The following is a 57,671-nucleotide window of genomic DNA, read 5'->3' as shown; positions in this document are numbered from 1 at the left end:
CCAGCGCCAGCCCGACCAGCTCAGCCTGATGCGGATTTTCGCCTATCGCTTCCACATATAGACCGAAGCCGCTGTCATCTGCTTCAAGCGCCTTCATCAGCTCATCGAGCTTCGGCGCATCCGCAGCCGACTCTATCGCAATCAGGTTCAGCTCGGCCGCTTCGCCTGCTGAACCGCTTCCTTCGCCGCTCAGTCCGAGCCGTTCCTGAACGGATCGGAATTCCAGCCGGCGCAGCACATCCGCAAGCGCGGGCCCATTAAAGCCGCTGTAGCGAATCGCCTCCGGCTCCTGCTCAGGCGCAAGCGGCACCTCGCGGTGAATCGTCGCGAGCTTCTTGCTCATCACCGCATCCTCTTTATGCTGCTCGACCTTTTCCTTCATCTTGCCCTTCAAGCTCGCTGTATTCGCCAGCACTTCTTCAACCGTGCCGAATTCATGCAGCATCTTGAGCGCTGTTTTCTCGCCAACACCCGGAATGCCCGGAATATTGTCGGAGGCATCGCCCATCAGCCCTTTTAAATCAATGATTTGATTCGGCGTCAGTCCGTATTTCTCCTTAATTTCAGCCGGAGAATATCGCTCCTGCTCGCTCACCCCTTTGCGCGTCAGCGCTACGGTCACATGCTCCGATACGAGCTGGAGCATATCCTTGTCTCCCGTGACGACAAGCGTCTCGACCTTCTGCTCGTCCGCAAGCCGGGTGAGCGTGCCAATAATATCGTCCGCTTCAAACCCGTTCAGCTCAAACTGCGCAATTTGAAAAGCCTGCAGCAGCTCCTTGAGCACCGGAAACTGTTCCGACAGCTCCGGTGGCGTTTTTTCCCGTCCGCCTTTATATTCTGCATATCCTTCATGGCGAAAGGTTGCCTTCCCTGCATCAAATGCAACGAGCACATGCGTCGGCTTCTCGTCTTCCAGCAGCTTAAGCAGCATCGTTGTAAAGCCATATATCGCATTCGTATGTAAACCAGCCGAATTCGTAAGCGGAGGCATTGCAAAAAATGCCCGGTACGCAATACTATTGCCATCTAACAACATCCATTTATCCATTATTGACACCTCATTTATCGGTTCTAATGGTTATCATACCATAACTGCAAATGCCTTTGCTTCCTTCTCGCGCTGGGCAGCCAACATTCCTGAAAACCCGCTTCCGCAGCTAGCATTAGCAAGGCTGCCGTCCACTTCATACATGGCCCATTTCGCGAAAAAAAGCTCTCTCCAAGCTCCATATGGATCGCTCAGAAACAGCTTTTCTCATCCCGGCTATCGCCGCTGGACCAGACCGGCAATCTCGCCCGGGCGCCCTAGCAAATAGCCTTGGGCATAATGCACGCCCATTGCCTTTACTTTGTCCAGCTCCTCTTGATGCTCAATGCCTTCGGCGATAATGCCAATCGCCATTTTGTCGGCCAGCTGGACAAGCGTATGCACAATATGCTCCTTCATCTCGTGCTCATGAATGCCCATAATGAGGGAGCGGTCTACTTTTATATAATCCGGCTTCAGCTCAATAATAGCCTGCAGCGACGAATATCCTGCGCCTACATCGTCGATTGCGATTTGAAAGCCTTGACGGCGATACTGCGCAAGTGTAGCAAGCACGGAGCCATAATCCTGAATAGCCGAACGCTCCGTAATTTCAAAGACGATATGATGGGGCGACAAGCCTCGCTGCTCCATCATTTTGGCGAGCCTGTCGGGGTAAAAGCTTCCTTCATTTAGCAATTGCGCCGTCATATTTAGAAACAGCTTCTGATGCGGCTGAAGGCCGGTGATGCCCTCCACTGCCTGCTCGCGCGCCGTCTGATCCAGCCGTGCAACCTCTCCCGACTCTTCTGCGAAGGCAAACAAGTCGAGCGGACTGGAAAACCATTTATTTTTAGGAAATCGGGTGAGTGCCTCATATCCGAATGCTGCCCGCTCGCTGCCGATTTCCTGTAGCGACATAATCGGCTGATAGACCGGAATGAGCAGCTTGCCGCGAATTAGGCCGTTCAAATATTGAAGCCGCATGGCGCGTGTTAAAGCTTCCTTCTGCTGCCCATATAATAGCGCTCGCTTAGAAGCTTCATACAGGCGGGAGACTGGGCTTCCGGTATCGCCGCGCTCTACCAAACCTACGCCTGCATGCAGACGCATATCCGGCATGGCTCCAAGCTCGGCGCCACTGAACCCCCGCTCGGCTTCCTCCTGCCATTTGCCTGCGGCTTGCAGCAAATTTCCCTGCAGCTCCTGCTGCTGCAAATCCGGCAAAGCCATTACAATATACAAATCTTCGCCCATCCAAAACTTGTCCCGTACATGGACAGCTGTCTCCGGGTTCGCATAAATCATTAACTCTATGTATAGCTTCCATCTCTTCATAAATGAGGGGGGCAGCTGCTCAAAGGTTCCTGCAGACTGTTTACTGTGCCAGGATAAATAGATAACGCCAATATTTTCCGGCTTTTCATCCACTATAAGGTTGCTTCGCTGCACTATCGCTTGATGATGTCCCACGTCTCACTTCGATCCCCTCTGTAGCATTGCGTTCTTGTGTGCAGGAGGTCATATCTTCCATGACATACACACTGCCTTTCTGCATCTTGGCACGCTTCTTGAGCTTCGCTGTTAAAGTAGATATGTGGCTTGGCGCCGTCCCGCCGGAAGCAAGCATTAAAGATAGGGACAAAGTAACCCCCTCCTGCTCCACCGTGTTGCCGTGACGATCCTCCACCATGCTGACCTCCACTCCACCGTAATACCTTTTTACCCCGCCGTCAAAACGTTCAATCAACCTGCTGCAAATTTTTTCAGCATAAGAGGCTTCCATCACCATAATGAAATCATCACCGCCAATATGCCCGATAAAGTCGCTTGCCAGCCCATATTCTTCCTTGATGCCAACTAGCGTATCCGCCAAAAAACGAATGAGCGCATCGCCTTGGCTAAACCCAAAGCAATCATTAAACCATTTGAAATAATCCAAGTCCGCATAAATAACGGCGAACGGCTTGTCGCCACTGCTTCTGCGAGCCAGCTCCAGCTGGATGCCCTCATTGCCGGGCAGACCCGTCAGCGGGTTGGCCGATCTTGCCGCCTCCATCCGCAGTGTCGTAATGCGCTCCAAAATATCGCGAACCGTCGTTGCGCCAAGCAGCTGGCCTCGCGCCGTAATAATAACGACATCATACAAATGGGAAATATCCCGCGCCATCGCCAGCTGAGATACATGCTCAATCGGCATGTCCGCATCCACGATTAATGGCGATGCATTCATAATTTTCTCAACAGGACGAGTGGAATAAAGCGGCAGCCCATATTTCCCAGCTAACAGCTCATGCAGCTTTTGCTTCATCAGCAGGCCGACGGGGCGTCCCTCCTCCTGCAGAATCACGCATTGCTCCTTGCCGTTCATATTGAAAAAATCGGCAACTTCCGTCACGCGCGCCTGCGCTGAAAAGACGGGAAACGGCGCTGCCTGCTCGCCAATGCTCATGCCTGGGGCCGCATAATAAGCGATCGCCGCTTCTTCCGGTTCAAGCGCAACCGCTATCTCCTGCCGACTTTGCCTTTCTTCAAGCGCCAATGCCGCCGTTGTTTCCAGCTGCCTATCTGGACCCGGGCTCTTGGCCGCTTCCACTGCCTGCTTGCTTGAAACCCGCATGCTGCTCATTTCCGCTCGCCGCCAAGCTTCCCTAAGCGCTTTCCATGCGGCTTGCTCAGCCGCTTCATGGCTCTGCCCCGCAGGCGGATATGCGATTACATGACCTATAATAACTGACTGCTCCCGGCTTGCGAGTGTATACAGCTCTGCTGCGCTGTCATTCATCGCCTGCTCAGCTCCAAGCTTCGAGCCGTTGCAGCCGAGCATTAAATAATACTCATGTCCAAAGCTGCGCTTCCAGATCAGGTTGAACGGCTTCAGCCTCCGCTCCCATGTCCGCAGCCATGATTCGGGCAAGGCTCGTTCCTCCGTAAGCCGTATATATATGACGCCAATCCCCCCAAGCCGCCAGCTTTCTCTCATCACTTGGAGCAGTTCTATATGGATCAGACCAATTGCCATCTCGTCCATGCCAGGTCTCCCTTTAGTCTTGGTTGTTCTGCTTCTACATTACCAGCCAAATGTGAGCAGAGTAACATATTCATGTAAACTATCTGTAAAGCACAAGACTTTTGCCCTAGCTGCCGCAAGCAGGCTTGAGTGCTATACCTACTTTTTAGCATATAAAAAAACAACTCCATACCGGCTTGCTTAGCAGGCAGAAGTTGTTGCTGGGGCATACAGGGTTTCCTTATGGCTATGCGGGAAGCATGCGCGCAAGGGGATCACCCGAAACGACCGGAAATATAGTCGCTCGTTTCTTTTTTGCTGGGATTCGTAAACATTTTCTCTGTATTTTCGAATTCCACCAGCTCGCCGGACAGGAAAAACGCCGTTTTGGCCGAAATCCGCGCCGCTTGATGCATATTGTGCGTGACAATTACGATGCAGTAGTCCTGCTTCAGCTCCGTGATCAGTTCCTCTACCTTCGAGGTCGAAATAGGATCGAGCGCCGAAGCAGGCTCATCCATCAAAATAATGTCCGGCTTGACCGCAATGGAGCGGGCAATACACAGCCGCTGCTGCTGTCCGCCAGACAACCTAAGCGCGGACGTATGCAAGCGGTCCTTCGTCTCTTCCCAAAGCGCCGCTTTGCGGAGCGATTCCTCCACCAGCTCATCGAGCTCACTTTTATTTTTGATGCCATGGTAACGCGGGCCAAAAGCAATATTTTCATAAATCGACTTGTGAAAAGGGTTCGGCCGCTGCCATACCATGCCGATGCGTCTGCGCAGCAGCACCACATCGGTTTTCGGATTGTTGATATCCTCATCGCCAATCCAAATCTCACCGGTCATTTTGGCATTCGGAATCAAATCGTTCATCCGGTTCAGCGTCCGCAAAAACGTCGATTTCCCGCAGCCGGACGGCCCGATGAGCGCTGTAACCTGTTTATTTTCAAAATCGATCGATACATTTTTAACAGCCTTATTGCTGCCATAATAAACGCTTAAATCGCGTACGGATATGCCATTTTCAGCCATATGCTGCCATCCTCCTATTTCGTAGCGGTAAACTTGCGGTACATGAAGCGGCCGAGCCAGCGTGCGAGCAAATTAAACAGCAGCACCGTGATGACCAGTACAGCCGAAGCTCCAGCAGCAATTTCCGCAGCATCGGGAGCTAGCCCCTCAGAATTGATTTTCCAAATATGAACCGCAAGCGTTTCAGCCGGACGCAAAGGGTTAAGCGGAGATACCGGACTAAATGGGTTCCAATCCGAAAAATCGAGTCTAGGCGAGCTCATGCCTGCCGTAAAGAGCAGCGCCGCCGCTTCGCCAAATACGCGGCCTGCAGCCAAAATCGTGCCCGATACAATAATCGGCAAAGCGATGGGCAGCATCGTTGACGTAATCGTCTTCCACTTCGTCAAGCCCAGCGCCAGACTCGCTTCCTTCTGCTCTCTTGGCACGCTTTTGAGGCCCTGCTCCGTAATCCGCACCATGAGTGGCAGGTTGAATACGGTCAGCGCAAGCGCACCCGCAAGCAAGGAAAAACCAAGACCGAAATAATTGACAAGCATAAGTAAGCCGAACAAACCTACAATAATGGAAGGAAACGAAGATAGTACCTCAACGACAAGCCGGATAAAATCAGTCAGCTTGCTCGGCTTCGCATATTCACTCATATAGATGCCTGCGCCAATCCCAATCGGAACGGTGATGATCATCGTAAGCACGAGCAGGAACAAGGAGTTGAACAACTGCGGCCCAATGCCTCCGCCCTCTCTGAACGATTCAGGAGCCGAGGTCAGGAAGCTGAAGCTAATATGGCCTAGCCCGCGCACAAGAATGAAGCCGAGCAAGCCGATCAGCAGCAGCACGATGAATGCAGCTACGCAAATAATGACGGCTGTGGCAATTTTATCTACTGTTTTTGGTTTCATAGTTTAGACCTGCCTTCCAGCCAGCGTACGATAAATACGAACACGAATGTCATGAGCATCAAAATCATCGCAAGCGACCACAAAGCATTGTTATGCGTTGAGCCGGCAGCAGTGTTGCCCATGCTGAGCGTTATAGCGCTTGTCAGCGTCGAAGCCGACTCAAACAGGGAGCGCGGCACAAAAGGCGCGTTGCCGATAACCATCTGTACAGCCAGCGCCTCGCCGAATGCCCGGGCAATACCGAGCACGACACCCGTCATGAGCGCGGGAAGCGTGGTCGGAATAACGACGCGATAAATCGTTTGCCAGCGTGTGGCACCGAGTGCGTACGAGCCTTCCTTAAGTCCAGCAGGCAAGGATGCTAAAGCATCTGTCGCAACCGTCGTCATCGTTGGCAAAATCATTATGGACAATACAAGGGCGCCCGCAGCTACACCTAAACCTTGTCCAGGAAAAATATCACGGAATAAAGGCACGATGACGCTAAGACCGATAAAACCGTATACAACGGATGGAATGCCCGCCAGCAGCTCAATAACCGGCTGCAAAAATTTACGTCCGAATTTCGGCGTAATTTCAATCATAAAGATCGATGCGCAAATGCTAAGTGGCGCAGCAAGCAGCGCGGCAAGCAGCGACGTGCTGAAGGAGCCGAAGATGAACGGGAATGCGCCGAAGGATGGGGGAGATCCTTCCGGACTCCATTTTAAACCGCCTAACAGCTCAAATACGTTTACATGATCTTTAAAAAAGGTGCTTAGTCCGCGGGAAGCGACAAAATACACCATGGCAATAATCGTCGCAACCAAAAACAGAACACATAAGGTTGTATATACTTTACCGACCCATTCTTCAACAAAATGGTTATTGCCCGCGGTACGGCCATTGCCCGCCGTTTTTTTCGGTATCGTCTGCGCCATAATAATCTCCTCTATACAGCCAGAAAGAGGCAGATTGCGAATCCGCCTCTTGTGCTGGCCTATGAATGATTAGCTATTACTTCTTAGTGATGTTGCCGTCAAGATCGCGAACGACTTGCATTTGGCTAGTTGGGATGTAACCCAGCTCAACAACCAAGCCTTTTTCGTTTTGGATTTCTTCGCTCATCATGTATTCCAGGAAAGCTTTTGCTGCTGCATCAGGCTCGCCTTTTGTATACATGTGCTCGTAAGCCCATACTGGATACGTGCCGTTGGCTACGTTTTCTACGTTAGCTGCTACGCCGTCATAGCTTACTGTTTTGATGGAATCATCAAGGTAAGAAAGAGCAAGGTAACCGATAGCGCCTGGTGTTTCACCGATAATTTTCTTAACCGTACCGGACGAATCCTCTTGGATCGAGCCTTGAAGATCTTCGGACTTCTGGCCAAGTGCATATTTCTCAAAAGTAGCGCGAGTACCGGAGCTTGCTGGACGGTTTACGATTACGATTGCTGCATCATCGCCGCCAAGGTCTTTCCAGTTCGTTACTTTGCCTGTGAAAATATCAATCAGCTGTTGTTTCGTCAGGTTGTCTACTTTTACATCCTTGTTCACAACTGCTGCCATAGCGACTACTGCCACTTGGTGGTCAACCAATTCTTTTGCTTTATCTGCATCCAGCTTCTCTTCTGCATAAACGTCGGAGTTGCCGATATTTGCTTGTCCTTCGGATACTTGCGTCAGGCCTGTACCGCTGCCGCCGCCTTGTACTTGAATCGTAACGCCGCTGTTTTTCTCCATAAACATTTTCGATGCTTGGTCAACCAATGGTTGCAGGGCAGAGGATCCAGTTGCAAGAAGCGAGCCTGTTAAACCAGATGCTTCTGCTGACGGTTCAGCGGAGGGCTCTGTGGATGGGCTGCTTGAGCTTGTTGTGTTGCCAGCTGTTGTACCTCCATTGTTTGCTTGGCCGCATGCAGCCAGTGTAAATGTCAGTACCATTGCCATAATCAACATCAAAGACTTCTTCATTTCTTATTTTCCCCTCTCAATACCTTGTTTGCTTCACAAGACCTATTGTAGATCGGGGGCATTAACCTAATGTTTTCTGTTTGTAAAATTATCAATTAAATCTCATAGATTTTTTCTATGAATGTGGATATGATATAGATAAAATGAAAGATTTCAGGAGGCAGCTCATGAGTTTGTTAAAAATGAAGTTAATGGTCCTCATCGATCGCTATAAACAGATCACGGCGGTGGCCAATGCCTTGCAAATCAAACAGCCTACCGTCAGCTTTCATATGAAGAAAATGGAGGAGGAATGGGGCGTCAAGCTGTTCGAGATGCGAACGGGGAAAGTGCTCCTCACTCGCAATGGAAAGCTGCTGCTTCATTATGCGTCGCAAATCGACCAATTATATAGCGAGGCGGAGTCGAGACTTGGCGCCATTCATGCGGCAGAGAAAAATCGTTTTGTAATCGGCTGTACGACCAGTACCGCCGCTTACCTCACAAACAGTACCGCAATGGGAAAGCTGCGGACCCTTTCCGAAAGCCATGCCGCTATTATGTCCATCGCCGTTCATGATGAGGAGGAGCTTTATCAGAAGCTGCATCTGGGAACGGTTGACTTTATTATGTATGGGGAAGGAAAACAGCAGGTTGATGGCGGCGAATTCCGCTATCAGACGATTGGCGCCTCGCCGCTCCGGGTTATGATTCCTCAGCAGCATCCTTTATATGCTTGGTCAGAAGAAATTTCATTGGACTCCCAGCTCGAGAAATATGAGTTTGCCGAGCTTGCTGACAGCTCCGTCGCACAGCGTATACATGAATGGAGCCGCAAGCACCAGTATTCCTTAACCTCGCATGCGTCCTTCGGATCGGTGGAGCTGCTTATAAATGCCGCCGCAGCCTGCGGTGACCTTGCTATATTGCCCGAATGCTTACTGCCGCAAGCGGCTAAGCTAGATGAGCTTGGATTACAGCTTGCCGCCCTTGACAGTGAGGCAGCCCGGTGGCCGATGATCGCCAGCTGGCGCAGCCAGCACTGGGATCAAGCTTTTATGCAGCAGGTGCTGGATAGAATCAGCTTATAAATTAAGAAAAGGCTCCATTTCCACAGCAGCGTGGAGACGGAACCTTTTTCACTAGTTATGAGGCTAAACGTTCAAATCTGGTCTTGTGCCTGTCACAATGTAGACGACGCTCTCACCGATGTTGGTGGCGTGGTCGCCGAAGCGCTCCAGGTAACGGCCAACAAAGCTAAGCAGCGAGGATTGCGTAATGTTGCGGGGGTTTTCCATCATTAGCGAGTAAAGCTCACGGGTAATTTGCCCGTACAGCGCATCGACCTGATCGTCATCCTTGGCCATTTTGTAAGCGAGGTCGACATTTTCTTGAATGAAGGATTGGATAGATTCCGTTGTCATCATTTGTACAATTTCGGCCATGCGCGGAAGATCGATGAGCGGTTTAATCAGCTCCTGTCCTTCCATGCGCAATACGACCTTGGCAATATCAACCGCCAGATCGCCCATCCGCTCCAAGTCGCTGGCAATGCGGAAGGAAGATAAAATCCGGCGCAAATCCTTCGCTACCGGCTGCTGCGTCGCAATGAGCTTTGCCCCAAGCTCTGTTACTTTCTCCTCCAGTTGATTGAGCGAAGGATCAGCAGCAATAACCTGCTGCGCGCGCGCCACATCAACGGCTTTTAGAGCTTCGATGGATTCGACCAAAGCATTTTCAACAAAATTCCCCATCTCAATTACAAAATTATGCAGCTGCTCGAGGCCGAGGTCGAACTCCTTGCGTGTTGTCATCATTTTAAATTTCCTCCCAAATGATCAATCTTTACATGGAAAACGCATGAGCCCGCTTATTCGGCATTAGCCGAAATTAGCCAAAGCGTCCGGAAATATAATCTTCCGTGCGCTGGTCCGACGGATTGGAAAACAGCTTTTCCGTATCCGCATATTCAACGACTTCGCCGTTCAGGAAAAATACCGTTTGGTTGGACACCCTAGCCGCCTGATGCATATTGTGAGTGACCATTACAATCGTATATTTGTCCTTCAGCTCCTGGGTCAGCTCTTCGATTTTCAAGGTAGAAATCGGATCTAGCGCCGAAGTCGCTTCATCCATCAGCAAAATATCCGGATTTACCGCAATCGCTCTGGCGATACAAAGCCGTTGCTGCTGACCGCCCGATAAGCCCAGTGCCGAGCGCTTCAGAGAATCCTTCACTTCGCCCCACAGCACCGCAGATTTCAAGCTCGTTTCTACAATTTCATCAAGCTCTTTTTTGTTTGTAATGCCGTGCAGGCGCGGACCATAAGCCACATTATCATAAATCGACTTTGGAAAAGGATTCGGCTGCTGGAACACCATGCCGATTTTACGGCGCAGTGCTTCTACCTCTACCTCGCTAGAATAAATATTTTGCTGGTCAATGATAATGCTGCCTTCGATCCTCGTTCCTTGAATCATGTCATTCATCCGGTTAAGCGTCCGCAGCAAGGTCGATTTGCCACAGCCGGAAGGCCCGATAAAGGCGGTAATCGCCTTAGCCGGAATCGTAAGCGATACGTTCTTCAGTGCGTGGAACGCCCCGTAATAAAGATTCAGCTTGTCTATGTTAATTAGCGCTTCCAAACGTTCTCCTCCTTATTGCTTTCCATTGCCCGTTTTCCCCTTATTTATGGTTTGTATGTGATTCAAGCCGCAACTAGTCTGTTCCGTTCTATATGTTACAGACTGTTTGTAAATCTTATATTGCATTTATGTTAACGTAGTGTTAAAAGTAGACGTTTTATGAAAGAGTGCTCTTTTGCAGGCTGCTCATTTCCTGTGCGACGTGCTGCACTTGCAAATAAGCCTGCTCGGACAATGCCCCAATTTGCCCGGCATTGCCGCGATTTTCGGCTGCCGCTTGAAACAGGCTATTGAATGCGCCTTCTACCTCATGCACATGCGCTTCGCTAGACGCCGTCTCCAATCTGCCGTTTTTCGCCAGCTGCGCCGTTTGTTCAATTTCCTGGATAATCGTTTGAATAAGCGATGTAATCGTACCCGCTGATGTTTTCGTCTGGTTCGCCAGCTTCATCACTTCGCCAGCCACGATTGCAAAGCCTCGCCCATGCTCGCCAGCCCGCGCTGCTTCAATCGAAGCATTGATCGCCAGCAAATTGCTTTGTTCTGCCAGCTCCTTAATCAGCCCTGACACCTTGCTAATCGAGCCAGCTTCCGCCTGCAAGGCACGCATTCGCTCCTCCTGAAGCTGGGAGTTGGATGCGATGGAAGCGAATGCCTTCGTTACGTTATCCAGCTCGTTTTTCCCCTTCAGCGTCAAATCGACCATCACGACCGAAAGCTCCTCGCCTTCCTCCGTGGAGCCGCGCACGCTTTGAATCGCTGATTCGATCTCCTTTACACGCTCCTCCGCAGATCGAATCGTCCTGCGCTGGGCCAGCTCCGCCTCTTCCTGCAGCCTTTTGGAAAGCTTCAGCAAATCGGCAACTGTCAAGACCCCAGTGAATTTGTCTGCATCCGTCACAAGCACGCAATCATAGAGTACTTTCTCCTGACGATTAAGCGCCAGCTCAATGAGATGGTCCGGGGCACTTTCGTAGTCAATAATAAGCGGAGTTGCATCCATCATGACGGTTATAGGCTTTTCATAATATAAATCGGCACTAAAACGATGGCCCAGCTTTAGAAAAAAACGATTCCGCATCATGAGTCCCTTCACTCGATCGGCAGCGTCGCAAACGACCACACATTCCGATTCGGGATGCTGCTTGAAGACCGCTATCGTCTCTTTGCAGGTCCGCTCCTCCCGCACAATCGGCGCCTGACGAATAAAATCGGCAAGCCGAGCAGCCTGATGCGACGGAGCGTCTGTCTGCTCTCCCGAACCGGCAGCCTCCGCAGTTAAGACGTTTTCTGCTTGCTGCTCTGGATGCCAGGCTTCTAATTCGTCCATTTCCAGCTTCATATCCATCGGATACGCTAGCTCAGCAGTCGTCATTGGTCATCATCCTTCCGTAATTCCTTCTTCCTTCACTATAGGTCTTTAGCATCAACGGAAATACTTTGCTATGTTAACGCAATGTCAAATTAGACCAAGCCCGCTTCTCGGAAATTCCACTTTAAGGAAAAGGAACAAAAAAACCGCTATTCACGCTGCTGAATGAGCAGGCGAATAGCGGTTTTTAGAGAAAATTAAATTTTAAACTGCGACAATTTTTCCAGCAGCTCCTGAACCATATGGTCCAGTGACTCGGCCGCCGCCGATATTTGCTGCATCGATGCCAGCTGCTCCTCGGAGGCCGCTGCGACATTATGGGAATTGGATGCCGTGTCGCCCGCTATAACCGCCATTTGTTCAACGCTTGCGGTCATTTGCTGCGAGCTTGCATTCATTTGGCCAGCCACCGCTGAAACCTCTTGAATTTGGCTGCTGACTGCGCTCATTTCATTCATAATCGCATTGAACAGCTCGCCACTTCCCTCTACCGTTTGCGCGCCGCTCGCCACTTCTTTGGAGCCTCTTTGCATCGTTTGCGCCACATGATCCGTATCGCTGCGGATGCCATCCACAAGCTGTGATACTTGATCCGCTGCCTGCTTCGTCTGCTCCGCCAGCTTGCGCACCTCTTGCGCTACTATGGCAAAGCCCCGGCCATGCTCGCCTACCCGCGCAGCCTCAATGCCGGCATTCAGCGCAAGCAGATTCGTTTGTACGCTGATTGCTGTAATCAGGCCCGTCATTTGTCCGATTTGGGTCGAGCGTTCATTAAGCCGTTCAATCGCTGCTTCCGTCTCCGACACCGAATGCTGGATTTGGCCCATTTGACGGACGGCTTCCTGCATCAATCGATAACCATCCGCTGTCTGCAGCGCGACCCCATTCGCTGAGGAGGCTACTTGATCGCTCGATTCAGCTATGCGCTGAACATGGCTGGACATCGCATACATCGCTTCTGCGGTGCCGCCGGCATGCTGATTTTGCGTCTCGGCATCCATCGCTACTGTCTGAATCGATTCGGCTATCGTCTCCGACGCTTTGCTCGTCTGATCGGCGCTAGCTGTCAACTGCTCCGACGTTTCACTTACGGCTAACCCGAGATTCGTTACGAGCTGGAACATGCCCCGCAGCTTCTCCGTCATCCTATTAAAGGAAGCAGCCATCTGGCCTAGCTCATCCTGCTGTTTAATGGCAATCGTCTGGGTAAGATCGCCCTCGGCCATTTTTTCAAGTCCTATATTAAACAAGTTCAGCTTGCGAATAACCATAAAGCGGATCAGGAGAGAAATAATAACACCCAATAAAATCATCGAAGAACAGGCAATTACCAGCGATGTCGTGCGACTGGCATTAAAATCTTCAAATATCGCTGCTTTAGGAACAACGCTCTGGCTATACCAGAATTGATTGCTTCCCGGCAGCGCTATCGGCTCAAACAGCCGCATGACTTCGTCGCCATTCGAATCCGCCGTGTAGCCCGAATAACGCGTACCGCTCATCACATCATCCAGAAGCGCCTGCTTCCCTTCATTATCCCCGAAAGCCTCATTCAGTGCTGCCGAATCATTCGGATTAGCCAAATAATTGCCTTTTTCACTAATCAGGGATACATAACCGCCCATTGGCGAATATTCGGCTGCCGCCTTCTGGAAGCTCTCAATGGATAAGTCTGCTCCGACTATCCCGAGGAAGCTGCCACTTTGATCCAATATGGGAACAACAATTGATGTAATAAGCGTCTGCTGACCGGCTACATTATAAAAATAAGGATCAACGTAAGTTACTTTTTTTGATTGCTTGGGCAGCAAATAATAGTCTCCCGCCCCTTCCACCGTATAATCCGAAAGCGGATTGATTGCCGTCCCACTGCCGTTACGGAAAACATAAGGAATAAAACGGCCTGTTTTATCATCGTATGTCGAGTAATTACTATTGGCCTCGTCTTCTTGGTCAAAAGCATCCGGCTCCCACAACGTATAATACGCCAGCACACGTGGATCATTTTCGACCATGGTTTGCAGCATTTCAACGACCTTTTGACGCGATAGCTGCTTTTCACTTCGCGTTTCCTTTAGGACAAGCATCAGATTTTCCAATTTGGATTCGGTTGCCGTAAGCTCACGCTGTACCGACATCACAAAATCAGTTCCGGCCAACTGCGCTTCCTGCTCGCCTTTCGTCACAGCAAGCGACTCCAGTTGATTAATATTCAGCACATTCATTACAGTAAAAATGACAAGCAAGCAAATGACTACACAGGATACCAATTTAACCGTCAAAGATAAATGCAGCTGCTTCCTTCTCATGCTACCCACTCCTCCATACAAAACAACATGAATCGTTAATCGACAATATGCCTATATTTGATTATAGGTATTTAGAACCATATTCAACGTTTCTCATATTTTAAAATTCAATAAAGCGTATTCCAGCACAAAAGAACCGCGAACGAGGTTCGCGGCTCTCTCATCATTTTGAAACGATTAACGAGATTTACGTTTTAAAATCCGAACATCATACGCAGCAAGTGTGAGTGCAGACTCCGCTTGACCACCATTCAAAACATCCTCATAGGAATGGCTATCGAGCACTACCTGCTGCTCTTGCGGCGTGAAGTTGGATACGAATACATAGTCCGACTCCCCATCGCCACGCAGCTGCGCAGTCACGCCTTCAGGCAGCTCGGTATCGAGCACTTTGCGAATGCCCTCCTGCTCCACAAGCGTCTTGAAGAAATCTGTGAAAAATGGTTCTTTGTTGCGGGAAGCTACATAATACGCTTTCCCCTTGCCCAAGCGGTTCACCGTCAATGCCGGACGGCCAGCATAGAAATCTTCTCCGTATACGGCTAGCGCCTCTGCTCCTTCAAGGTGAATAAGGTCGCACAGCTCATGCGCTTCGTACTCGCCGGACAAGCCCAGTGCATTGCCTTCCGTCATGACTACGCGATTCGTCTCGCCGTCATGAAGGGAATCAATTTCCTCCGACCAGATGCCGAGCGTTTTGCGAAGCGGCCCTGGGAAGCCCGTCAGGAAGCATAGATCGCTTTCGTTCACGATGCCGGTCCAGTAAGTCGCAATAAACGTGCCGCCATTTTCAACAAACTTCTCAATAGCCTCGCCCACACCTGGACGTACCATGTACAGCATAGGAGCGATCACGATTTTATAAGAGTCCAATGCGCATTCGGAATCGATAATATCGACCGGAATACCTAGCTCCCAGAACGGACGGTAATGCTTGCGCGCCGTCTCCTCGTAATGAATGCCGCAGTTGCGCGGGCCTTGGGAGTCTTTGACCGCCCAGCGGTTTTCCCAATCGTAAATGATCGCGACTTCCGGCTTAACCGATGTTCCTACGACTCCCCCAAGCTGTGTAAGCGCATGGCCTACATCCGTTACATCTTTAAATACGCGGGTATGCTCATGTCCGACATGGTCAACGACCGAGCCATGCAGCTTCTCGCTGGAGCCGCGGCTTTTGCGCCATTGGAAATATTGCACCGTATCCGAGCCATGGGCAACGGCCTGCATGGAAGAAAGCAAATGCATGCCCGGCTTCTTCAGCTTGCTGACCGGCTGCCAGTTCGTCATGCTTGGCGTGCTTTCCATCAGCATAAATGGCTTGCCGCCTTTGAGCGAGCGGAAAATGTCATGGTTGAAGCCGATCCAAGCCGCCAGCTCGCTATCGCTCTCCAGGCTGTGCCAAGTCGGATAAGCATCCCACGAAATCATATCGAGCATATCTGCAAATTTCCAATAATTAAGCCCTTCAAAGTCGAGCATAAAATTAGTTGTAATTGGCAGCTCCGGGTTGATTGCGCGAAGCGGCTCCATTTCCTTGCGGCAGAAGTCCACCGTCTGGTCCGTAACAAAACGCATCCAGTCCACATTCATGCCGTGAACCGCCCGTTCTCCGCGCCGCGTTGGCGTATCGACTTGGCTCCAATCGGTATACGTATGACTCCAGAACGTCGTCCACCAAGCATCATTCAATGCCTCAAGTGTGCCATAACGCTGCTGCAGCCAGCCGCGGAACGCCTCTGCGCACAGGTCGCAATGGCATTCGCCGCCGAACTCATTGGAAATATGCCAGCCAATAACAGCCGGATGGCTCGAATAACGCTCAGCAAGCTTCGTATTCATAATTTGCACTTTCTCGCGGTAGACCGGAGAGGAGAAGCAGTGATTATGACGTGCGCCATGCAGATTGCGAATGCCGTTCTCATCTACACGGAGCACTTCCGGGTATTTGGACGACATCCATGCCGGTCTCGCTCCGCTCGGCGTTGCAAGCAGTGCATAAATGCCGTTGGCCGCAAAGCGGTCGAGCAATTGATCCATCCACTCAAAAGTGAAGACGCCTTCCTCTGGCTCCAGCGCAACCCAGCCAAAAATGCCAACCGACATGACATTGCTGTGCGACAATTTCATTAAACGAATATCTTCCTCTAAAATATGAGGATATTTAAGCCACTGGTCCGGATTATAATCCGCGCCATGAAGCATTTGGGGAATTTTCGAGCTGATTGGTGGAAATTTGCTGCTCATCTGTGTAACCTCCTGTAATAGCGGCATTCGTTTGACGAACGCTCATTCTTTAACTATATTCATATTATATATTTCGTTTTATTGAAACTAAATCTCACAATATTCTTATCTCTATAAAAATATGAAACAGGATGTGCAGCATATGGATACAATCGCATTCCCGCTTGTAACGGATACCGAGCTTGCGCTGCCGCTTTACGTCGACATAATCGGACATTGGGGCAATCAGGAGACGATCGATCGCATGAACGGCTTTCCCCACTATCAATGGCTGCAGGTTGCTTCTGGGGAAGGCGAGCTTATTATCGGAGAAAAAAGCTATTCGGTGAAAAATGGCCAAGGCTTCTGCCTGTTCCCCGGAGTGCCGCATCGTTATTATGCGACCCGCGAGCCGTGGGATGTGCATTTTGTCAGCTTTGGCGGCAGCCTGTGCGAAACGTTGTTCGAGCAGGCCGGCATTACTGAATCCGGCGTCTATGCAACAGCAGACGGAGAAGTATTAATTTCACATATGCGCAGCATATATGCGATGTCGCAGTCGGACCGTCCTTTTCTCGGCCTGGAATGCTCCAAACTGCTCTATGCGATGCTGCTTGATCTCTTGAAGGTTGTTCGTGTCAGCTCCCATTCGGCGCATCAAAGCCTATCGCGGCTCCATCCCGTCATTCAATATATTGAAGCGCATGCCGGCAGCCTCATTACGATTGAGGATTTAGCAGGGGCGATTAATGTGACGCCGCAATATTTATGCCTATTGTTTAAAAAAGCGATGCGCATGCGGCCGATGGAATACGTGAACCGCGAGCGAATTAGCCGCAGCAAGCAGCTGATGTTCCGTGAGAGCACGCTGAAAATGCAGGAAATCGCCAAGCTGTCCGGCTTCGACAGCGCCAGCTATTTCAGCTCCGTCTTCAAGCGGCTGGAAGGTGTTGGACCCGAGCAGTTTAAAAAAATGCACGGCATGCGTTAAGCCAGCTATTCGCACAACTCTGGGAACAGACGCTTGTACTGTGGTTCTACTGTGGTTCTACTGTGGTTCTACTGTGGTTGATTAGCTTGTTCAGCTTGCCCCCCGCGTATGCCGATGGGTGCCGCTGGCTATCTAGCAGACTGCGCGGCATGTTATAATGCCAGCATCTGCTTTATTTATGATGTGGTTACAAGTGGTTGCTTAGAAAGGAATGAAGAGGATGTTGAATAAACCTACGATTTTTGAGGAAATCGAGCGTCATAGCGAGGGCTTTAAGGCGATTTCCCGTTCGATTTTTGCGAATCCAGAGCTTGGACATGAGGAATTTGAAGCCTCGGCAGCGCTGTGCGCGGAGCTTGAGCGTCAAGGCTTTAGCGTTGAGCGGGGCACGCTTGGGCTGGCTACTGCTTTCATCGCCACCTATGATACGGGAAAGCCTGGCCCGATTGCCGCTTTCCTCTGCGAATATGACGCATTGCCGGAAATCGGTCATGCCTGCGGTCATCACCTCATCTGCATGATGAGCATCGGCGCCGCAGTCGGCTTGAAATCGGTTTTAGAAGCGGGAAGCATTCGCGTCTATGGGACGCCTGCGGAAGAAACGAAGGGTGCTAAAGTGCCGATGGCAGAAGCTGGCTTGTTCGATGATTGCGATTTCGCCTTGATGGCGCATCCTTACCATACGTTTGAAAAATCCGGCGAATCGCTGGCGATGGATGCCGTGCAGTTCGAATTTACAGGAGCGGCTGCTCATGCGGCAGCCAGCCCTTATGAGGGTATTAATGCGCTCGATGCGGTCATTCAGCTGTTCAACAGCGTCAATGCCTTGCGCCAGCAAACCCGCAGTGATACGCGCATTCACGGCATTATCGACAATGGGGGCAAGGCGCCCAACATTATCCCCGATTATGCCTCGGCAAAATTTTATATTCGCTCGGCTTCGCGCACGTATACGAACGAGTTGACCGCAAAGGTGCTTCGCTGCGCCGAAGGAGCCGCCCTGCAAACCGGCTGCGAGCTGCGCACCAACAATTATGAGCTGTCTTATGATGAGCTGCGCACGAATGAAGCACTGTCGGAGCAATTTTCCGCCAACCTGCTTGCGGCAGGCATTCAGGTTGGCGAAATTCAAATCGGCAAGGACCATGGCTCGGTTGACCTCGGCAATGTTTCCACGCACTGCCCAGCTATTCATCCTTATGTGAAAATCGTCGAGGAGCGCTTGCTGCTGCATACGGAAGGGTTTCGTGACGCAGCCATTACAGAGCGCGCGCTGGAGCGCATGATCTTCGGGGCGAAAATGCTCGCTGCCACCGCTGCGGATGTGTATAACGATCCAGCTTTGCTGGCACGCATTAGAGCAGAGTTTGAGCAGCAGACCAACTAAAATACAGATTAGCAATTTTTTAGAGATACTTAGTCAGCAACATTTAATAAGCCGATATCTGCTCAGCATAATTAAACGCGAGGGAGCGTGAAGCTTCGTATTGAAATGCTGGAAACCATATTGACCTGGATCTTGCTTCCCTTCTCGTGCGGGCTAGTGTGGGCCAGCTTCCGCTGGGAGAAGGGTCTTGCATATTGTTGGCTGGCTTTTCTTATTCCTGCGATTGTTCAACTCATCGCCGCTTTTCTGGTCGATTCAGGCACACGGACACTCTATCTCGTATTCGGATTCATCAATTTGGGGCTTGCCATCATTTTCGGTCTCCTCATCTACTACTTGGTCAGCTTGGCTAGCTCGTACAAAAATTAACCGATTGCTCCAGTAGATGATCGGCGTATAGTTTTAATCGCATGCAAAAAGGCCGGTAGCTGCTCCTAAGAGTGAGCATACCGGCCTTATTTAGTAACGACAAATAAAGTTGCTATTCATTGAATGAATAAAGGAATGAAAAAATACTACTTCAGCTCAGGAATCACATATTGCGGCTCACGTCCATAAAGGCCATCCACAAGATTGCGCGCTGCAAGCATTGCCATATTGTATCTCGTCTGATGGGTAGCCGAGCCAATATGCGGCAGCAGCACTGCATTGTCGAGCTGGAGCAGCGGATTGTCTTGCATAACCGGCTCTTTTTCAAAAACATCCAGCCCTGCGCCGCGTATCGTTCCGTTTCTCAGCGCCTCAATGAGCGCCGCCTCATCAACCGTCTCCCCACGCGAGCAGTTAATAAAGATGGCACTGCGCTTCATCATGGCAAACTGCTCCTTGCCGATCATATGCTTAGTCTCCGGCGTTAGCGGCGTCATCAGCACGATAAAATCCGACTCTTGGAGCAGTTGATCAAGCGGGCTGTACTGAACGCCAAGCTGCTGTTCGAAGTCTGGCTTGCGCGAACGATTATAATAGCTGACTTCCATATCGAAGCCGTATTTTGCACGTCTGGCAATCGTTTCCCCAATGCGGCCCATGCCTATAATGCCAAGCTTGGCGTGATGAACATCAATGCCGAACAAGGACGTACCGATGCCGCGCTTCCACTCACCTGCGCGAACGAGCTTATCAAGCTCCGCCACCCGGCGGGCTGCAGCCAGCATGAGCGCCATCGTCAAATCTGCCACCGTATCGTCTAGCACGTAGGGCGTATGTGTACCGATAATGCCGCGTTTTTTCATCGCATCCAGATCATTATGGTTGTAGCCGACGGAAATGTTGCTGACGACTTTCAGCTTCGGCGCCGCCGATAGCAGACGCTCGCTGATTGCGTTGCCCGCAGCAAGCAGACCTTCCACTTCGCTAATTTCTTCCGCCAGCTGCGCGCCGGTAATCCCCTGCTCGCCCTCCCACATCCGGCATTCGCAATGCTCATCGAGGTAGTTTTTCACCTCTGGGGGTATTTTGCTCGAAATAAATACTTTTGGTTTCATGTTATAATCCTCCATTTTCCAGAATTCATGATGTTCCTGCTTTCCTGCTCTTGCCTTTCAGTCCTATCCCCTCTACAATAAATCATATTGCCTCCCGGTACCAACAATCGATTTCGTTCCCTGAAGGAGGAGCACCCTTGGAAGCTTTTAACGAGCAGGTTCCTTACGAGAACCCGTTGCTTTCTATCCGAATTTTTCGAACACAGCGCTCAACCAGCGAATTGATCAAATGGCATTATCACAAACAGCTGGAGCTCATTTATATTATTAATGGCAGTCTCAAGATCGATATTGAGGACGACAGCTTTGATCTTGAAAGCGGAGACATTGTTGTGCTTGGCTCAAGCCAGCTGCATCGCGACCGCAATAAAGGCAAGCTGGACTATATAGTGCTGCAATTTAATCTCGAGGATTTTTTCGACAACAGCACCATACCTTATATCCGCTATTTTTCCGAGACGCAAAATCCACTGAGCCGCGCCAATTATATTTTTCGTGAAAATAAAGCCATCCGGCAGCAGGCAAGCGAAGCAATTACTAAGCTGCTGCATGAAGCAACCCACAAGGAAACCGGCTATGAAATCGCCGTCAGCATCCAGATCAAGCAGCTGCTGCTGCTGATGCTGCGCGGCGATAGCCAGCGCATCCTGGCCAGGCGGGATGATTTTGACCATATCCGGCTCAAGCCTGTCCTTGACTATGTCGAAAACAATTTGGGCGAGCGCATTCAGGTCGAGGACATGTGCCGAATTGTGAATATGAGCTACTATTATTTCGTTAAGTTTTTCAAAAAAACGATTGGCCTTTCCTTCACCGAATACGTCAATTACCGCAAAATCAAGTGGGCGGAGCGTATTTTGCTCACGAAGGATTTAAGCATTGCCGACGTAGGCGAGCGGATTGGCATGCCGAATATGGCCCATTTTTATAAAACCTTCAAAAAATACAACGACTGCTCCCCCAAGCAGTTCCAGCGAAAAATGCTGGAATGGGACCGCAGCTAAAGCTAATAGCTTCTCTGATTTTGGGTTACCATTTTCGTCTTCGGTTGTTAAGCTCTTAGTCTTTTGCTCTTTGTTCTTAGTCTTTGCTCTTTGCTCTTTGTCTTTTGCACTTTCGCTCTTCCTGCTTTACAGACTTTGCTTTTTTTATTGATTTTTAGGGAGCGCGAGGAGAGGTGGGGCTGGTGTGGAGGGGAGTGAAAGGTTTGAGCTGGAGAAGCGAAGCGTTCGCTTTTGCTGCCCAATTTCAACGATGCGGAGCATTGTTTAGAGAAATTGGGCAGCAATGGCGATCGTAAGCCAAACCTTTCACGCAGCGCAGCACAGCCCTTCCTCACCGAGCCGCCGCACGCGTCCCTAACGAACGATAAAAAAAGCTTGTCCACCTTAACTTTTAGGTGTGACAAGCTTTTTGTGCATAACGAGCTTATAGCCGACGCCGCGAATCGATTCGATTTGCACCGACTGCTGTCCAAGCTCCAGCTTTTTGCGAAGCGAGCTGACGTGCACATCTACGGTACGCTGACCGCCAATGTAATCGAAGCCCCACACAACATTCATCAAATCGTCGCGCGTAATAACCATGCCTGGCCGCTGGACAAGATACAGCAGCACTTCAAATTCCTTCGGACGCAGCGGGATCGATTCCCCATCCAGCACGACCTCATACTTATCCGGATAGATCGACAGCTCGCCCGCTGTAATGATCTTCTCTGTCGTTTCAGGCATCATGTTATCGTCCTGAAGCTGAGTCCGGCGCAGCACCGCAGATACGCGCGCCAGCAGCTCGGCAACGCCGAACGGCTTAGTAATATAGTCATCCGCACCATGCTTCAAGCCTTGCACGACTTCTTCCTCGGCATTGCGGGCTGTCAAAATAATGACCGGCGTCCGCAGGCCATTTTGACGCAGGCGATTTAAAATGTCGAAGCCGTTCATTCCCGGCAGCATAATATCTAAAATAATAAGATCGAAGCTGCGCTGCAGCGCCGTTTGCAAACCTTCTCCACCATGATCGGCGACCGTAATTTCGTAGCCTTCCTGCGTCAAATTGTATGACAGAAGCCTAGCGAGTGTCGGTTCGTCTTCAATGACAAGCACTTTATGCGACATGGTAACCTCCAGCATTATTGCATTTATTCAACCTTATTCTAACATGAAATTATATAGAAGTGGTAAACCTTTTGCGCTAAGTGTGAAACCGCTACTGCTGAAGCACGGGCAGCTCAATAATAAATGTCGTTCCACGGCCCACCTCGCTCGTTACGGAAATCGTTCCTTTGTGCAGCTCGATCAAATGCTTAACGATCGACAAGCCAAGCCCCGTGCCGCCTGAACTGCGCGAACGCGCCTTGTCTACCCGGTAGAAGCGCTCAAAGATGCGCGGCAAATCCTTCTTCGGAATGCCGATTCCCGTGTCGCTGATACGTATGCGGATATGGTCCTCGTTTATGCCTTCCATTTTCACGGTCACCCGCCCGCCCTCTGGCGTATAGTTGATGCCGTTCGAAAGCAAATTCATCACTATTTGCCGCAGCCGGTCTTCATCCGCTTCCATATATAGGCCTGCTTCCAGGTCCATTTTCAGCTCAATCACCTTGCGCGATGCCTCCGCCTCCAGCAGCTTGAGCGTTTTATCCATAAATGCATCCATATTGACCGGTGAAAAATAAAGCGGAACCCGCCGCGACTCGATTTTCGACAGCTCCAGTATATCTCCGATCAACCGGTTCAACCGATCGCTCTCGTCAAAAATAATTTGCAGAAACGAACGTGACGTTTCCGCATCATCGACAGCTCCTGCAATCAGCGTCTCTGCGAAGCCTTTAATCGCCGTAATTGGCGTTTTCAGCTCATGCGATACATTCGCTACGAACTCGCTGCGCATCCGCTCCAGGCGGCGAATGGCGGTCACATCCTGCAGCACGAGCAGCATGCCCTCATATTCTTCCCCCTCTTGCTCAATCGGCACCAGATTCAGCTCCAGCAGCCGCTCCTCGGGAAAATAGAACGTAACCTCCTCGCGGATATGCTCGTGCGTCTCCAGCCCCTCCTGAATCATTTGGGCTAGCTCAAATTGCTGCTTGCCTTCGGCGTAATGGCGCCCTACGAGCTCGCGTGCCGAGAAGCCGAGCAATTCCTCTGCATGTCTGTTCATCAGGACGAAACGTCCGGTACGGTCGATCATGACGACGCCGTTGATCATATTGTCCAGCACGCTTTCCAGCTGGCTTTCATTTTGGCGGATTTGCGTCATTTGCACCTGCAGGCTGTCCGCCATGGCGTTAATCGCATTGCCAAGCTCGCCAATCTCATCCTGCTTGGCTACTACCACGCGCGCCTGATAATCCATATTTTTAATCCGCTTCGCGACGCTTGTAATTTGCTCAAGCGGCCGCGTCAGGCTGAGCGCAATGCGGTAGCTGACAAAGGCAGCAGCCAAAAACAGCAGCAGCAGCCCGCCGCCAATAACCGTCCATACGTTGCGGATGCTTTGCTCGACTTCACTTAGGCTCATGGCCAATCGGATAACATTGGAGTTCGGATTGCTGCTATCCGTCAATATCGCCACATAAAGCAGATTCTGATGCAGCGTATCGCTTTTCCTGATCGTTCGGCCAACGCCGTCCTCGCGCGCTTCGGCAACCTCCGAGCGGCTGTTGTGATTGTCCATCGTGGACACTTCATGATCCGAGTCGCCCAGCACGACGCCATCACCGGAAATAAATGTGACTCGGGCGCCGGTGAAGCCTTTAAGACTTTTTGCTTCCTCGGTAAAATAAGGCTCCACCTCGCTCAGCGTGCCCTGCTTCCATTCCATTTTCGCCAAAATGATGTGCATTTCCCGTACCATATTGTCTTCCAACGCACTAATATGATTTTGCTTAAACGTATTTGCCATAATAAGTCCGGCCGCCGTAACGGATAAAGCAATCATTAAAATCATAATAATCGTCAGCCGATTTCGAAAGCTGTTCACGCCAACCACTCCTCGTGTTCTTTGCCACTCGTTTATTATAATACCGGGGGACTGGTGCTTCGCTCCGCGAAAGGTTGGTCTTCCGATCGCCGTTGGTGTTGATTTTCCTGAATTATAAAAACTTCATCGGAAGATAATCCACACCAAAAGCGAACACTCCGTTTCTCCAGACCAACCCTTCACTCCACTCGCTCCATCCACCCGTTTTCTAAAAAAACCTCGTCCACCCTGAACATCTTATCATACAGATATAGAAAAATGGCACCCGCATTTTTCATAAAAAAATCCCTATATGGCTGCGGCGAGGAGCTTATCTTGACAGATAAGCTCTCCTACTGCAAGCCCTATAGGGATTATGCCCCGCTTTTCAACGTGGGCAATGGCTATTCTAAAGCAAATATATTATTATTGTAAATTCGCTTCTAAACGCCATTTCATACTTTTAATAACCAAATACCTTCCAAGATTGGAGACCAGTTAGCACCGACTCATCGCCAGGAATAAGAATGCGAATTTTATTCGTCTTCACCGGCGTAAAGCTCGTTTCATTGTCTTCATTCGCCTTCAAACCAAGACCCGATGCTTCCGCTACGTCAAGCCATTGCTCGCCGTCCCAATATTGAACGGAATATTGCTCCGGCAGCTTAATCGTACCTTCACCATCGTTCCAATGAACACGAATGCTGCTAATCGTGTAGTCTTGGGCAAACTCGTATTGCGCCCATTGAACAGGCGCTTCAACAGCCTCTGAACCAAGAGCAGGAACACTCGGTGCCTCGGTTGCTGAAGGAGCTTCCGTACTTAGTGCGACAAGCCGCAGCAAATGCAGCCCAACTGCCGCTGCTGGTGTCACCGCACCAGTAGCAGTACCAGGCTGGCTCTCTGTCTGTTCACCGCTGGACTCCGTTCCTGCGTCCACACCTTGCGCTTCATCCTGCGAAGTCGTCAGTGTGCCTTGCTCTGAAATATCCGCAGCCAGCGAGGAACCGCTGAATATGGAACCGATTTCCGTAGCGCTTAACGCACGGCTGTAAATTTTGAAATCATCCAAAGCTCCATCCAAATACGGATCGCCATATTGGGATTTGCCGAGGTAATTCAAATTCGTATTGCCAAGGCTTGATGGCTTTAAGGTCATCGATGTATTAATTGCAACCTGCACCCCATCGACGTACATTCTGCCCGTCGTGCCCGAAAGCGTCACTGCAACATGCTTCCAGACGCCCGTTGGCAATGCTGTTGCATTAAGCTGCTGCTCCGCGCCATTGCCGCTTGACGTAATGGCAAAGCGCAGCCCGCTGCCGCCAGCACGCGGCGTCAAGAACATATTGGCATTCGTTCCTGTGCCAAAATCGAAAATGCGCGACCAGTCGCTAATGGTATCTAATTTGACCCATGTCGAAATCGTAAAATCATTTACAGCGCTGACGATGCCCGTCGGCAAGGACGCATAGCCGCTCGTGCCGTTAAGGTCGAGCGCATTGCCGGAATGCCCCGCTACCCATGCCGTCGTGCCGGATAACGTTGCATTTTTCCCATTGCCTGAGGAATCTGTCGCTGTCGTTCCGCTTGTCTGATTAAACAAGTAGTTCACAATGACCTCTGGCAAAGGAGCCGCAGGGTTAACCGTATGCGTAACCGTTGCATTCGCGGTCAAGCTGCCGTCACTTGCCGTAAGCCTGAATACATAAGTTCCCGCCGTCGACACCGTCGCCGTCGTATTTACAGCTGCTGCGTTTGCGAATACAGCCGTTCCTGGACCGCTAACAAGCGTCCAGACGCTCGTCAAAGTGCCAGAAGGCAAACCATCATCCGTTGCTGTTCCAGCCAGAGCAACTGGCGATGGCAGCGTGAACGTGCCTGCTGTGCCCGCACTTACAATCGGTGCTGTATTCGTTGGCGCTGTTCCTTGCGCAAGCTCAATGTCATACGTTGCAGCCGTACCAATGTTGAGGGTAATCACAGCTGCTCCGCTGCTTGAAACGTTTACTCCGCCAGCTACAGCATTGTTAACCAAAATATTATAATAGCCAGCTGCCAAGCCTTTGAACGTTACTTTCGTTGTATGCGCCGTTCCAGAAGTCGAGCTTTTCAAATTGAATTTTACATTGTTTTTGGCCTTCGTAATCGTTGCTGTTGCAATTTTGTCGCGCTCCAGCTCCATGCCAAATTTCTCAGTAATAAGGTTGAGGCGTTGGAATACGCCGTCCTTCGGCACAACCGTGTAGCTGGTGCTATTGTCGGTTGCATCGCAGCCATAACAGTAGACGCCGAAAATAGGATCAACGGCTACGTCGGAGCTCAAAATTTTAATGGCGCCGAACAAGCCCAGATCTGCTTCTCCCGCCATGCCGCGCCAGCCGTTCTGCAAAGCGCCGCCGCCTACTCCTAGTGCTGCATAGTTGCCTTTTTCCGCTTGATACGTCCAGGCTACAGCACCAAGATCTGCTGCGTCGGCGCTGATCTGACCGGAGTTGATCGCGCCGACGTTTGCGATTTTAGCTGCATAGGACAAACGCTGCTCAACTTCTGCGTTGGTCGAGTTATTGCGAACCCAATCGTCCATCGCATAACCTGCGAGCGATACCGTGTACTGGAAATTCCACCAGTTCTCGCCGGTAATCGTCACCGGATCGGCATAATAATACCAGACCGGCATATGACCGCGTGCTGCCCGCGTTTTCATATTGATTTTGCTTTTCATCGTATTGTTGTTGTTCATTTTGGCAAGCGTGTAAACCGCTTCTTCGCCCGTATTGTCGTAGTTGTACTCTGAGCCGTAAGGATACGTCGTGTTCGCGAAATTATTGTATTTGGTCGCCATTTTAGCGATCAAATTATTCGCTTCCGCCGTGTAGCCCTCGTCCTGAAGCGCCTTAATAATGTCCGGCGTCGTCATTTCGCCCATTAGGCCCGTGTTCCAGTTGTATGCGACACCTGATCCGTACAGGGCGTTGAAAATGTTATAAGCCCGCAGCAGATAGGTGTTTTTCGGGTTATCATACGTAATCAAATTCGGATACAGCTTAGCGATTTTGTACATGCTGAAATACGTGTTGTAAATATGCGGATAAGCGTAGCCGCGGTAGGTTGGCGTGTCATTTGGCTCCGGCATCAGGAAGTCGTGGATCAAATAATCCGTCTGATGCTGCGCCATCAGCCTGCCCCAAATAGCGACCGTCAAATAATCGTCAAGCGCCGTAACCTCGGAGGCAACGGGGGTTTGAACATTTTTCTCCGCTAAGAACTGTGCATGGGTGTAACCCCAATCATCGCCCCAGCCCCAATAGCCGTTGAAAATATTGCGTTTGGAGTTTGTATCCATCATCCAGTCGTCAAACACCTTGTCGCGAATATCGCCCGGAACGTTCCACTGCGTGCTGTTCACCATGAAGGTGGAATGCCGCTGGAGCGCTGCATCAACGGGTTCAATCGCATAAAACTGCAGAACCGTCTTTTCCCCGCTTCCATAGTTGACCGTTATCAGATTCTGTCCCAGCTTGTTCATCGTAATCGAATACAGCTTATGATTCGTGCCCGTTGTACCGAGTGACGTAATCGTCGTATCGGACGGGTATTGCGCTGTAATCGAATTGATCGTTTTCGTCGTATGCAGATCGAATTTAGCCGTTTGGTTCGTTGGCACGATCATGCCCGGAACGACCGTTACATCGATATGGCCCTCGTTGTAAAGACGATCCTTCACATCATTTTCGTTGGCTACTTTGAAAAATTTAAATGCATACGTTTTGCTTGCGCCTGGTGCGAGCGTCAGGCTCGTATTCGGCAAATAGCCGCGATTCGTGCTTTTGATCACATTGGAGTGGATGTAGAAAACGTTAAGGCCTTCAATCCAGCCGCCTTGATCCATCGCCCATTTGCTGCCCGGATGCTCCTCGACTCTCCAGCGGTCCTGGTATTCAAAGCCTGCTCCTGTGCTCGCATCAGGAACCATCAGCAAATAAGGGCCAATTCCGCTTGGCCGTGCTGCTGTAATATAGGAGCTGTTGTTGCCGACAAAGGAGTGGGTAAGCACACGTGTTTCATAAATTTGCTCGTTGCTGCCGCCCGTCCAAAATTCATTGAACGGCAATGGCAAACCGACGTCGCCAAATTCAATCGTTTGCGTACTCGTATTCGTCAGTTCGATTTTCCATAAAAAATAATCGTTTACGAGCGAATACGTATTAACCAGCTTGAAGTTTTTGACGCCATTTGCATTCGTCGAATTCTGGTAAGTAATCGTGACATTGTTGCCCGTCTGGCTTTGCGTTCTGCCATCGGTGGAGCTTTGTGTCAGTGCCGTCTGCCAAGCTCCTGTGCCGAAGCGGTACTTGAACATGAGCTCGCCCAGCCACTGGTGATCGGCGGTGTTCTGATTCGGCGTTACTGTCGGGTTCATCACATATTGCGTGTTGAAGGTGTCTCCCGTCAGGCGAAGCGAATTGATTTCTCCGTTTGTTCCGGTGGAAATGTTGAAATTGCTGTCGGAAAGCGTGTAAGCTGAAGCGATGTGAGGAATCAATATTACCATTAAAGCGGTTACAAAAACAGATGTTGCCAGCTTAAGCATTTGCCTTGAACGAGGTAGCCATTGCATGGTCATGCGGTTTAGCCTCCCTGAACCTATTTTTATAATGCATCTGTCCTCCCCAGGATGTAAAAAGCCATCATTTTCTTGAAATATAGGAAAGTATATGATTTCGCCATACTTTCTCTATATTTCTCGGACTGAACCGCGCCGCGCCGCCACAGGACGGCTTTCGGCCGTTTCACCTTGGGGCAGCGTCTTGCACTTCCGGTATGGTACGCCGGTATGCCGCTGTGCCGCCTTGCCGCTTTGTAATCCCCACACCACCTCCTCTCAGCGCTTTTTTCCATCAAAAAAAGACCCTACCACTCAGAGCTGCGACTCCGTTAGCCTGCTGCTGGCAATAGGGTAGATGGGGGAGTAAACCTCACTCCCTCATCAGGCAAACCATTTCATGCTGTGAACGCTATAGGATGGATCAACTAGGTCTCTATCAACTACACTTCTATCAACTATACTTCCATTTACTTCTATGTCGTTTCTCTCACCCAAACGGCCATTTCCCCTGCACCGCGATTAGCCCAAGCAAAATACGGAATAAACTTCAGCTCGGCAGCTTCCTGCTGCCAATCGGCATTATGACGGTACAGCTGTCCTTGCCAGCCTTCCGAAACCTGCCGCTGTCCGAGCACCGAAATCGTCTGCATGCCTCCTAGCAAAGCAGGCTCAAAAGCGGTACTAAGCTCGCTTCCCGCAGGCAGCGCCAATTGGTAAAGCTGCTCGCCATTGTCCGTTTCCTCCAAGCAATAAACGAAGGGGCCGCGCTGCAAAGCCACTTTGCCGGCATTCTCGCGCACTAGCGGATGGCTTTTCATCCGGTGAATCGGCATCGTAAATACGAGCTCTACCGTATCGCCGCTTTGCCATACACGATCAATTTGCGCATAGCCATTGTCGATGTCACTGCCTTTAATTTGCTGCGGCTCGCCACCATTAACGACCCACGATGCTGCACCGCACCAATCCGGAACACGCAGCTTGAGCGCAAACGCAATCGGACGCGCAGTGCTGATCGTAAAGCTGACTTCACCGTCCCAGGTATAGGCCGACTTCTGTTCAAGCTGCACTTCCGTATCCGCTACTTCAAGCGTTGCCGCTCCCCCTACATACAAGTGCACATAAATGGCTGATTTCTGTACGGTGTACACATATTGCCCAAGCGAAGCCAGCAAACGCGCGATATTCGGCGGACAGCAGGCGCAGCCGAACCAGCCCTGCCTTTGCCCGCATACATGATGCGTATTTTTATTCCCGGCCAGCTGTGAAGGATTCACCTCCAGCGGATTGACGTAGAAAAAGGTTTTGCCATCCCGCGCCATCCCGCTGACGACCGTATTGTAAAGCGCCCGCTCCATCACATCCGCGTAGCGGCTGTCCGGCTCGATTTGCAGCATGCGGTGGGCGAAGAAAATCAGGCCGATCGAGGCACATGTTTCGGCGTAAGCCGTATCGTTCGGCAGATCATAATCGGAAGTAAAAGCTTCTCCCTCCGCCATTGAGCCAATGCCGCCTGTAATGTACATGCGCTTTGCTACTATGTTGTCCCATAGCTTTTTGCACGCTTGCAGCAAGGCTTCATCTCCCGTTTCAGCGGCCAAATCGGCCATCGCCGTGCACATATAGACGACACGTACCGCATGGCCAACCGCTTGCTCCTGCTCCTGTACCGGAAGATGAGCCTGGCTGTAGGGCAGATCATGGGCGATGTCCAGTTGTGGAAAATGAACCTTCCGCCCGCGCTTCTCCCACTCTTGCTCATAGAAGGACGGCTTAGCGCCCCTTTGCTCTATAAAATAACGGCTTAGCGCCAAATAATGGTCTTTTCCCGTCGCATGGTAAAGCTTCACAAGTGCCAGTTCAATTTCCTGATGACCGTCATAGCCGTTCAGCTTGCCGGGTTCCCGTCCAAATACACGATCAATATAATCTGCAAAACGGCAGGCTACCTGCAAAATCGTCTCATTGCCCGTTGCCTTGTTATAGGCGACTGCCGCTTCTATCAAGTGGCCCGCGCAATAAAGCTCATGGCATTCCGCCAAATTCGTCCACCGGTTTTCAGGCTCCTTCACCGTAAAATACGTATTTACATAGCCGTCAGGCTGCTGGGCTTTCGCAATCAACTCCACGACGCTGTCTGCTACTTGCTGCAGCGCGGGATCGGGCTCTGTTTCCAGCAAATAGCTGACGGCTTCCAGCCATTTCGCTACATCGCTGTCTTGGAATACCATGCCGTGGAAAGCGCCTTCCGCTTCGCCAGCGGCGATTTTGAAATTTTGAATCGCATGGCTTGGCTCAGCTTCCGGCACCCGGTCGTTCAGCGCCTCCCATTGATAAGGCACAACCACCTCGCGCACAAGCCGAATATAGTCGGACCAGAACGGGTCGCTAATTCTCACCTTGTCCAAGGTTAGCGGTTTTGAGCGATCCGCTAGCTTGATTCCTTCCTGCAGCTGCTCATTCATTTGGTTATTCATTCTCTTCCTCTCCTCTTCTATCTATGGTCAGCCTTTAACGCCGCCTACTGTAAGTCCTGCTATGAAAAAGCGTTGAAAAAATAAGAACAGCACCAAAATCGGAATAATCGTCATAATCGAGCCTGCAAGCAGCACCTCATAATTGTTGCTCGTAGGCGACAGCAAGCCAGATAAGCCAATCGGCAAGGTGAATTTCTCAGTTGAGCGCAGTACGATGACCGGCCACAAAAAGTTGTTCCAGCTGAACAAGGCTTGCAAAATCGTCATCGCGCCAAAAGCAGGCAGCATCAGCGGAACCATAATCCGGAAGAAAATGCCGAATTCCGTACAGCCATCTATGCGGCCCGCATCCATAAAGTCCTTCGGCAGCCCAATCGCAAATTGGCGAAAAAAGAAAATCGGCAGCGGCGCTACGACAAATGGCAATATAACGCCCCAAATCGAGTTGATGATCAGCAGGTCAATCGACAGCTTATACAGCGGAAGAATAATAATTTCCACCGGAATCATCATGACGGCAAGCACGAGTGTAAATACGAGCGCCCTTCCTTTGAAGCGGTACATCGCTAGCCCGTAACCAACCATCGAGGAAAGCAGCAGGCACAGGAAGGTAAACAAGAGCGTAATGACAAGGCTGTTGCGATACCAGTCGAAATAATTTTGCGAGCCCCCTTTTCCCGAAAAAATCATTTTGTAGTTGGCCAGCGTCATCACATCAAAGTCCAGCCTCACATTCAGTCCGTAACGAAACAGCTCTGACGCTGGTTTAAACGAAGCTAGCAGCAGTGCAAACAGCGGGAACAGCGCGAGCACTGCAAACGCCCCGAACAATAGCACCAGCAGGAGGGAGAACCCTTTATTCCCCGTTTTTTCAGCCATCTCCCTAATCCTCCTTTTTGAAAAATCCGAGCAAATTCAGCTGGATGACGCTAACGACCAAGGTGATACCCAGCAGCGTAATCCCAATCGTTGAACCAAAGCCTAGATCAAAGTACTGAAAGCCTTGTTGATAAATGTAGCCGACCATCGTCAGGCCAATATTTTGCGGTGACCCCCGGCTCCCCCACAGCATAAAGCTTTCGGTAAACATCGCATAACCGCCATAAATGGTAATCGTGAAAACATAAATGGTGATCGGCTTTAGGAGCGGAATGGTAATTTTGAAAAACTTGCTCAGCGTGCCCGCACCGTCCATGTCCGCCGATTCATACAGCTCACGCGGAATGCCCTGCAGCGCCGACAGAAAGTACAGCATATTAATGCCTGCCCAACGCCAGGTGGCGAGCACGACTAGCGCGAACATGCTAAGCGAGGGGCTAAGCAGCCATTTTTGACTGGAAAGGCCAAACAGCGAAATGAAGGAATTCATAATGGCCCCATCCAGCTCGCTAAAAATAAGCCTGAAAATAATGCCCGCGACCACAATGGAGGTCAAAGCCGGTATAAACAAGCTGGCTCTGAAAAAGTTTTTCGCCCGCATAATGCTGGAGTTCAGCAGTGCCGCAAGCGTGAGCGGCAGCGGAATGAGCACAAGCAGCGTCCAAAACACATAACGCGAATTGTTCCATAAAGCCTGATAAAAGTCGCTGTTCCACAATTTGCGGTAGTTGGCTAAGCCAATAAATTTCACATCGCCTGGCAGCACCTGCTGAAAGCTCATAATGACCGCATGAATGAGCGGATATGAGAAAAACAGCAGAAACGAGACGATAAACGGCAAAATAAACAAATAGGGAGCAAGCTTCTGCGAATTCATGCGCCTGGGCGCTGTTTTTTGCTTCTTAAGGGCGAGCCTGCCCGTGTTGGCATTCATGCTGATTTCACCTCCGACTTGCGCATACTTAGGAGCTGCGAGGAAATTAGCGGTACTTTATTTCGTCGCAGTCTCTTATAGTTAACGTTTTCTGTATAGTCGCAGCGCTTGCGCTGGCTGCCTGAGCAAGCCGGGCTTAAGTTGCAGCCTCTCGGCTAGAGCACTGGCAGCCATGCGAGCGCAGGCGTCTTGCTAAAAACCTGTGTCCCTCTCGAATTGCTCTTTAGCTCTGTGGTTAATAGATTAATTGATTATTTCCCTGTATCCTTGCGAAGCTTAGCTGCGACTTCTGCAATTACGGTTGCTGGATCTTCATTGAATTGGAATATTTTAGGAACGATTTCATTACGTACAGCGTCGAACACAACTGGCGACGTCTCGCGAATGTTAACCGGATAAATTTCATCCTTGATTTCAGTCAATGTTTTGAAAATATCTGTGCCGAAGTAGTCGGTAAATTTATTTGGCTCCGCCATTGCTGGATCGCTCCATACTTCGGTACGGATTGGGTCCATGCCAAGCTGCTTCCATACTTGAATGTTGCCATCTTTGGACAGCTTCGCATAAGCAAGGAATTTTTTGGACAGCTCCAAATTTTTCGTCTGAACAGTAATCGACAAGCCGGTTCCACCCATGCCTGCTGAACGATTGCCGCCTTCTTCCCATGCCGGCATTGGACGAATGATCATTTTGCCTTTCAAATCAGGCATTTCATCCGTGAAACGGTTCATAAACCAAAATGGCATAAATACCGATGCTGCTCCGCCGCCGTTCATAAAGGCTTTGTACTCTGGCGTATCATGACCAACACCTGGTGAGACAGCTGCGATTTTTTCATCTACCAGCTTTTTAAAGAAAGTCATCGCTTCGATATTGCGCGGATCATCAACAGTTATTTCACCATTCGGGCCCACCTGATCGGATTTCAGCTGATTGATGGCCGGCCACCATGACCAGTTGCCCGCGCCTTCAAACGTGATGAACGGCACGCCTGTTTTTTCCACTACCGTTTTCCCGTATTTCTCAACATCGGACCACAGCTTAATATCATCCGGGTTGACACCTGCCTTATCCATCAGCTCCTTGTTGTAATACATGACCGTTGCGCCAACGTGCATATCTACGCCATAATACTTGCCGTCCTTGCTGTAAATATCGACGCGGGATTTAACGATATTCGGAATTTCTGGATCAACGATATCATTGAGCTCCGCAAGCTGAACCTCTCCCTTCATAAAATTCGGGAATTTGCTTTGCTCAATATCGACTAAATCCGGTGCCCCTTCATTCGATTGCAGAGCAAGCAGCAGACGTGTATGCATGTCATCATAAGGAATCGTTTGAGCGTCCAGCGCGATTTGCTGTTCTGGATTGTTTTTGTTCCACTCATCCGCCATAAACGTGTAGAAGTCTGCATGCTGCTGGACGAACGTCCACAGCGTCAGCTTGACCGGGTCTGCTGCAGGCGCCACCGTCTCTGCGGAAGCTGCTGCTGACGGCTCAGTCGTTCCGCTGTTCGCTGGTGCAGCCCCTCCATTCCCATTTCCGCTGCTGCAAGCCGCCATCAGCATTGTGACTGCTAAAATGCTTGCGGTTATACCCAATCTCCCTTTTTGCATTCCATCATCCCCCGTGAACGTTTTTTATGCTTAATCCTTGCGGATTATAGCTGTACATTGGTAAGCGTTTACAATTAAAAGTTAAACGTTTAGATTTATATTGAAAAGTAACGGATGGTACCGTTTTTCACCATATACTTCCGTATTGCAGCAGGTAGTGGGCAACCATCCGTTATTGTCATACTCATTTTTAATAATCAGGGTACCTATTCATGTGGCAAGCTCAGCTACTGAATCCCGTTCAATCAGCTTGCAGACAGGCTTCTCGCCCGTTTCGACTTTCTCTCCTTGCAGGATATGCGACAGCGCCTCCATGGCCTTAAATCCCATTTCATGAAGCGGAAGATCCATCGTTGTAATACTTGGACTTACATATTCGCTAAATTCGCGGTTGTCGAAGCCGATAATCGACAGCTGCTCAGGAATTTGGATGTCCAGCTCCTTCGCGGCCCGCATGACGCCGACAGCCATAACATCATTCATGGCCACAATAGCCGTAGGCGGCTCGGGTGTCTCCAGCAGCTCTTTCGCCAGCCGGTAGCCGGATTCTGCCTCCCAGTCGCCCATTTTAATCCACTGTGGATTGAATGGCAGCTCGAATGCCGTAATCGCTTTATAGAAACCGCCCAATCTCAGCCGCGAGGGCATGGAATCCACCGCCCCGCTGATGATTGCAATTCGGGAGTGGCCCTTACTGGTCAAATAGCTGATGGCTTCAAAAGAAGCTTGCTCGTCGTCGTACTGAATGGACACATCGTTTTGCGTATAGCAATACGTATAGACGATGGGCTTGCCTTCCGTATCGAACAATCCCGTCAAATCACGGGGATGCGCGCCGATATAAATCATGCCGTCCACTTGCTTGCCAAGCAGCTCGGACACGGCATCTTCCGCATATTTGCGGTAAGCGTCCACCTGGTCGAACTGGCGGCCTATCCGCTTATCCAGCCGCAGGTTGGTCAGCAATATATGCATGTCGAGGCGATCTGCGCAGTCGTTGATGCCGTCGATAATCTCCGGCACATTAAACACCGTCACATCCTCTGCAATGACTCCAATCGTATTCGTCCGCTTGCGCTTCAAGCTCTGAGCCGCATTGTTAGGCTTGTAGTTCATCTCCTCAATGACCTGCTCGACCCTTTCGCGCGTCTTTCGGCTGACATTTCGCGTGCCATTTATGACATAAGAGACTGTGGCGGTTGAAACTTGGGCTTTGGCAGCGATGTCTTTAATGCTAATAGTCGACAAACCGTCACTCCTTTATGTTAAACGATTAGATTTTGTTCTAAATTGGTTATAACACATGAATTCATTTTTATGCAAGCGCTTTTTTATTAGGCCATGAATTTTAAAAAAAGCCAAGGTCTCAAAATCACCTTAGGCTTGGAAACTCCTTCTTCCTATGAGCATTACATGAAGTGAGTTATCAACTGTTTTACCAAACCGACAGCCTCGTTCTTGTATCATTTTCGCTTGTCACATACTTATGATAAACCTCCCTAACGTATAATCATTGATTTCTCTAAGTGTTCTTTCCTTTTTTGCATCTTTTGCAATATAAAATGATGGAGCGTTGCCAGCGGCTGCTGCACCATAATAGACAGAACAACCGGCACAGCAGCCAGCGGGCTGAAATAGCCGAGCGCCAGCACCATGCCTAAGGAAATGTTGCGCATGCCTGTCGCAAACGATACCGTAATTTGCACCTCTTTGCTTACTGCACGCATCGTTCCGATAAAGCCGACAGCGTAGCATAGCGAGACGAGCAGCACAACGAGCGGCAGCAGCTTGAACAGGTCGCCCTTAAGCTGCTCGGTATAGGGAGCAATTGCCGCTGCATTCAGCGCGACTACCGCCACAAAGCACAGCTTTGAAAGGGGTGCTGCGACAGGCTTAACCTGCTCCAGCAGCCGCCCGCGGCTCAATTGATGGAGCAGCACGCCAAGCAGCGTTGGCAGCACAATGATGAGCAGCAGGTCCAGCATCAGCGGCGCGCTCTCTACCTCTACTGCCGTTTGGAAAAATAAATGGAGCCCTGCCGGAACGACAAATGGGCATAATGCCGAATCGATAACGACCATTGCGAGCATGAGCGGTACGCTGCCGCCTGACATGCCGACCCATAGAACCGTAGACACGCCAAGCGGAATAATAGTAAACAGCACGAGCCCCACCACATAAGGCGATGATGCACCGAACAGCAGCGTCCCAAGGCCATAGGCGATAATCGGACAGAGCACATGGGCGAGCAGAAACGTCCAGGCAAGCACGCCCGGCTTCTTCATGACCGCACCAAGCTCCTTCACCCCGCAGCCAAGCGCCATCGTCAATGTCACATAAGCGAACAAATAAGGCACGGCCGCCACCATGCTGCTCAGCCTATCGGCAAATATAAATCCAACAATTAGCGATACGGGAATAATAACGAACATCCATTGCTCAAAATAACGGTTAAAAGCTAGTCCAAACGCTTTCGTAAGCCATCCCTCTTTTGCTAGGTTCTAGAAGTCTATATAAGCCATATTTTCAATAAAAATAAAATCAAGATGCAGGCGCAGCCTAGCTGCCCTTGCGTTCAGCCTTTATAATAGCATAGAACAGCAATCGTCTTTTGCTTTCATATCTATTTTATCGCACAAAGGAGTCAGCATCTCATGGACAGTCATTTTTTTGCTTATATGTACCGCCTGAACTATATTGAGCGCTGGAGCCTCATGCGCAATACGACAAAGGAAAACGTCGCCGAGCACTCCTTCCGCGTTGCCCTGCTCGTGCATATGCTATGCGAAATCGGCAATTCGTTTTTTGCCAAACAATTTAATGCCGATCGCGCGGTGACGCTCGCTTTGTTTCACGATGCGACGGAGGTGTTCACTGGCGATATCCCTACCCCCGTCAAGCATCATAATCCTAAAATGCTCGCCAGCTTTCGCGAGCTTGAAGCCCTCGCCGCTGAGCGGCTGCTCGCGATGGTTCCTGAGCCTATGCAGAAAACCTACGGCCCGCTGCTCGGCAAGCACCACGGCAGCCTTTCTCCCGAGGAGCAAACGCTTCAAGCGATGGTGAAAGCCGCTGATTTGCTCGACGCTTACTTGAAATGCCTCTATGAATTATCAGCAGGCAATCGCGAATTTCTCGTGGCTCGGGGACAAACCGAACAAGCGCTGGCTGCGCTAAGCATGCCCGAGGTCGAATGGTTTCTCGCGCATATGGCGCCAAGCCTTGGCATGACGCTTGATGAGCTTTCTGACTGAAACTAAGCTAACTCCAATCTAAGCTTAGCGATACAAACTAAGCCAAGCCAAGTCGGGTCCGCAACTGGATATTGTTGCCCTAGCGTATTCATCTAGGCTGTTCCATACACGAAATGGAAGAAAGGACGGAATAAACCCCGTCCTTTCTTCCATTTTTTTCGCTAAGCAGCCCTGAGCTCAGTCGCGCATCTTCGCAACATAATGGCTGACAGCGTCATAGAAAGCCTTCCATTCCTCATTCGATTGTTCAGCTGAACTAGTCTCAGGAAGCACCTTCAGCTGATCATCCGAAGGCTGCAAAGGGTTAATCGCCCCAAGCTCCTCAGCCCTTGATGCTTCGTTTCGTGCATCGTTAGGCACGTCTCCTGATGCATTTGAAGCTGTGCTCCATGCTTCGCTAGAAGCCACTCCCAGCGCTTGGGCCTGCAACTGACCTACTTCGGCCTCGGCTGTTCCTTCGCCGCTGCGCTTGCGGCGCTCGGCCATTACTTTCGTTAGCTGGTCTCTCAGCTTCTCTTCCGCCATCTGGCACTCATCCTTTCAGCCAGTTTTTCCGCAGCTCAAACAATTCCTTCAGCTCATCTGTAGACAGCTCGGTTATCCACTGCTCAGACTGGCCGACCACTTGGTCATTCAGCGACTGCTTGCGTTCAATCATTTCATCGATTTTCTCCTCAAGCGTGCCCAGCGTAATAAACTTATGAACCTGCACCTCGCGCGTCTGCCCAATCCGGAAGGCGCGGTCAGTTGCTTGATTTTCCACCGCCGGATTCCACCAGCGGTCAAAGTGAAATACATGATTGGCCGCTGTAAGATTGAGTCCCGTACCGCCAGCCTTAAGCGAAAGGACGAAAGCGCTGCAAGGCTGCTCGGGATTTTGAAAGCCTTGAATCATCTCGTCACGCTTTATTTTGGGCACTCCGCCATGCAAATAAGGAACGCTCGTGCCCAGCCGCTCTTCCAGCAGCTTCTTGAGCTGATGGCCCATCTCAACGAACTGGGTAAAAATCAGGCAGCGCTCCCCTTCGGCAGCGACCTCCTCCACCATATCCATCAGGCGGGCGACCTTGTTCGAACGATCTTCCTCCCACTGCTTCGCTCCGCCGTTATCCCCTTCCATCAGGCCGGGATGATTGCAAAGCTGCTTAAGCCGGGTCAAGGAAGCCAGAATAAGACCGCGCCGCTGCATCGCTCCTAGCGTATCAAGCTTCTCCAGCAGATCTGAAACAATATTTTCATACATCGCGCCTTGCTCTGCCGTTAGCGAAATATATGTCTTGCCTTCGAACTTCTCCGGCAACGACAGCTGGATAGCCGGGTCCTTCTTAATGCGGCGAAGCATGAACGGCTTCACCCAGCGCTGCAAGCCTGCGATCATCTTCTCATCCCGCGTCCGTTCGATTGGAGCGACAACTTCCTTGCGGAACTCATTTACCCCGCCCAAATAACCTGGATTAATAAAATCATAGATGGACCACAGCTCGGTCAACCGATTTTCCATCGGTGTGCCCGTCAGCGCTACCCGGTGCCTTGCAGGCAGCTTGCGAATGGCTGCCGACTGCTTCGTGTAAATGTTTTTTATATTTTGCGCCTCATCCAGACATAATGCATCCCAAGATACGGCGCCTAAATCCTCTTCATCCAATTGGGCCAGCGAATACGAGGTAATGACCAGATCCATGTCACGTACAGCCTCCTCGAACGCTTCCCCCTTCTCCCGCTTCGGGCCATAGTGAAGATGAACCTTAAGCTGCGGAGCAAATTTCTCCAGCTCCTTCTCCCAGTTGCCGATTACCGAAGTTGGGCATACAAGCAGCGAAGGCGCGTGAGCGAATGCCAAGGAAGCTCCGAGCTTAAGCTGCTGCTCGCGCTGCTCCTTCACATAAACGAGATAAGCCATGAACTGAATCGTCTTTCCGAGACCCATATCGTCTGCAAGGCAGCCGCCAAAGCCGAATCTCCGCAAAAACAACAGCCAAGAAACCCCTTGCAGCTGGTAAGGACGAAGCTCGCCAAGGAAACCTTCCGGCTTGTCGATAAGCGGAATTTCCGACGTATGCTGAAGCTGTTCCAGCCATCTGGACAGATGTTCATTGAGCTCTACTTCGGCCCGCAGGTCATGGACCTGCTCCTCCTCTTCCTCCAGTACAGCTCCGCCCATCAAGTGCATTTCCATGACATCGCGGAAGGACAAACCGCTTTTCTTACCCATTTTCGAAACCCAGCTGCGGATTTGCGCCACATCCTGCGGATCTAGATGCACCCATTCGCCGCCAATTTTCATCAGGCGCCGGTTTTCCTCTGCGAGGCGCATAAACTCGGCTTCCGACAGATCGACATTGCCGAGCGCCATTTTCCAATCGAATTGCACGATTTGGTCGAGTCCGAACATCGGCTGCGCATCCGATCCAACCGATGATTTCACCTTCGCCTTTAGCCGCAGCTTGCGTGATCTAACGGCTTCCCACCAGCTTGGCAGCAGCACGGGACAGCCCGCGTCAAGCAGCGTCAAGCTTGCCGATTCCATGAAGCTCCATGCTTCATTGTCCGACAGCCGCAGCTTGATTTGTCCGGCTGCTGCCGGATCCTGCCAGCCCGGCAATGCGCTAACCCACTTCGCTTCCTCTTTCGCAAGCTTTGCGGGCAGCAGGGGCAGCCACTCTTGGGGCAGACTCGCCTCAGCCTCAGCAGGCACTAAACCTTCCGTCCCCGCCTTCCACGAAGGCGAAAATTCAGGCTCGCTGTCCGCAGCCAGCTCCCATGCTCCGGCAGCGCCGCGTACTAGCGGCAGCCAAGCACCGCCGCTGCGGCTTTGCAAAGCCGGCCGCAGCGTCCATTCCGGCTGCTCGCCCGGCTCCACGAGCTGCAAAGCCACCTTAAACGGCAGCGAATCTTTACGCAGCCCAAGCGCAATCAGCCAATCTTCCTCCTCGGCCGCTTTGCGCAAAACGACGATTTCGCCGCCAGCAGCTGTGCCGACCTTCTGCCACGCTTCCGCAGCCAAGCTATCCGGCTGCTGCAAAACCTCTTCTACCGCCAGGCTTAGCCAGCGCTGCACCTCAACATCTCCCGCATGCCCAGCTTCCTGAATAAGCCGTTCCCACAACGCACTTGCCTCGCCGCCTGTCTTCGTTTCCGGCACATTCAGCTTCCAAGCCCGCTGCTCCTCCGACCAGCCGCTCCAATCCGGCATAAACCAGCCTTGCAGCAGTGCCTCCCGAATCAGGGAAGCCAGCTCTCTCAGCCGCTGGGCTCGCTCCGTCCACTCTACCTGCAGCAGCCGTGCATGCTTGGGCTGCGACAAATAATCGACCGCCAGCAGCGGCGACAGCAGCAAAGCCTTGCGATCGCCATGCTGGGTATCCTCCACTTCCGTGCCGTACCAGGATGCTTTGTGCCAAGCGAATAGCACGGAACGCAGACGTATCGCCGACTCCTGCTGGTCGCTAGCAAACAGAGCTATCCGGTATTCGCCGCTCTCCGCTTTCATCCAGCAGGCGTCCATCGTTAAAATTCCAGTGCCAATAGATGCTCTCATGTCACAATTTTTCCTTTCCACAGCTCCTCTTGGAACGCGCGCAGCCGCTGGTATTTACGGCTGACGCCCGTAATATAAACCTGCCATCTGTCCATTTCCTTCTCGGCTTTATATATACGCTCCAGCTTTTTGAGCTGCTTCACCGCCATTCGATAGCCTTGGCGATTGCGCGAGCTGATCCAATTGTCGATGGCCTGATGATAGAGCGGCATCATGACGCGCGGGTTCACCTTTGACACCTCGCGCACATCCTGAATCGGCAAATCATCGGGCTGGGCGCCAATCAGCATTTGCAGCTCAGCCCATTCCTCGTATTTTTTCTGCGCAAACCAATGCTCCGTAAGCTCCGAATAAGAATGCGGCAGCAGCGACGTCATGTAGGACGTCCATTTCAAATTGTCCGGTTGATCCGTATCCGCGCGGCGGCATAAAGTTAGAAACGGTCCCACTGTCCTTCCGCTCCGAATCGCATAAATTTGCTTGTAAAGATAGGTCATCCACGCCTCAAACGGCTCCCAGTCGCCTGCTTCCAGCCGCTGAGCTGCGCATGTATATACCATTTTTTGCGAGCCTCTAAAATCCGTTTTCCCGAAATGGGCCAAAGCTTCCTCATCCTGCCCATCGAAAAAATACATCATCGCAATCGCCGTATGAATAAACGTGTCGTTTACTTGCTCGTCAGCGTTCTCCGTCTGCTCACCTGCCGATGCGAGCATCGAAGCCAGCTCACGCTGCTGCCAGTCCCGGTTTTCCGACATTTTCCCGCACAGCGCCAAATAAATATAAGGCCAGTCGAACAGCTGCTGCTCCTTGCGCAGAGCTCGGTTATAGGCATATCCAACAACCGCATCGGCCCATTCACGCTCATCCTCCAGCATTTCGGCAGGAGACAGCTCCAGTACGAGCGTATAATAATGCTCCAGCCATGGCTCAGCCATACGGACGAACGACATTTCGTGATAATAGCGGCTGAATGAATCTACCGCTTTAATCGCCAGCTCCGCCTGATCCAGCACGAATAAAATGACATTCATCCAGTGCAGGCGCTGCTTTTTTTTATCCCAGTCTTTGGACGTGCCTTTGAGTGCAGACAGCACGGGCTGCAAGGAGTGCAGCGAGTGGCGGCATACGCGCCATGAATCGCCATACTCCTGCTCCATCCACTCCTGCCAATCTGCAGGAGACGCATCCATGCCCGGGGTAGAGGCTGCTCTCCCCCGCTGCTCCACAACGACAGCCGCCCGCGGCGCAGGCTCCGGCTGAAGCCCGGTCAGGCGCCGATACGCAGACTCCGGAGTGCCATGAAGCGCCTGATTTTGATCGCAAAAAGCAAAAAATACGGCGGACATATGCTTGCAGAACCCGCCATACGGACACGTACATCTGCTATATGCAAAATCCATCACATCAATGCTTACCGCATACAGCTCCGACCCTGCAACGACGCCTGTCAGCAAATGCTGATCATGCACCTCCACTTTTCGAACATAGCCTTTACGAAAATATTCCCAGCCGCGCTCGACAATAACCTGCTGCATATGCTCCCTGATATTGCCTTCTAACAGCTTCAATAGCTGACCGTCATTTCTAGTCAAAGCTTTGTTCACCCGCTTCCTTCCGCTCAAGTAACATTCTTTCCATTATAACACATGAGAAGACGACTTTCCGAGAAGTCTGCTGCGCTGACAAGAAGAGACAACCAACCTTTATGGTAAGATGCAAACCATCATCAGCTTGATAAGAACTTTAATCGAATTGGAAAAGGCGGCTATTTCACTCGAGGATGCCAAAATCAGGCTTATGACATCATAAAAAAACAAGGAAATCCGTTATTCCCTTGATTTTCCCTTCAAAATAATGTTTGGCAGCGCATTAGCGTCTACTGAGTCCGCATCCTCAACCAAAACCTGTGATTCGGCTGGAATAGCGGCCGCTGTGTCCACCAAAAGTCCATGCACGAAGCTGCCTTTCGGTGCGCAGGTTCCTGCTCATTTCTGTACTCATCACTGCCAGAAAGAGCCTAGAAAAAAAGCCTCTAGCCGAGCTGCTTAATTAGCAGTCGTGCCAGAGGCGAATAGATCATACTCGCTATCATTCATTAAGCCTGAAATACCGTCTTAACCGTCTGCTCTACCTGCTGCAAGTTCGCCTTCAGCTCCGCTTCGCCGATTTGGCCAATGCTGCCGAAGAACAGATGTCCAACGGACTTTATGCCGACAAAATCAAAAATGCCCGTATCGGAAGTCATTTTCATGCCGGCAGTCATGCCGTTTTGATCGTAAATTTCACTTGGCGTGCCGTGCGTATTAATAATAAAGCCTTTTTTGCCGGTAAGCAGCTTGTCAATGCCGGTTTCTCCATACGCATAAGCGTAACCGTAAGCAAATACGCGATCAACATAGCCTTTCATAATGGCTGGAAGACCCGTCCACCAAATCGGATAAATAAAGGTAATCGCATCTGCTTCAGTCACATACTTCTGCTCTGTCAAAATATCTTCAGGCGTCTGGCCAGCACGCATGGCTGCTGTGTCTTCCAGGGTAAGCACCGGCTGAAATTTCAGCGCATACAAGTCACGCACCGTTACTTCATGACCTTCAGCTTTCAAGCTTTGTACCGCTGTGTCCAAAATGGCACGGTTGTAGCTATCTTCGTTCGGATGGGCAAATACGATAAGATGTTTCATAGAAAAATGCCTCCTAAATAATCGTTGGATTTTTTAAAACCGGCTGTGTACTTGCTCCAGCAGCTGCTCTAGCTGCAAGCTCTGCTCCTCACTTAAGCCGCCGTAAATCCCGTCATTGACCTGCTGGGAAATAGCTAGAAAAATCGGTTCCAGCCCTAGGCCCCTCTCGGTTAAAACGATCAGTGAGACTCGGCTGTCCCTCTCGTCCTTTGTCCGCTCTACATACCCAAGCTGCTCCAGCTTGTTGATGAGCACGGTCGTCGTCGGCTGTGTGCGATGGATTTTCTCCGATAATGCCTTGACAGACAGCGGCTGCTTCTCCCGATATAAAAACATGAGAATATCGCCGTGCGAAGGTACTATTCCCGTAATTTGCTTCGCTTCCAGCTCGCTTACAATCAGCTTATTGGCTTTGTCTCGAATTTTAGCAACTAATGACAATGCGTTGTGTTTTATCATATTGCGATTATACATAGATGTCTATGTATTTTCAAGCACTTATTATTTCAATGCTAGTATTTCCCTCGCTATGCTCAAAATAATCACAAGAACGGCTTAGCCATAAAAAAAGCAGCTCCTGGCTTTCATGAGAAAAGCAGGAGCTGCTGTAGGGCAAAACGATTAAATTTTATGAGGAATCGTTATAAAAAAGGTCAGACGGTCAGGTCCATCGGCATAAATGTCAATTGTTCCTTTATACTTGTCTACAATTGATTTCACGATGGACAAACCCAGCCCTTGGTGATCCTGATCACCCTTCGTGGAATAGCCCGCTTGGAAAAGCGGCATGGACGCCACCTTCTCAGCATCCTCGCATGTATTCGTAATCGTAAATTCTAGAAAGCCGTTTCGCTGCAAGCCTTGCAGCTCAACCACTCGCATGCTCTCCGGATATCTCATCGTCTCATCGAAGGCATTGTCAATGAGATTGCCGAGAATACGGTTCAAATCAAGCGTTTTGACGCCCATTTCCAGCTTGTCGAAGCTTGTAAAAGTACACTCAAACATAATTCGGTAGCTTTCCGCCTGCGAAGTTTTTGAGCGAATAAGCGCGGCAATCGCCGGATTGCCAATATTAATAATATCGTTCATTTGCCGAATTTCGCCCGTCAGCTCCTTCGTATACGCAATGAGCTCCTCATGCTTGTTCAATTCTGCAAGCGAATGGATCGTCTGCACATGGTTGAGAAAATCATGGCGCTGCGCCCGAATCGATTGAAACATCTGATTGATTTCATCGACGTACGTTTGCTGAGTGACCTGCACGGCATTATCACGCGAACGGCGGTAATAGTTCATCACGACACCTGCCGTCACTAGGCTAAGCGCCGTTACAAGGACAATAATGATGGCAATATTCAGCAGCTGCGTAGACATTTGGTCACGAATAACCTGATAATCGGACACCAGCGTCAGCACATAGCTGTCCATTGGCACGCCGTTCTCATCCACAATATTCAGTCCTTTGTCCTCGGTAAAGACGGGAATGAACATTTTGAAAACATGCTTGCCGCCCACTACCTCATCGACGGTTACATTTTGCTTCGTGTTGAAGGCCTTCGACACATTAGCTACGTCGCTGTCCGCAACATAATTATAGCTCCCGTACAAGATCGGCTGCTGCAAAATATGCTCCTGCACATCGCCATTCGGGTGAACCGTCTCAAAAGGGCCTTTCGCAAACGTCTCCGGATTAAGCACTGTAACTTCCAGAAGCGCTTTATTGCTTGCAATCGTCTTCTTAATCAACGAATCTACACCTGTCAGCTCCTCGTATTCCGCCAGCTTCGTGTAGCTGACATAAGGATCGGTTATGTAATTCGTCGTCCCGTCAAAATAATAGCCCCATTTATAAATGCTGCCTGGATCGGTAGAAGCCACCTCGAATGGACCGCTCCAAAAGTTGGGCAGCGATTTGCCAAGCCAGTCGATTTCCACATTTCGCTGATCAAACAGCTGGTTAAACACGATAAACCAAGGGTCCCAAGATTTTGTGCTTTTGCCTAGCTGCGTTTTATCGGACGATTTATATAATAAAATATCGTCCTTCACGCGTTTAAGCAGCGTAATGTGGTTGACGCCAAGCTTCGCGCTCAGCTCCACCAATTGCTCATTCGTTACTTTATCGACGTCGGGATCAAGGGCATATTGGGCAGCAATCGATACGACCCGAAGCTCGTCGCCGATTAAATCCTGATAACGCTCCGCCCCTAGCCGCGATTGCTCCACTGAAAACTCAATCTGCCTGGCCACGGCGGCAACTTCCCGATTTAACGCATCTTCCAATGATTCTTTCGTTAAAAAATAATAAGCTGTGTTATTCAATAAAATAATGACCACAATAACTGAAATCGCCATAAACCAGATATTTCGCTGCATGTATTGCTCCTCTATCGTGTACGCTATTAATTAGATTATGTACGATTTTTAGGCAAACGACAATAAACGTTTTTTAAACGCCGCATTGCAATCTTTGCCATTACTTGCTCCATCTTCTGAACCATAGGCGAAGAGCCCATTTTCGCTCGCCGCGTTTTTTATATTTCGGCAGCGTTCGATAAATGCGCAAGCCTTCCTCGATAGCATTTTTCGCATCCTGCTCCTTGCCCATCGTCTTGTATATGCCCGTAAGGCGCTCGTAAGCCTCGCAGGAGGACGATTGAATGCGTTGAAACGCTTCAATATATGAAATAGCCTGAGATGCATCTTTGCCTGCATACAACGCAGCCAAACGCAAATACGGCGCGCCGTATTTCACCCGCTCGTTTAAAGATAGCGCCCGTTTAATGGCCGCTTCGCCAAGCTCCGTCTGTCCCGTTTGCAGCAGGCAAAGGCCAAGGTCATCCCAATATTCGGCGGAATCCTCCAGCGTATGCTCCATAGGAGAAAGCCAGGCTAACGCTTCGTTATATTTTTTCTTCTCGATTAAAATTCTCGCGATTTCCTGTTTGGAGGACACATCATTGGGAGCCATATCGACATGGCGTCTCAGCTTTCTGAGCTGGCTCGATCTTCGCAAAGGACGCACAAAGCTTGGCGTCAAGCCGACAAATCGGCGATCCAGCGCATACAAAATAAGCAGCAGCACGATAATCGCAATAAACGGATTTCCCGTGAGCCAAGTCAAGAAGAAAAATAAAAAGATTTTACTCATTCGTTCCTCCCATGCCTGAATAACACCGCGAGCATATACAGCAGGGGCTCCGGCGTCGATTGGTTAAATTTTCATCTATCATACCATAAAATTCTCCGCTTGCGCCCATTTTCTCCGCCAACAGCACCATTAGTACCCGTCATTCATACTATATTTTGACTGTATCCCTTAACCTTGTTAAACCATAAAAACCCAAGCAAGGAGGGGTGACTGAAAAGGTGAAAGGTAGCGACCATAAGAGCAAGTTTTTACTGACACATCGTGAGCGCGAGGTATTCGAGCTTCTAGTCCAAGACAAAACAACACGAGATATTGCGCAACAGCTGTTCATTAGCGAGAAGACCGTCCGCAACCATATCTCTAATGTGATGCAAAAATTAAACGTTAAAGGTCGTTCGCAAGCGGTTGTCGAGCTAATCAAGCTCGGGGAGCTGCAGATTTAATTCACGGCTCTCCCTTCTTTATTGCTTTGGCAAAAGCCATTTGCTAATAGGTTGTTACCATTTATGGTATTTCGCGAGGCAGCATAGTGCGCTATGCTGTCTTTATTTTTGGTTCTGAAGCAAAGCTGATACCACAGCAAATCCATTTTTCCCCAAGCCCCTTTAGTCTCTTTTCATTATAAGGAGGTGGCACAAGCTCTGAATCAACAGAGCCTGCAGCGAGGCAACCGACAACAGCTAGTTTACAGACTAGATCGTTTTCCATAAACCCAGAACGAGGAGGCGTAACGGTTGAAAATGTCCAAATCCTTTCGATTCGCCAGCATCACCCTTTGCTTCGCTCTAATTTTGAGTGTATGGCCATTCACTGCTTCTATTCCAAAGGCCGAGGCTGCTAATGCCAGCTCCTACCCCTATCAAGCGATGAGACTGGAAAATGTCAACAAAGGCTGGAACTTGAACATTCTCGGCTACAGCAGCAATTCTGAAGTGAACGTATGGCCTACGAATGGAGAAAGCAACGAAAGATGGCGATTTGAAACGACAGATGGAGAGTACTTCAAGCTCATTAATGAAAAAACAGGCCTGCTGCTCTCTCCGCTTAATTGGTCCTTGGCAGATGGAACAGCGGCCGTGCTTTATGCAGACTCGAACAGAAACGAGCAATTGTGGAAAATAGTTGGCAACGATACCGATGTTAATGGCGACTATATTTCCTATCATGTCTTAAACAAAGCTGACAGCACGAAGGCACTTATCCTTAATTTATCGACAAATAAAACGATGATAGGCACCTATGCAGGCAGCACTACCCACAAGTGGAAGCTCGTCTCAGACGGACTTGTCGGCTTTGCCGGATTCGCCAAAGATTTGAACGGGTACAATAAAACCGGAACGATCGGCGGCTTGCTGGGAAAAACGGTTTTCGTCCATACGCTTGCCGAGCTGAAAACCGCCTTGCTCGATATAAAGCCGCTGACGATCGTCATTTCCAGCAATATCGACAATGCCAACTCGGAGGTTTACGATTTACGGATCGCCTCCAATAAGACGATTATCGGATCCTTTGCAGCCAACAGGCTGACAGATGCGCGACTGCGCACCGATGACTATTTTAAGGCAGAGGGCGTCAGCAACAATGTCATCATTAAAAACATCAACTTTGAAATCAAAAACAGGAGAGATGTTGTGACCGTCGCCATCTACGGGTCCCGCAACGTATGGATTGACCATAACACCTTTACCTCCTCTCTGGGCATTGATGTTGGCGAAGTCGGAAAATTTATTTGGATCAATACGAGCGTTTATTCCAACACTGATCCGGATTATGTCACCATATCCTACAACAAGCTTTCTAACCGTTATTGGACAGTCGCTTTCGGCACAGTAACCGCACTGAACAAAAATAATGCGACAGTTATGCTCAACAACTTTAATTCGACCGTTCGCAGAACGCCGCAATCGGGCAATGGCCGACTGCATGTATTAAATAATTTGATTCAGCGGACGCTGCCAAGCACGGATGACGCCGGCTATGCAGCCATTATCGGCGGCTCGGGCGCACACGTATATTCGGATGCCAACATATTCCATAATTTCAAGAAAGCATCCAGCGGTTATTGGGATACGGAAATTACGATTGATTCAAATGCTACCATCAAAGATGTTGGCTCCTATACAAATAAAGGTGAAAATGCGCCGGTAGCGACGCCTTATGCCCTGCCAACTCCAGCCGGTAAGGTGACGACCTTCAATCCCGCCACCAAATACAGCTATCCAATATTGAAAGCGTATACAGCGTCAGGAAACGACGTAAAAACCTTCGCAACCCATTTTGCAGGTGCCGTAAGCAGCGCCTCAAGCTTGAAATACATTCATTATCCTGAATTCGCAAACTACCTGCAATAAGCTTTAGAATACGACTTGTGAAATTTTTATAATGCAAAAAAAGCGCAAATACCGAGGCTGCTCGAGCGTCGATACTTGCGCTTTCTCCTTCATCGTTGCCTACTTTAGCAATAATCAATTTGCATCGTTCCACGTGCTTGCTCCTTGCACAAAGATAGAATTGTTGGACACAGCAGCCTCTATTCCAACAAAACCACGGGTATGGCATGTGTTGCGGACTCAGGAGCCGCTAATACGCTGACAAAAGCCTTTTTGATAGGATAAGGAGGGCAATAGCGGATTTCATGTCCGCTTACTATCTGAAATCTTAACAATAGCCACAATAGCGGAACCTCAGTCCTCAAAAAAAGGAGGGATCATCCCGAGCTCTGTGATCACACACAGCTACAGTGATTTCAGCAACAATCGTATGTTGCTATTCCCCAGCCTTGGATTGTTTGATGAAATTTTCCTCGAACAAGTGCTGAGCATGGAGCAACAGGCCGACTCCGGTTTTCATACTCCCTCTAGTAAGAAAAATATATAAATCGCCCATTGGGTAATTCAGATTGATACTCTTCAAATCGAGCATATTGAGATTGATGTAGGAATGCTTCCTAATTCACATAAAGGTTTGCTTGGTTTAGATATTCTGAGGGCCTATGGTTTTATTGTAGATATGAACAAGTTAGAACTTCTCTCATCTCTTTCGGCTTTAGACACTTGAATCGCCTTTCACATCAATAGCCCCTTTTCTAAAAGTTTAAGTTTTGCTTTACATTTCCTGTTTGTGTGCTTGAAATTGTATCACATTAGTGATGCAAAAATTAAACGTTAGACCGAGCAATCAATTAAAGTAATATAAGAAGAATAAAAATGGAGTAGAGGTCGCCCTACATTTAGGGCAACCTCTACTCTATTTTACTACCCCTCCAAAACCGCAGGCTGCTCCACCCGCATGCGCTGGAACAAGGCAAATAGGACAGCACTGGTCAAAATAATGACAATCCCCGACCAGAAAAACCATGCCTGTACGCCATACTTATCGACAACAGGTCCTGCTAATGCCAGCCCGATTGGCGAAGAGAACATCATCACGCTTGTAACGAGAGAAATCACACGTCCCAGCATCGAAGGGTCAAATGCCCTTTGGATCATCGCCATATATGGCCCATTGAAGAAGGGCGCTGCCGCTCCCATAAAAAACGACACAATGACGAACAGTATGAACGCCTCCTTGCTGACCACGCCGCTAAGCAAACAGGTCAGACCAATCACAGCCAAGCTCAGGCTCATATATGTGATGTCCTTCCATTTTGAAGCGACTACCGACAGCAGCACGCCACCCACAATCATGCCAATACCAAAAATCGCTTCAACGATGCTTGCACTGTAACCCCCACGCCCAAAATGAGTCAACGTCATATAAGGAAACAAGGTCGCCAAAGGCATAAACACAGTGGAGAAAATAGCGGTAGCCAACGTAATCACGATTACGGGCTTTACTTTAATGAAAGCATCCCAGCCTAGCTTAAACTCTTTGATAAAAGAGGGAGCTTGTGTCGCCTCCGGCTTTGGCTGATGAATTTTAACAAACAATAACATGACATTTGCAATAAGCGCACCAGCCACATCAAGCAATAGCACCGTTCCAAGCGAGGTCGCTGAATAAACAGCAATGCCAAGCGCCGGCCCGATTATACTCGAAAAGGAATAAACCATCTGCTGCCAGCCCGCTACACGCGTCAACTGATCAACAGGCGCCAATAATGGAATGGCCGCTTGAAAGGATGGCCCATGGAATGCAGAAGCGGCAGAACGAACCATTAAAATAACATAGACAAACGCTAAACTCGGTTCTCCAAAAAAGAAATAAACACCTAAAACCAAACTAAAAAAGGCGATCGCACTATCAGCTATAATCATCGTCAGTTTACGGTTCCAGCGGTCCAGCCACACCCCAATAAAGGAGCCTAAAACAGCCTGTGGCAAAAATCCTGCCAAACCCGCTATCATTAAAACCGAAGCGGACCCCGACGTTTGCGTCAAATGCCAAATCACCGAAAACTGCACCATCGAACTCGTTAGTATGGAAAAGATTTGTCCACTGAAAATAATCGCGAACGTTTTTTGCCATTTAAGCTGCATGATTATAGTCTCCTTCATTCATTTTGACTATTACATATGCACCTCAAATTAACGTAAACGCATGAAATGGGCCAAAGTAGACACCTCCTAAAAATTAACATAATTATAGCAAATAATAGTGAGGCAGAAAAGACAAATTAAGCTGAACGCAAACGAAAGCAGCCGGCTCTGATTCGCCGGCTGCTTTATCATAGATGCTTTTACGTGCGTCACGCTGAATGCGTCATGCCTTATTTTTCACTAAACGTTAGTCGTAAATCATCGGGCTGCTTCTGTGGGCATTTGTATAATTATCGCGGTCTGTACGGTCGGTCATGCTGCGATAGTTCATGTTGCCATCGTAACCACGCGTTTCAATTTTGTTAGCGTTGGCCGGGAACAAGCGCTCAGCCATTGCATTAAATTCGACTAGGAAGCCTTGGATCGGATGACCGTTGCGAACATCAGTCATGTAGCTCGTCATACGGCCGACAAAATCGGGATTAGCCGATACGTAGACATTGTCTACACCTGGCTTCACCTTTTTGACTTCCTTGGCAATTTCGGCTTTAATTTGCTGAGTCAGCGCATTTTCGCCTGTGCTCATCGTGTTCATGCGGCGTTGGTAATTCGAGCCGTCACGGCCCATATAGCTGGAGTTGGTGCGGCTCATCAGCTTTTTATCGCCATTTTTGAGATTGTCCTCAAAGGATACCGCCACATAGGCATTGTTATCGGTCAGCAAAACGTTTGCGGATTTTACGTTATGCTTATTGGCAATACGTTTCGCAATTTCTTCGCTCATTTCCATTTTATAATTTTTATGACTACCTACAATATTATTGCCTCGGATGCTTTTTCCATTTACGTAATTTTTCTCATTCATATGATCGTTAGCGAAACGATCGTTTAACATTCTGTTCCCATTTGCATCTTCCCTTACCATTTTGGTGCGAATGTTCTTATTTCCCAAATCCCCTTGATTGGCTGCACAGCCTGTCAACATGGCGCTAAGCAGGGCGCCTGCGGACAAGACAGCAAAAAAATTCGTTTTACGCATGTGCCGTATTCCTCCCTTGTTGTTGTTTACAGGCCTCATGACCCGCTATTAGGATGGGCGATCGGGATTCAGACTATGCACCAATTGGACTTGACAAAATGTATGGAGAGGAGTAATTTATTATCAGGTATTAGCATCTGGTACTAAATTATGAAGGAGTTGTTTTTCATGACCATTTCCACTCTCGTACAATCCCATGCAGCAGTAACGGCTATCGGCACTTATGTACCTGATCGCATTTTAAGCAATTCAGATTTAGAAAAGCTTGTAGATACTTCGGATGAATGGATTTTTCAACGTACAGGCATCCGCGAGCGCCGAATAGCCCAAGAACAGCAATATGCCAGCGATTTGGCCATTGAAGCCGTTCGCGATTTAATCCACAGATATAACAAAACCGTTCATGATGTCGACTACATCATCGTTGCAACTTCCACACCGGATGCTTTCGTCCCAAGTGTAGCTTCACGAGTGCAGGCTTCTTTCGGCATGAAGGGCTGCGGAAATGCTGATTTGCAAGCCGCTTGCGCCGGCTTCACGTCCGCCCTGCAAATGGCCAATGGCCTATTGCTCTCCAAGCTTTGCCGCAAAATTTTAATTATTGGCACCGAAACCCTTTCGCGCGCTACCGACTATACAGACCGGACGACCTGCATTTTATTCGGCGATGGTGCCGGTGCCATGCTCGTTGAAACGCTGGAGATGGGAGCCGATTTAAGCAGTGCGTCTACCGCTGGTTCTACACTGCCTGCTGGCGACATACTCGCTTCAAATGCGAGCACCGATGGTGAGCAGGGGCATCACGTATACCGCAGCAGTCTGGCGCCACACATCGGCAGCTTCGAGCTTTCACAAAATAACATGCTCGTCCAAAATGGACGGGAAGTGTATCGCTGGGCGTTAAGCCGCGTAGCAGCAGGCGTTCAAGAGCTGCTGGACGGCAGCGGCCACACCGCTCAGACGATTGACTGGTTCGTTCCGCACAATGCCAATCAGCGTATTATAGATGCTTTATGCGAGCGTATCGGTTTTGAAGAGCAGCAGGCGCTGTCCAGCATTGAGCATTATGGCAACACCTCTGCCGCTTCCATTCCGCTTGCGCTGGATGCAGCCGTCAAAGACGGCAGAGTGAAGCCGGGTCATCTGCTGCTGTTATATGGTTTTGGAGGCGGACTTACGCAATCTGGCGTTATTATGCGGTGGTCCATTTAAGCTGCCGCAGCTAGAACAGTGTGCCCCAAGCCTCATTATGAAAATAAAATGGACAGCATCGCATGCAGCCTATGTGCATAAGTATGCTCGCTCAGCGTGCGATGCATGCCGCGAATGGCAATTTCCTTGCGCTCATTTTCATGATTCAAATAATAGTCCAGCTTTTCCACCATGTCCTGCGGAGATTCATACGTCACAATTTCCACACCCGGTGTGTAGAAAGAAACGAGATCTTCCCGCACATCCGTTAGCTGGAGTACAGCACAAGCCGAAATTTCAAATGTGCGCGGATTTGGCGAAGCCGCCGTTATTCCTAGACTGTTGCTGTTAAATAAGGCATCATCATGAGCCCGGTGCATATTGATGACGATTTTGGACGCATTATAAGCAAGCGCCGTATCCTGCGGAGTCATCCATTCTCCTAGATTGATTTTAGATCGCAGCCTATCGAAATGTTCCAGCCGATCCCACCATATCCCCGATATGAGAGTATCTTTGGTAGCCAGATAGGAAGCTGCCTCGTTAAAATATTGAACTCTGTTCAAATAGCCCGAGCCGATGAAGCTGATCTCCTTGCGTTTGCTGCGCTGCGGGTTCATCGGCCTGAACTGGGCAGGCATGACGCAGAACGGCAAATAATGCACACTGGCACATCCGCGTTCCTGATAAAGCGCTACACAATTTCGATCAAGCGTAAACACGGTATCATAATGCGGGGCAAGCGTTGTCGTGATATCCGCGTAATAAGGGTCATCTGTAAACCAAATAGCTGTACGAATGCCCAAAGCGCGCATGGCATCAATTTGCGCTACATCAAACTGCAGCCCATCCAGCACAATAACATAATCCGGACGAGCTTGCGCGGCGATTTCTGCTACAGGCTCCCCCGTCTTCACGACAGTTAGCTGAGCGACCATTCCCGATAACGTAGCGGCTACCGCTTCATCCAGCGGCGAATAAGGAAATCCCTTTCCTGTGGACACGTACATGACATGTACAGGCCATACTCCTACTATGGGGGGGATACGGCTAATAACCGACTCGCATTGGCCAATCCAATAACCGTCCCCCCAGCCTGCATGGTAGCCTGCAGCTCTCCCTAGTTCCACTTCAGTAGGCGGAATCTGCCTTTGTCGCAAAGCCGATCGTTTAGCCATTCGGCTCTCCCTCCCTCATAATAAGCTGTAATAACTGCACGGCACGTGCTCTGAATGTATGGTCTCTCAGCGTCCGGCGCAGACCATTAACTGCGATCCGGCTGCGGGCTTCCTCATTTTTCAAATAAAAATCGATTTTTGCCGCGAGCTCCTCAGCATCTTGAAAAGTCTCAATTTCCTGTTCAGGCGTGTAATAATACGGCAAGTCCTCACGAATATCCGTTAGTTGAAAAGCGCCGCAAGCGGCAATCTCATACGTTCGCGGATTGATCGAGCGCCCCGGGATTTGTAAAGCATTAAAATTGTCTGAGCCTGCCTCTGTCGTTCGATGAATATTAATGACGATTTTAGCGCTGTTATAATAAGGGATCGTCTGTTCAGCACTCAACCAGTCGGTATGAATAAACGGCTGCAGCCGCTTATAGGCCGCTAAACGCTCCCATAGCCCCCCGGACAAAAAGATTTTGCGCCTCTTTGCCAGCAACCGCTCGCTAATGGCATCAAGAAGCCCGATTCGGTTCCAAAATCCTTGCCCAATAAAGCAAACATCGCTGGCAAAAGCTGAATCCTTTCGCTGCGGCCGATACAAGCCGGAATGCACCGCCAAAGGCAAATAATGTACGTTGGTGCAGCCAATGCTGCGATACAGCTCAAGTGTCCCAAGCTCATGCGTCAGCACGATATCATAATGCGGCGCTGCTATAACCGTCTTCTCTGTCATATATGGATCATCTACGAACCATACCGCTGTGCGGATGCCGCGCTGCTTGACCTCGCCGATCTGCTGAAGATGATTGGCTGGAAAAGTATGCAGGCCGTTCATCACAAGCACGATGTCGGGGGAAATAGCTGCCGCTTGCTCAGCAAGCTGTTCTGCGCTTCCGACATGAAGCTCGGTTACACTCGCTTGCAGCGCCTCAATGAGGCCCGTGTCAATGGCTTCAAATCCTTGCGGAATATAGAGCATTCGCATTGGAACGGGCGTCAGCTCCGGCGGAGGCAACAGTCCGCTTATTGCTTCGCAAGCGCCGTCTCGCCAGCCGGTATGAAAGCCGGTTTCATACCCATTTTGCCGCACTTGCTTGCGGGAATTATTTTTTCTGGCCACCATTTGCTGCACCGCCTTGCTTCGATTTCAATCGCTGCACAACACGCTTCCAATATGTATATGTCAAAAACAGACCAGCTAAGCGGCACTTATCCCTGCATCGCAAAAATTGGCGTTTAACCTGCTTTTTCCGCCAAGATTTTTGCCATATATGGATAGGAACACAGCTTGTCCTCAGGCCAATAATCCAAAAAAAGCTCTAACCTGCTGATGGCGGAATAAACCATCAAACGGGCTGAGCTAATTTAAATATAATGTTCGCATACTTCCGTAAAGCATGACGAGGTGCGTACCGGTTACGGCGTTTGCTCATATGCCAGCTGATGTCCATCTTCAAAACCTTTCGCAAATCCAGCATTATAGCCGGAATTATACGTCTGGTTGAAGCCCTCATTAAAGGTCTCCGGCTCCATCACGCGTTGTCTGACCACTTTCCTGCGGCGGCGCAGCGATGAGCTGCTTCCTGTTCTTTTTCCTGTTGTCCTGCGCTTACGCGAGCTTTTTGGGCGGCGCGTTACAGCTTTGCTGGCAGAGCGTTTCGTTGCCCGTTTGCGGACGGACACTCGTTTTTTCATACTCAATTCCAATTCCTCCTGTTCACTTGCGGATGCCACCGCACCTGCTTTTCTCGCAGCTCGTTACGGAGCCATGGCTTGGGCGGGCTGCCCTTCTTTACCCGGTAGCTGCGCACTGGCCAACCCGTCACGCTTTCCGCTAGCTGCTCCTGCATATTGGTTAGCAGGCGTACATTTTCACCAATTCGCTTGGCTGTTTGAGGAGCCAGCTCCGCTACATCAGCCACGCTGTTCAAAATGCGGGCAAGCGCGAGCTGGCTCCGCGCAATCGAAGCCAGCACCTCCAATTTAACCTCTCGCTCGCGGCGCACCATTTCTCTCAATTCCCGCCTCCGAAGCCACCGCCAAATTGGAAATCCGATCCCGAGGAATCGTCTTCCCCTCCATCCTTTTGCAATACGGCTTTGAGCACGGATACGATGCCTTGGCTCATTTTAGTAATGCCTTCAATCGTCTCGACCATCTGGTCATGTACAACTAGCGTTTGCTTAAGCTGCGTACGGTCGCCTGGAAACGTGCCCGTATGAACATGATTGCATATCCAGTTGCGGGCCTTCTCCGCTTCCTCCGCTTTCGCTTCCAGAATTAGTGCCACGTTCCACTGCATATTGGCTGTAGCGCCCAACATGCGCATATAGGCTTGCTCTCGGTCCATGACATGCGCTCCCCTTT

Annotated in this window: 45 protein-coding genes (1 of these 45 running past the window's edge); 9 read left to right on the top strand and 36 right to left on the bottom strand. The window is 50.0% G+C overall.

Features of this window, described 5'->3' with window-relative positions:
- The 7 genes from polA to AC50Y5_RS01445 form a co-directional block, all read right to left on the bottom strand.
- Positions 1 to 1,051: the beginning of a DNA polymerase I gene (gene polA, locus AC50Y5_RS01475; RefSeq protein WP_056030185.1), read on the bottom strand. 1,625 nt of this gene lie to the left of the window's left edge; 1,051 of the gene's 2,676 nt are visible here — the first part of the coding sequence; its start codon is at positions 1,049 to 1,051; its stop codon lies off the left edge, out of view.
- A gap of 216 nt (positions 1,052 to 1,267) precedes the next feature.
- Complete coding sequence (locus AC50Y5_RS01470; protein ID WP_494857973.1) at positions 1,268 to 2,503, bottom strand: EAL domain-containing protein; 1,236 nt, start codon at positions 2,501 to 2,503, stop codon at positions 1,268 to 1,270.
- Positions 2,454 to 4,061 (bottom strand): GGDEF domain-containing protein, encoded by a 1,608-nt coding sequence (locus tag AC50Y5_RS01465; protein WP_494857971.1) that lies wholly within the window; start codon positions 4,059 to 4,061, stop codon positions 2,454 to 2,456. Before AC50Y5_RS01465 ends, AC50Y5_RS01470 begins: the two co-directional genes overlap by 50 nt.
- A 254-nt stretch (positions 4,062 to 4,315) precedes the next feature.
- Positions 4,316 to 5,074, bottom strand: a complete 759-nt coding sequence (pstB, locus tag AC50Y5_RS01460; RefSeq protein ID WP_056030197.1) for a phosphate ABC transporter ATP-binding protein PstB — start codon at positions 5,072 to 5,074, stop codon at positions 4,316 to 4,318.
- Between the two features lie 14 nt (positions 5,075 to 5,088).
- Complete coding sequence (pstA, locus tag AC50Y5_RS01455; protein ID WP_056030200.1) at positions 5,089 to 5,976, bottom strand: phosphate ABC transporter permease PstA; 888 nt, start codon at positions 5,974 to 5,976, stop codon at positions 5,089 to 5,091.
- On the bottom strand, positions 5,973 to 6,896 hold the full coding sequence (gene pstC, locus AC50Y5_RS01450) for a phosphate ABC transporter permease subunit PstC (RefSeq protein WP_056030203.1): 924 nt from the start codon (positions 6,894 to 6,896) through the stop codon (positions 5,973 to 5,975). The genes pstA and pstC overlap by 4 nt, the downstream gene beginning before the upstream one ends.
- 76 nt (positions 6,897 to 6,972) lie before the next feature.
- Positions 6,973 to 7,929 carry a phosphate ABC transporter substrate-binding protein gene (locus tag AC50Y5_RS01445; protein ID WP_056030206.1) on the bottom strand — a complete coding sequence of 319 codons (957 nt, stop codon included), beginning with the start codon at positions 7,927 to 7,929 and terminating at the stop codon, positions 6,973 to 6,975.
- 167 nt (positions 7,930 to 8,096) lie between these two features.
- Between AC50Y5_RS01445 and AC50Y5_RS01440 the strand changes: the two genes are divergently transcribed.
- On the top strand, positions 8,097 to 8,999 hold the full coding sequence (locus AC50Y5_RS01440) for a LysR family transcriptional regulator (RefSeq protein ID WP_056030210.1): 903 nt from the start codon (positions 8,097 to 8,099) through the stop codon (positions 8,997 to 8,999).
- A gap of 63 nt (positions 9,000 to 9,062) precedes the next feature.
- Here AC50Y5_RS01440 and phoU read toward each other — a convergent pair whose 3' ends face one another.
- From phoU to AC50Y5_RS01415, 5 genes are all read right to left on the bottom strand, one after another.
- Entirely contained in the window at positions 9,063 to 9,722 is a 660-nt protein-coding gene (phoU, locus tag AC50Y5_RS01435; RefSeq protein WP_056032815.1) for a phosphate signaling complex protein PhoU, read from the bottom strand.
- Positions 9,723 to 9,798: 76 nt separating this feature from the next.
- Positions 9,799 to 10,554: a phosphate ABC transporter ATP-binding protein PstB gene (pstB, locus tag AC50Y5_RS01430; protein ID WP_056030213.1), complete on the bottom strand. Its 756-nt coding sequence runs from the start codon at positions 10,552 to 10,554 to the stop codon at positions 9,799 to 9,801.
- 157 nt (positions 10,555 to 10,711) lie between these two features.
- On the bottom strand, positions 10,712 to 11,929 hold the full coding sequence (locus AC50Y5_RS01425) for a methyl-accepting chemotaxis protein (RefSeq protein ID WP_494857968.1): 1,218 nt from the start codon (positions 11,927 to 11,929) through the stop codon (positions 10,712 to 10,714).
- A gap of 194 nt (positions 11,930 to 12,123) precedes the next feature.
- Complete coding sequence (locus AC50Y5_RS01420) at positions 12,124 to 14,235, bottom strand: methyl-accepting chemotaxis protein (RefSeq protein WP_494857966.1); 2,112 nt, start codon at positions 14,233 to 14,235, stop codon at positions 12,124 to 12,126.
- Between the two features lie 177 nt (positions 14,236 to 14,412).
- A complete protein-coding gene (locus tag AC50Y5_RS01415; protein WP_056030222.1) occupies positions 14,413 to 16,479 on the bottom strand; it encodes a beta-galactosidase in 2,067 nt (688 codons plus the stop codon).
- Positions 16,480 to 16,621: 142 nt separating this feature from the next.
- Here AC50Y5_RS01415 and AC50Y5_RS01410 point away from each other — a divergent pair, with 142 nt between their 5' ends.
- The 3 genes from AC50Y5_RS01410 (at position 16,622) to AC50Y5_RS01400 (ending at position 19,205) form a co-directional block, all read left to right on the top strand.
- Positions 16,622 to 17,449, top strand: coding sequence for an AraC family transcriptional regulator (locus tag AC50Y5_RS01410; RefSeq protein WP_056030225.1), 828 nt, complete (start codon positions 16,622 to 16,624; stop codon positions 17,447 to 17,449).
- A 220-nt stretch (positions 17,450 to 17,669) separates the two neighbouring features.
- Positions 17,670 to 18,836 (top strand): M20 family metallopeptidase, encoded by a 1,167-nt coding sequence (locus tag AC50Y5_RS01405; RefSeq protein WP_494857964.1) that lies wholly within the window; start codon positions 17,670 to 17,672, stop codon positions 18,834 to 18,836.
- Positions 18,837 to 18,923: 87 nt separating this feature from the next.
- Entirely contained in the window at positions 18,924 to 19,205 is a 282-nt protein-coding gene (locus AC50Y5_RS01400) for a hypothetical protein (RefSeq protein ID WP_494857962.1), read from the top strand.
- Between the two features lie 146 nt (positions 19,206 to 19,351).
- On the opposite strand, the gene AC50Y5_RS01395 is transcribed toward AC50Y5_RS01400, so the two are convergent.
- Positions 19,352 to 20,320, bottom strand: a complete 969-nt coding sequence (locus AC50Y5_RS01395) for a 2-hydroxyacid dehydrogenase (RefSeq protein WP_494857960.1) — start codon at positions 20,318 to 20,320, stop codon at positions 19,352 to 19,354.
- A gap of 137 nt (positions 20,321 to 20,457) precedes the next feature.
- On the opposite strand from AC50Y5_RS01395, the gene AC50Y5_RS01390 reads away from it, so the two are divergent.
- A complete protein-coding gene (locus AC50Y5_RS01390) occupies positions 20,458 to 21,324 on the top strand; it encodes an AraC family transcriptional regulator (RefSeq protein ID WP_494857958.1) in 867 nt (288 codons plus the stop codon).
- Positions 21,325 to 21,708: 384 nt separating this feature from the next.
- On the opposite strand, the gene AC50Y5_RS01385 is transcribed toward AC50Y5_RS01390, so the two are convergent.
- The 9 genes from AC50Y5_RS01385 to AC50Y5_RS01345 all read right to left on the bottom strand — a co-directional run bounded on the left by AC50Y5_RS01385 (position 21,709) and on the right by AC50Y5_RS01345 (position 37,230).
- A complete protein-coding gene (locus AC50Y5_RS01385) occupies positions 21,709 to 22,434 on the bottom strand; it encodes a response regulator transcription factor (protein ID WP_056030237.1) in 726 nt (241 codons plus the stop codon).
- A gap of 91 nt (positions 22,435 to 22,525) precedes the next feature.
- Positions 22,526 to 24,301 carry a two-component system histidine kinase PnpS gene (gene pnpS, locus AC50Y5_RS01380; protein ID WP_155972778.1) on the bottom strand — a complete coding sequence of 592 codons (1,776 nt, stop codon included), beginning with the start codon at positions 24,299 to 24,301 and terminating at the stop codon, positions 22,526 to 22,528.
- 442 nt (positions 24,302 to 24,743) lie between these two features.
- Positions 24,744 to 28,907 carry a DUF5695 domain-containing protein gene (locus AC50Y5_RS01375; RefSeq protein WP_494857955.1) on the bottom strand — a complete coding sequence of 1,388 codons (4,164 nt, stop codon included), beginning with the start codon at positions 28,905 to 28,907 and terminating at the stop codon, positions 24,744 to 24,746.
- Positions 28,908 to 29,362: 455 nt separating this feature from the next.
- Positions 29,363 to 31,366, bottom strand: a complete 2,004-nt coding sequence (locus AC50Y5_RS01370) for a glycoside hydrolase family 127 protein (RefSeq protein WP_494857953.1) — start codon at positions 31,364 to 31,366, stop codon at positions 29,363 to 29,365.
- Positions 31,367 to 31,393: 27 nt separating this feature from the next.
- On the bottom strand, positions 31,394 to 32,245 hold the full coding sequence (locus AC50Y5_RS01365) for a carbohydrate ABC transporter permease (protein ID WP_056030239.1): 852 nt from the start codon (positions 32,243 to 32,245) through the stop codon (positions 31,394 to 31,396).
- Positions 32,246 to 32,249: 4 nt separating this feature from the next.
- On the bottom strand, positions 32,250 to 33,179 hold the full coding sequence (locus tag AC50Y5_RS01360) for a carbohydrate ABC transporter permease (RefSeq protein WP_056030242.1): 930 nt from the start codon (positions 33,177 to 33,179) through the stop codon (positions 32,250 to 32,252).
- Between the two features lie 251 nt (positions 33,180 to 33,430).
- Positions 33,431 to 34,798, bottom strand: a complete 1,368-nt coding sequence (locus tag AC50Y5_RS01355) for an ABC transporter substrate-binding protein (protein WP_056030245.1) — start codon at positions 34,796 to 34,798, stop codon at positions 33,431 to 33,433.
- Between the two features lie 210 nt (positions 34,799 to 35,008).
- A complete protein-coding gene (locus AC50Y5_RS01350) occupies positions 35,009 to 36,046 on the bottom strand; it encodes a LacI family DNA-binding transcriptional regulator (protein WP_494857950.1) in 1,038 nt (345 codons plus the stop codon).
- 251 nt (positions 36,047 to 36,297) lie between these two features.
- The gene (locus AC50Y5_RS01345; protein ID WP_494857948.1) at positions 36,298 to 37,230 is read right to left on the bottom strand and encodes a bile acid:sodium symporter family protein; all 933 of its coding nucleotides are present in this window, start codon (positions 37,228 to 37,230) and stop codon (positions 36,298 to 36,300) included.
- Positions 37,231 to 37,452: 222 nt separating this feature from the next.
- Here AC50Y5_RS01345 and yfbR point away from each other — a divergent pair, with 222 nt between their 5' ends.
- Positions 37,453 to 38,052, top strand: a complete 600-nt coding sequence (gene yfbR, locus AC50Y5_RS01340) for a 5'-deoxynucleotidase (protein ID WP_056030255.1) — start codon at positions 37,453 to 37,455, stop codon at positions 38,050 to 38,052.
- A 177-nt stretch (positions 38,053 to 38,229) separates the two neighbouring features.
- Here yfbR and AC50Y5_RS01335 read toward each other — a convergent pair whose 3' ends face one another.
- The 7 genes from AC50Y5_RS01335 to AC50Y5_RS01305 form a co-directional block, all read right to left on the bottom strand.
- Positions 38,230 to 38,577, bottom strand: coding sequence for a hypothetical protein (locus AC50Y5_RS01335; RefSeq protein ID WP_494857941.1), 348 nt, complete (start codon positions 38,575 to 38,577; stop codon positions 38,230 to 38,232).
- A gap of 7 nt (positions 38,578 to 38,584) precedes the next feature.
- Positions 38,585 to 41,590, bottom strand: coding sequence for a DEAD/DEAH box helicase (locus AC50Y5_RS01330; protein WP_494857937.1), 3,006 nt, complete (start codon positions 41,588 to 41,590; stop codon positions 38,585 to 38,587).
- A complete protein-coding gene (locus AC50Y5_RS01325) occupies positions 41,587 to 43,197 on the bottom strand; it encodes an SWIM zinc finger family protein (RefSeq protein WP_056030264.1) in 1,611 nt (536 codons plus the stop codon). The genes AC50Y5_RS01330 and AC50Y5_RS01325 overlap by 4 nt, the downstream gene beginning before the upstream one ends.
- A gap of 491 nt (positions 43,198 to 43,688) precedes the next feature.
- The gene (locus AC50Y5_RS01320; RefSeq protein ID WP_494857934.1) at positions 43,689 to 44,276 is read right to left on the bottom strand and encodes an NAD(P)H-dependent oxidoreductase; all 588 of its coding nucleotides are present in this window, start codon (positions 44,274 to 44,276) and stop codon (positions 43,689 to 43,691) included.
- A gap of 33 nt (positions 44,277 to 44,309) precedes the next feature.
- A complete protein-coding gene (locus AC50Y5_RS01315) occupies positions 44,310 to 44,735 on the bottom strand; it encodes a MarR family winged helix-turn-helix transcriptional regulator (RefSeq protein ID WP_494857930.1) in 426 nt (141 codons plus the stop codon).
- Between the two features lie 162 nt (positions 44,736 to 44,897).
- Positions 44,898 to 46,655, bottom strand: a complete 1,758-nt coding sequence (locus AC50Y5_RS01310) for a sensor histidine kinase (protein ID WP_494857928.1) — start codon at positions 46,653 to 46,655, stop codon at positions 44,898 to 44,900.
- Between the two features lie 100 nt (positions 46,656 to 46,755).
- Positions 46,756 to 47,430 (bottom strand): tetratricopeptide repeat protein, encoded by a 675-nt coding sequence (locus AC50Y5_RS01305; RefSeq protein ID WP_494857926.1) that lies wholly within the window; start codon positions 47,428 to 47,430, stop codon positions 46,756 to 46,758.
- A gap of 218 nt (positions 47,431 to 47,648) precedes the next feature.
- Between AC50Y5_RS01305 and AC50Y5_RS01300 the strand changes: the two genes are divergently transcribed.
- Both AC50Y5_RS01300 and AC50Y5_RS01295 read left to right on the top strand, forming a co-directional pair.
- Positions 47,649 to 47,873, top strand: coding sequence for a helix-turn-helix domain-containing protein (locus tag AC50Y5_RS01300; RefSeq protein WP_006040330.1), 225 nt, complete (start codon positions 47,649 to 47,651; stop codon positions 47,871 to 47,873).
- A 297-nt stretch (positions 47,874 to 48,170) separates the two neighbouring features.
- Complete coding sequence (locus tag AC50Y5_RS01295) at positions 48,171 to 49,781, top strand: RICIN domain-containing protein (protein ID WP_494858766.1); 1,611 nt, start codon at positions 48,171 to 48,173, stop codon at positions 49,779 to 49,781.
- A gap of 903 nt (positions 49,782 to 50,684) precedes the next feature.
- Here the strand turns inward: AC50Y5_RS01295 and AC50Y5_RS01290 are convergent.
- On the bottom strand, positions 50,685 to 51,908 hold the full coding sequence (locus tag AC50Y5_RS01290) for an MFS transporter (protein WP_056030275.1): 1,224 nt from the start codon (positions 51,906 to 51,908) through the stop codon (positions 50,685 to 50,687).
- 247 nt (positions 51,909 to 52,155) lie between these two features.
- On the bottom strand, positions 52,156 to 52,947 hold the full coding sequence (locus AC50Y5_RS01285; protein WP_056030278.1) for a YhcN/YlaJ family sporulation lipoprotein: 792 nt from the start codon (positions 52,945 to 52,947) through the stop codon (positions 52,156 to 52,158).
- A gap of 168 nt (positions 52,948 to 53,115) precedes the next feature.
- Between AC50Y5_RS01285 and AC50Y5_RS01280 the strand changes: the two genes are divergently transcribed.
- Entirely contained in the window at positions 53,116 to 54,159 is a 1,044-nt protein-coding gene (locus AC50Y5_RS01280) for a ketoacyl-ACP synthase III (RefSeq protein ID WP_494857923.1), read from the top strand.
- Between the two features lie 35 nt (positions 54,160 to 54,194).
- Here the strand turns inward: AC50Y5_RS01280 and AC50Y5_RS01275 are convergent, their stop codons facing one another.
- The 5 genes from AC50Y5_RS01275 to AC50Y5_RS01255 form a co-directional block, all read right to left on the bottom strand.
- Entirely contained in the window at positions 54,195 to 55,316 is a 1,122-nt protein-coding gene (locus tag AC50Y5_RS01275) for a CgeB family protein (RefSeq protein WP_494857921.1), read from the bottom strand.
- Positions 55,309 to 56,427 (bottom strand): CgeB family protein, encoded by a 1,119-nt coding sequence (locus AC50Y5_RS01270; protein WP_494857919.1) that lies wholly within the window; start codon positions 56,425 to 56,427, stop codon positions 55,309 to 55,311. Before AC50Y5_RS01270 ends, AC50Y5_RS01275 begins: the two co-directional genes overlap by 8 nt.
- Positions 56,428 to 56,720: 293 nt before the next feature.
- Positions 56,721 to 57,005, bottom strand: coding sequence for a hypothetical protein (locus AC50Y5_RS01265; protein ID WP_494857917.1), 285 nt, complete (start codon positions 57,003 to 57,005; stop codon positions 56,721 to 56,723).
- Entirely contained in the window at positions 57,002 to 57,322 is a 321-nt protein-coding gene (locus tag AC50Y5_RS01260) for a hypothetical protein (protein WP_494857915.1), read from the bottom strand. The genes AC50Y5_RS01265 and AC50Y5_RS01260 overlap by 4 nt, the downstream gene beginning before the upstream one ends.
- Positions 57,319 to 57,654 carry an alpha-helical endospore appendage domain-containing protein gene (locus AC50Y5_RS01255; RefSeq protein WP_056030294.1) on the bottom strand — a complete coding sequence of 112 codons (336 nt, stop codon included), beginning with the start codon at positions 57,652 to 57,654 and terminating at the stop codon, positions 57,319 to 57,321. Before AC50Y5_RS01255 ends, AC50Y5_RS01260 begins: the two co-directional genes overlap by 4 nt.
- Positions 57,655 to 57,671 lie beyond the last annotated feature (17 nt).

Source organism: Paenibacillus sp. JT22N7 (assembly GCF_059383875.1).
Note: the sequence above shows the minus strand (reverse complement) of the source record. Positions and strands in the feature narration are given on the sequence as shown.

Coding starts and splice junctions, on each gene's coding strand:
- AC50Y5_RS01465 (WP_494857971.1), bottom strand. CDS start 4,061: ATGGACGAGATGGCAATTGGTCTGATCCATATAGAACTGCTCCAAGTG.
- pstB (WP_056030197.1), bottom strand. CDS start 5,074: ATGGCTGAAAATGGCATATCCGTACGCGATTTAAGCGTTTATTATGGC.
- pstA (WP_056030200.1), bottom strand. CDS start 5,976: ATGAAACCAAAAACAGTAGATAAAATTGCCACAGCCGTCATTATTTGC.
- pstC (WP_056030203.1), bottom strand. CDS start 6,896: ATGGCGCAGACGATACCGAAAAAAACGGCGGGCAATGGCCGTACCGCG.
- AC50Y5_RS01445 (WP_056030206.1), bottom strand. CDS start 7,929: ATGAAGAAGTCTTTGATGTTGATTATGGCAATGGTACTGACATTTACA.
- AC50Y5_RS01440 (WP_056030210.1), top strand. CDS start 8,097: ATGAGTTTGTTAAAAATGAAGTTAATGGTCCTCATCGATCGCTATAAA.
- phoU (WP_056032815.1), bottom strand. CDS start 9,722: ATGACAACACGCAAGGAGTTCGACCTCGGCCTCGAGCAGCTGCATAAT.
- AC50Y5_RS01425 (WP_494857968.1), bottom strand. CDS start 11,929: ATGACGACTGCTGAGCTAGCGTATCCGATGGATATGAAGCTGGAAATG.
- AC50Y5_RS01420 (WP_494857966.1), bottom strand. CDS start 14,235: ATGAGAAGGAAGCAGCTGCATTTATCTTTGACGGTTAAATTGGTATCC.
- AC50Y5_RS01415 (WP_056030222.1), bottom strand. CDS start 16,479: ATGAGCAGCAAATTTCCACCAATCAGCTCGAAAATTCCCCAAATGCTT.
- AC50Y5_RS01410 (WP_056030225.1), top strand. CDS start 16,622: ATGGATACAATCGCATTCCCGCTTGTAACGGATACCGAGCTTGCGCTG.
- AC50Y5_RS01405 (WP_494857964.1), top strand. CDS start 17,670: ATGTTGAATAAACCTACGATTTTTGAGGAAATCGAGCGTCATAGCGAG.
- AC50Y5_RS01395 (WP_494857960.1), bottom strand. CDS start 20,320: ATGAAACCAAAAGTATTTATTTCGAGCAAAATACCCCCAGAGGTGAAA.
- AC50Y5_RS01385 (WP_056030237.1), bottom strand. CDS start 22,434: ATGTCGCATAAAGTGCTTGTCATTGAAGACGAACCGACACTCGCTAGG.
- AC50Y5_RS01375 (WP_494857955.1), bottom strand. CDS start 28,907: ATGACCATGCAATGGCTACCTCGTTCAAGGCAAATGCTTAAGCTGGCA.
- AC50Y5_RS01370 (WP_494857953.1), bottom strand. CDS start 31,366: ATGAATAACCAAATGAATGAGCAGCTGCAGGAAGGAATCAAGCTAGCG.
- AC50Y5_RS01365 (WP_056030239.1), bottom strand. CDS start 32,245: ATGGCTGAAAAAACGGGGAATAAAGGGTTCTCCCTCCTGCTGGTGCTA.
- AC50Y5_RS01360 (WP_056030242.1), bottom strand. CDS start 33,179: ATGAATGCCAACACGGGCAGGCTCGCCCTTAAGAAGCAAAAAACAGCG.
- AC50Y5_RS01355 (WP_056030245.1), bottom strand. CDS start 34,798: ATGCAAAAAGGGAGATTGGGTATAACCGCAAGCATTTTAGCAGTCACA.
- AC50Y5_RS01345 (WP_494857948.1), bottom strand. CDS start 37,230: ATGTTCGTTATTATTCCCGTATCGCTAATTGTTGGATTTATATTTGCC.
- yfbR (WP_056030255.1), top strand. CDS start 37,453: ATGGACAGTCATTTTTTTGCTTATATGTACCGCCTGAACTATATTGAG.
- AC50Y5_RS01335 (WP_494857941.1), bottom strand. CDS start 38,577: ATGGCGGAAGAGAAGCTGAGAGACCAGCTAACGAAAGTAATGGCCGAG.
- AC50Y5_RS01330 (WP_494857937.1), bottom strand. CDS start 41,590: ATGAGAGCATCTATTGGCACTGGAATTTTAACGATGGACGCCTGCTGG.
- AC50Y5_RS01320 (WP_494857934.1), bottom strand. CDS start 44,276: ATGAAACATCTTATCGTATTTGCCCATCCGAACGAAGATAGCTACAAC.
- AC50Y5_RS01315 (WP_494857930.1), bottom strand. CDS start 44,735: ATGATAAAACACAACGCATTGTCATTAGTTGCTAAAATTCGAGACAAA.
- AC50Y5_RS01310 (WP_494857928.1), bottom strand. CDS start 46,655: ATGCAGCGAAATATCTGGTTTATGGCGATTTCAGTTATTGTGGTCATT.
- AC50Y5_RS01305 (WP_494857926.1), bottom strand. CDS start 47,430: ATGAGTAAAATCTTTTTATTTTTCTTCTTGACTTGGCTCACGGGAAAT.
- AC50Y5_RS01295 (WP_494858766.1), top strand. CDS start 48,171: ATGTCCAAATCCTTTCGATTCGCCAGCATCACCCTTTGCTTCGCTCTA.
- AC50Y5_RS01290 (WP_056030275.1), bottom strand. CDS start 51,908: ATGCAGCTTAAATGGCAAAAAACGTTCGCGATTATTTTCAGTGGACAA.
- AC50Y5_RS01285 (WP_056030278.1), bottom strand. CDS start 52,947: ATGCGTAAAACGAATTTTTTTGCTGTCTTGTCCGCAGGCGCCCTGCTT.
- AC50Y5_RS01280 (WP_494857923.1), top strand. CDS start 53,116: ATGACCATTTCCACTCTCGTACAATCCCATGCAGCAGTAACGGCTATC.
- AC50Y5_RS01275 (WP_494857921.1), bottom strand. CDS start 55,316: ATGGCTAAACGATCGGCTTTGCGACAAAGGCAGATTCCGCCTACTGAA.
- AC50Y5_RS01270 (WP_494857919.1), bottom strand. CDS start 56,427: ATGGTGGCCAGAAAAAATAATTCCCGCAAGCAAGTGCGGCAAAATGGG.
- AC50Y5_RS01255 (WP_056030294.1), bottom strand. CDS start 57,654: ATGGACCGAGAGCAAGCCTATATGCGCATGTTGGGCGCTACAGCCAAT.